This window comes from Syntrophus sp. (in: bacteria), from assembly GCF_040768185.1.
GTDB classification, from domain to species: domain Bacteria; phylum Desulfobacterota; class Syntrophia; order Syntrophales; family Syntrophaceae; genus Syntrophus; species Syntrophus buswellii.
In genome coordinates this window covers 57672-106416 of the sequence record NZ_JAXGNC010000010.1, presented here as the reverse complement: position 1 = coordinate 106416, position 48745 = coordinate 57672, and the positions used below count along the sequence as shown (strand labels likewise).

Sequence of the window (48745 nt, the reverse complement as noted above, 5' to 3'; positions counted from 1 at the left end):
GGATTCGCAACGCCATGGTTTTTGCCTTCGCACCTCCCGCGGTGATTGAACTGGGCACGTCCAAAGGGTTCGACCTCCAGCTCCTCGACCGGGGCGGCATGGGGCACGCCCGGCTGATGGCGGCCCGGAATCAGCTCCTCGGCATGGCGGCTCAAGACAAGGTATTGACGAAGGTCCGGCCCAACGGCCTGGAAGATGTGCCGGAGTACCGGGTTGACGTCGACTGGGAAAAGGCCGGCGCGCTGGGATTGCCGATAACGTCGATCCACGGCACGATCTCCTCGGCCTTCGGCAGCGCCTATGTCAATGACTTCATCCAGGCCGGCCGGGTCAAACGGGTGTACGTCCAGGCGGATGCCCCCTACCGCATGCTGCCCAGCGACCTGGAAAAGCTTCACGTTCGCAATAACGCGGGCCGGATGGTTCCCTTTTCCTCCTTCGCCACGGGACACTGGACATCCGGCTCTCCCAAACTGGAGCGATACAACGGTTTCCCGTCCGTCAACATCGTGGGAGAGGCGGCGGCGGGCAGGAGTTCCGGTGAAGCCATGGAGGCCATGGAAGGGTTTGTCGCAAAGTTGCCGCAGGGTGTCGGCTTCGACTGGACCGGCCTTTCCTACCAGGAGCGGATGGCCAGCTCTCAGGCCGGATTGCTCTATGCCTTTTCCATTTTCGTGATCTTCCTCTGCCTGGCCGCCCTCTATGAGAGTTGGCCGATCCCCTTTTCGATCCTGTTCGCCCTGCCTCTCGGGGTCATTGGCGGCGTCATCGCCTCCAGCCTGCGGGGATTGCCCAACGACGTCTATTTTCAGATCGGCCTTCTGACGACCCTGGGGCTCACGACCAAGAACGCCATCCTGATCGTCCAGTTCGCGAAGGCCGGACGGGAAAGGGGCATGGATCTGATCGAAGCCACCCTGGAGGGAGCCCGACTGCGTTTCCGGCCGATCGTCATGACCTCCCTGGCCTTCGGTTTCGGCGTTCTCCCCCTTACCCTGGCCACAGGAGCGGGAGCGGGCGCCCAGAATGCCATCGGCACCGGCGTACTGGGAGGAATGGTCACCGCCACGGTCCTGGTGATCATTTTTGCTCCCCTCTTCTACGTGCTGATCGAAAAACTGTTCGGGAAAAAACTGCAGCAGAAGACGGCCGGAACAGATCCGCTCAACGCATCCCACCGCATTGGCGTGATCGATCAGGAACTGACGGAGGAACTCAAGGCCGTCGAAGAAGAGAAGAAAAATCCAATCGAGGATTGAGAAGATGAATCGAAACAAGAATAGATGCCGGCTTTTGATGCTTGGAATCCTTGCGGTCCTGCTGGGAGGATGCACCCTGGCCCCGAAGTACGACCGCCCGGCGCCTCCCGTCCCCGGCAACTGGCCGACGGGCGCCGCCTACCAGGAAGAAAGGCCTGCCCTTTCCGAACCGGCAGCCGATTTGCCATGGCGGGAATTTCTTCCCGAGGAACGCCTGCAAAAGACCGTCGAAATAGCCCTGAAAAACAGCCGCGACCTGCGCCTGGCGGCCTTGAGCGTCGAGAGGGCGCGGGCGCTCTATCGCGTTCAGCGCGACGAACTGCTGCCCTCGCTGGATGCGGCCGGAAGCGGAATCAAGGAACGGGTGCCGGCGGATCTCTCCTCAAGCGGGCGCAGAACGACCCGGGAACAATACCGTGTCGATTTCGGCGTCAGTTCCTGGGAAATCGATTTTTTCGGACGCATCCAGAGCCTCAAGGACCGAGCGCTGGAAGAGTATCTGGCAACGGACGAGGCCCGGCGCAACGCACAGATTCTGCTGGTATCGGAGGTGGCCAACGTCTGGTTTGCCCTGGCGGCCGATGGGGAGAATCTCGCCCTCTCCCACTCCACGCTTGAAACCCAGCAAACCGCCTACAATCTGATCCGAAAGCGCTATGACGTGGGGCTCGCATCGGAACTGGATCTCAGCCGTGCGCAGACCCAGGTGGATACGGCCAGGCGAAACGTCGCCATTTACACACAATGGGCGGCGCAGGATGTCAACGCCCTAAATCTTCTCGCGGGGACGCCCGTTCCCGCGGAGTTCCTCCCTTCGGAGCTCAGTTGGATCAAACCTCCGAAAGAGGTCTCGGCCGGCCTTTCTTCCGATGTGCTGTTAAGCCGGCCCGATGTGCTGGCGGCGGAACACCGGCTCAAAGCGGCCCACGCCAACATCGGCGCCGCCCGGGCGGCCTTCTTCCCCCGCATCTCCCTGACAACCACTGTCGGAACGGCAAGCGCCGACCTGTCCGACCTGTTCAAGTCCGGACAGGGCACCTGGACTTTCGGCCCGCAGATCGTCATGCCGATTTTCGACGCCCGCACCTGGTCCGCTTATGATGTCACAAAAGTGGAGCGGGAGATCTCCGTAACCCGGTACGAACAGACGATTCAGGCGGCCTTCCGGGAAGTGGCGGATGCCCTGGCTCTGAAGGGTACCCTGGGAGAGCAGTTGGCGGCACAGCAATCCCTTGTGGAGGCGACCGCCAAGGCTTACCGCCTCGCCGACGCCCGCTACGACAGGGGAATCGACAGCTACCTGAGTGTCCTGGACGCCCAGCGTTCCCTGTACAGCGCTCAGCAGGCCTTGACCGCCCTTCGCCTTGAGGGGTTCACCAGCCGGATCACCCTGTACAAGGTGCTGGGCGGCGGATCAACGGAGGACTTCCGTTACCAGTAACCCCGCTCCATGCAGTTGCTGATGAAGGTGATGGACCGGCGGGGAGCTTCGGAGAGACTGATCGAAAGCTGTTTGCCCACGTCGGGATACAGGGGAAGCGAAGGTAATCGATCCAGGGAAACCCAGGCGACATCCAGGGAATGAGTGGCGTCAGGCCGCACTTTCGGAGCGCCGCGGATTTCCGTTGCCTCGAAGACAATGTGCAGGGTCTGGGGATGCCTCTTTCCGGCAGGGGCTTCGCCGATCAGGATAATGTCGCCGATATCGACCTTCACCCCCAGCTCTTCCTTCCATTCGTTCACAATGGCTTCCTGGAGCGGTATGTCCTTGTCCACCCCGCCGCCGGGAAGGGCAAAGACCTCCTTTCCGCCGTAGACGTACTTCATGCAGAGAATTTCACCGGCCTGTTCAAATACAGCGGATACGCGAACTCTCATAAAAACCTCCTCATGCCATTGGCTGTTGATAGATTTCTTGGTAACACATTTCCCGATTTTATTCGAGGTTTAGCTTTGGGAAGGCCGATGCCGCCCTGCCGGAGGGAACCGGCATTTTCCTGATAAAAATTCTTGCATGATGAATGCAAATAAAGCAGAATCCCGGCAGAATAGGTGATCCAGAAATAGGATTATTGAGCATTTATGAATCGGCAATTTACTTCGGCATCCGTTTCAAAAAAGAGCGAGCAGCTTTCATCACTCTATAACGCATTATCCCCGGCGGAGAAGCTCCTGGTCCAGTTCTGTTCCGTTGCGATGGAACCGATGAGCATGACCACGGTCATCCGCTGCTTCGATGTCACGGGAATTCACTCCAACGGAACCGGCAGGACCAGTTGGCAGAACCTGCAGCCGGCCCTGAAGCGGATCCTGAAGCTGGGCCTGGTGGATAACCACTATCAATGCCCGGAAGGATTCCGGGAAATCGCCACCCGGCTGGCCGTTGCAGACGGGCACTTTGAGAAGATGGCCCGGACGATTCAACGGCTCATGCCCGGAAATCGCTATCTTTCCCGCTATTCTCCGGAATACGACTGGAAGCGCGTTCTGCGGGATTTCCGCATCGCCCTGTACCGAGGGGATTCCCGCGAGGTCAAGGTGCTCTACGACCAGATGCTGCGTTACTGCCCGGTACCCTTCCGCATCCCCGACCCTTTTCTGCGCATCTGCAACGCACCCTTCGATCCGGCCTGGTTCGCCACACTGCCCCTGGATCTCCGCTCCGCCGCGTTATCCCGAATCCTTTTCCAGAGTCTCATCTTCCTTGAACCTGACGAGGCGCCGCTCAATGACGCCCTGGCTCTGGCCTTCGGGGAACAGCCGCAGGGGTACGGAGAGCGCCCCCTGCTCCATGTCCTGGCCCTTCGCCTGCTGCTGGGAGGCCGCCTTGATGAAGCCGGGCGGCTTCTGGACAAGTTGAGAAACGAAGCAGAAGGCTCAACGGATGGCCTGCAGGGATGCCTTTACTTCCTCGAAGGGAAGAACGAGGAGTCCATCGCCGCCTACGAGGCGGAACTCCGCCAACTGATCCGGAGATCCGGCATTCGAAACAATTTCTTTATCGATCCGGCGGGCCTTTTTTTCCTGCTGGCCTTGCTGAAGTCCTATTCCGCATCCCCGGACACGGCAGGGGCGGCGAAAATCAAAAAATATCTGTACCTGACGGCCCACCGCAACAATCCCAACAGCTTTTATATTGCCGGCCTGACCGCCCTGCGAAAAATCGCCGCTACCCTGATGATGGACCCGGACTACCCCGCTTACGACTCGCCCCAGGAAGGGACCGGCATCGGGGCCATTTTCACCGCCTTGGCGGAATACTGGCAGAAGCGCCGCCTGGGATCAAAGACCATTGTGTCGCTGCAGGAGTTGTATCGGCAGGCCCGGGAAAGTGGCATGTCCTGGGCCGCGATGGAATGCGCAGGCCTGCTGGACGCCGGCGGCGTCAATACGGCCCTGTACCGGCAGCAGGTCCGGGAGATCGGTGAAGCTACAGGGCTGGTCTCTCTGATCCCATCGATCCATTTTGAAGAGCCCTGGAGGAAAAGCCTCCGTGCCCTGAAGCAGGCGGCGGAGACGGAGCGTCCGGCTGCCGCGTCCGCTGAAAAACGGCTGATCTGGCTTTTCCGGCACGGAGAGGAAGGGCTGTCCCTCAAGCCGCTGGAGCAGAGGCAGAAGGCCCGGGGGGGATGGACTTCGGGGCGGCCCGTCGCCCTCAGCCGGCTGCACAAGGGAACCAACCTGGAGTACCTGAGCCGTCAGGATCACATGATCCGGGCGACCCTGAAAGCGGAATCACGCTATTACGGAGGGTACAGCAGCGCCGAGTATTATTTTGACTGGGAAAAGACCCTGCCGCTGCTCGTGGGCCATCCCCTGATTTTTTCCGAAGAGAACCCGGAAAAATCCGTGGAATTTCTCCGAGGGGAGGTGGAGCTGGTGGTGACGGAATCCCAGGAAGGATTGCGCCTCCACTTGAGCGTTCCCCTTTCGGAATCCCGGGTGACCATGCTGCCGGAAAGCCCCACCCGCTTCAAGGTCTGCGAGCTGTCGGACGCACATCGACGCATCGGGCAGATCCTGGGCGGCAAGGGATTGATGGTTCCAGCAACGGCCAAAAATGAGCTCATCGAAGCCATGGCGGAGCTTTCCACCCTGGTGACCATCCATTCCACCATCGGCGGAAGCGCGGAGGCCCTCGAGGAGATTGAAGGCGATCCCCATCCGGTTGTCCAGCTGGCACCGATCGGCGAAGGATTCCACGTGGAAGTGCTGGTGCGCCCCTTCGGCAGTGGAGGGATCCGCCTGCAACCGGGTAAAGGCATGGAGCACGTCATGGCGGACATGGACGGGAAACGGATGCTGGCCCGGCGGGATCTCGCCCTGGAGATCCGGAAGGTGAAGCTCCTGGAAGATTCCTGCCCTACGCTGGCCCTGGTGCTCAACAACCGGGGGCAGGGATACCTGGAAAATCCGGAGGATTGCCTGGAAGTGCTGCTGTAGCTGAAAGCCCTGCAGGAGCAGGGAGAAGCGGTTGCGGAATGGCCGGAGGGAGAATCCCTGAAGACGCCGCAGACGGTAACGTTCGATTCGTTCCGCATGAAGATTCGCAAATCCGGAGACTGGTTCGAGCTGGAGGGTCAGCTCAAACTGGATGACGGCCTGCTTCTGGACATGAAAACGCTCCTTGAACTGGCAGAGAACGCACCCCGCCGTTTTCTACCCCTGGGGGAAGGCCGCTTTGTCGCCCTCACCGAGGCGCTGCGCCGGCGCCTGGATGAAATGAGCCCCTACGTGGACAAGGAGGCAGACGCTGTCCGATGCCACGCCCTGGCCGTTCCCGTCATGGACGATCTCCTCGACGATTTTCCCCACGTGAGCCGGGACTCCTCCTGGAAGGAGCGGTTGAAGGCCTTCGAACAGGGGACGTCCCTGAAGCCAGCCGTCCCCTCCACGCTGATGGCGGAACTGCGGGATTACCAGGTGGCCGGTTTTGAATGGATGTCCCGCCTGTCGTCATGGGGGGCGGGTGCCTGCCTGGCAGACGACATGGGGCTGGGAAAAACGCTTCAGGCCCTGGCGGTTCTCCTGCAGCGGGCCCCCCAGGGGCCCGCCCTGGTGGTTGCCCCCACGTCCGTCTGCATGAACTGGCTGGCTGAAATCAACCGTTTCGCACCGACTCTCAATCCCGGCCTGTTCGGCGGCCGGCACCGTGAGGAGCTGGTCGGAAGCCTCCAGGGCATGGATGTGATGATCTGCAGTTACGGTCTGCTGCAGCAGGAAGCGGAACTCCTGGCAACGGTCCAGTGGCGCACCATCATCCTCGATGAGGCCCAGGCCATCAAGAATTTCGAGACCCAGCGGGCTCAGGCCGCCCTGGCCCTCAAGGGCGATTTCCGTCTGATCACCACCGGCACCCCCATTGAAAATCACCTGGGTGAGTTCTATACCCTTTTCGACTTCATCAATCCCGGACTGCTTGGCTCCCGCCGGCAGTTTAACGAGCGCTATGCCATCCCCATTGAGAAGAACGGCGACCGGGAAGCCAGGAAGAGGCTGAAGAAGCTGGTTTCCCCTTTTCTCCTGAGGCGCATCAAATCCCAGGTTCTTGATGAGCTGCCTCCCCGGACCGAGGTGACTCTCCAGGTGGAGATGTCTCCGGAAGAAACAGCGCTCTACGAGGCCCTGCGGCGAGAGGCCGTGGAAGCCCTGGAGCAGGACGAGAGCCCCTCGGGACAGAAGCACCTGAAAATCCTGGCGGAGATCATGCGGCTGCGGCAGGCCTGCTGCCACCCCCGACTGGTTCTGCCGGAAAGCGACCTGGCCAGCTCCAAGCTGGCCCTGTTCGGGGAAGTGGTGGAGGAACTGCTGGAAAATTCCCACAAGGCGCTGGTTTTCAGCCAGTTCGTCGGCCACCTGACCCTGATCCGGAATTATCTGAAGGTGAAGGGCATCGAGTACCGCTACCTCGACGGCGGCACACCGCCCAAGGAACGCCGGCGGGAAGTGGAGGCCTTTCAGGCGGGACAGGGCTCCCTGTTCCTCATCAGCCTCCGGGCCGGGGGCGTGGGCCTCAACCTGACGGCGGCGGACTACGTCATCCACATGGACCCCTGGTGGAATCCGGCGGTGGAGGATCAGGCCTCCGACCGGGCGCACCGCATCGGCCAGCAGCGTCCCGTGACCGTGTACCGCTTGGTGACGAAGAACACCATCGAAGAAAAAATCCTGAAGCTCCACGGCACGAAGCGCGACCTGGCCAACAGCCTGCTGGACGGAAGCGATATGAGCGGCAGGATGTCGGCGGATGAGCTGCTTCAAATGATCCGGGAAGGATAACCCTGCCGCTCGTCGTTCATTCCGGATCCCGCAGAACGATGCGTCAAGTGACGACAATAACGATCGGCTGCTCCGGGACTTTTTCCCCCGCCCTCAGCAGGCAATATTGCTGATGCGCACCTTTAAAAACAGCCACAAATCATCCCCCTTGATTTCAGCCCGATATGGATCGTTGTCCCTGGCAGTTGAGATTTCCAGTGGGTGCTCATCTGTAGCCGATTACTGTTATGGCTCACCTCGAGTACCGCGCCAACGTACCCTCGATAGCTGCCTGATAAGCCTTTGTCTTCAGCAGCTCAACCTGCTGTTGATCGGAGCGTTCGCGGGTGAGGGAAGCACTGTACGCTGTGTCTTCGAAAACCTTTGGTACGAAAATGTCCCACTGACCCGTCTTGACGTCTATGAGGGCAACCTTCAGACGAATGCGAAGTTCCTGGGCCTGGTCCGGGATTGCCATCCCTGCCAGGGGAACCCAGGAGACAGACTTTGTGATGAGATTCTTTGTTCCCGATTCAAGAACGCCCCAGTAGACCAGGATCTTTTCGATGCCTGCTCCGGCAGCGGCAAGCCGCAGCGCCTTCGCATAGCTTGCGTTGGTCTTCTTTCCCTGCTCGGGAACACCGGTGAAGACGCTCACGGAAAAGTACCTTTCAGCGCTCGCCGTCATGTCTTGATCTGGAATCATGGCTCCCGACTGGATGAGAAGAATGGAATCGCCTTTGCGCAAAGTGAGCCGGCTCTTGCCGGCACTTGCAGCCGCAAGTATGTCCTGTTCCGTTATCTCTTTTCCAGCATCGATGCCGAGAACATCGAATTCGCTCAACTCGCCCTTATAGAGCGGGTTGTCGGTTCCCCGGCTGTAATAGCCACCCGGATTGTAACCGGAGTTAGAGATGGATCTGGTGGCACAACCACTCAGCACCACAAAAAACAATAGAAGCATGAGCAAACCAAGTCTTTTCATAGGGTTCTCCTTTTCTAGCCGGACGTCCGGCCTCAGCGGCTTGTCCGATGTATGCCGTTGTCCGCTCACATCAGACTCTTCAGCTCTTCTTCCGTTGTTTCACAGTCTTTGAGCATTTGCGCCAGCAGCCCGCGACCAATTGTCTCGCCACGATGAACAGGAACCACCGTGCATCTGCCGTCCGGATGACGGAGAAAATGCTGGCTTCCCTTCCGGCGAACGACTTCAAAACCAAGCCTTCCAAGACTCTTGATAAAGCGGTTCCCTGTAATTGCGGGAAGAGTACTCATGCGGTAATGGCTATTCTCTGCACACCGACGAACTCGGTAGGTACGGGTTCTTCAACTTCGAGACAAAGTTCAATCGCTTCCCTTACCCTTTTCATAAGTGCATCCAGGGATCTTGCCTGGGTATGACAGCCCCGCAGCGTCGGTAAGGAAGCGACAAAATACCCGTCTTTGTCCTTTTCAATGACAACGCGAAACTCTCTGATCATTTTATGATCCACCACATATTTTACGAGACATGACAACCGTAAGCCATGGTTGTCATGTTCCATGTTAAGCGATCGAAAGGATCAGCAGCACGCGTAGCGCGTCGGCGGCAATCTTCATTAGGTACATTCCGGCAATGCGACAACGGTGTAATCAACGACATCCTCAAAGATACGGTCGTATGCACTGAGGAGTGCAACCTGTCGGACTTGATTATCCGCCTCCAACCCTACAGCAAAGATGCCCTCAGGCGCTTGTGCAAATTGCCCGTAGGTATCGTCCGCCAAGGGCAGTGCGAACGTGACAGGTTTCCCAGGTGACAATGATTCCTTAATAGGCAAGGAAACAGCAAGTCGGATATTGGATTTGGCTAATGGTTCCTTAAACAAAGACGATGGATCGAGAGGCGGTTCAGGTTGAAGGGGAGGGTATTTCGAGTGCCATGCAGGATTCCAGCGTATAGTCTCACGAATTTCCTTAATGTGCAGACGTATCTGTCCTGCCAAAATGTCTATGTCAACCCGGTCCACCAACAGTGTAGCCTCAGGTGAATCTGGTCGCATACCGTTGATGAGTCGCAGCAGAAAAGGTGGAGGGCCGACCCGTTCGAGTCTGGACAGCCAGTAGTCAGTAACGTCTCGATACTCAATCTTCTTCGATCCATCCAGTATTCTCGCCAGCCATTCGCGCCGGATATTCGCAGTGAGGGTATTGAGCCCCTGCATCTAGCACCTCCGTGGGCATAGTGATTTTGAGATTGCGCCTAACGGCCTGCTCACCGGACCCGCGCTTTTTGCGAGCCCCGGTAGTGCTCGTGATTGTAAGAAATTTTATTTGCTTCCTATGTGTCTTTTTCTTCCAGGGTTTGTCACTCAGCTCTTACCTTTTAGCTTACGAAAGTAGCTTTGACTACCAAAGGAGATATGCTATTTATCTTTAGGGTTGATGCTTAAGGTTCGTACTTTGAATCTATGAATGAATCCGAATCTCAAGTTCAGGACCCAAGTCCGCGAATTCCTCAGATATCACCACTAAGCCTATCGCACAGGGAAGACCCATTGTCAATAAATTCATCGGTATATCCAATGCTTCGGAAGTAAAACCCACCCGTGTCTTCCTGGCACACAAAATCGGTAGATGATTCTCATGAGCGGGAGAACCGGCATAACGGATGGTGAAAAGAATTCGAAATTCTGGTATAGTGCCGTCACATCGGCAGCAACTGCCGGAAAACGGCAGGGGCATCATACTGTGACGGATGAAGAAACCGTGAACCCGTGGAAAGATAGAATCTGACAGCAGATGACGGCTTGTAACCCTGAAGCGCTGCCAGTACCGATATCACCTGATTCATAGAAAAAACCATCGCTGATTCCGATGCAACAGGAACATTCCGATACAGCCCATTTTGAGGACGCTGCCGTACAGTTTATCCCGGTTGCCCCGGACAGACTTGTCCTGAAATTTTCCGGAAACTGGGTGGCGGGCGGCGATCTTCCCGATGCCGACGAGGCCCTGCAGGACCTTGTCCGGACAAAACCGGCGCCCCGGATCGCTTTCGTAACCGAAGGCCTTGGCGCCTGGGACAGCGGCTTTCTGGTCTTTCTGGCCAGGATCGTCGATCTCTGCAACGGAAGCGGGACTCCGGTCGATCTTTCCGGGCTGCCCGAAGGGGTTCGAAAGCTTCTGGACCTGGCCTCTCCCGATAAACAGCGTACGGGGGTGACGCGTGAAAAGTCCTCTCCGGGCTTTCTGGTGCGGGTTGCCGATGCAACCCTGGATCTCTTCCATGGCTTTCAGGAAATGCTCGCCTTCATCGGCGACGCCACCCTCTCCTTCTTCAAACTGCTGCGGGGGAAGGCCGAATTCCGCCGCTCCGACCTGAGCCAGGCGCTCCAGGAGACAGGCGCTCAGGCCCTGCCCATTGTTTCCCTCATCAGCCTCCTCGTGGGGATGATTCTCGCCTTCGTGGCCGCGATTCAGCTCAAGCTGTTCGGCGTTCAGATCTACGTGGCCGACGTGGTGGGCATCGGCGTGGTGCGGGTCATGGGGGCCATCATGACGGGAATCATCATGGCGGGTCGGACGGGAGCGGCCTTTGCCGCTCAACTCGGAATGATGCAGGTCAATGAAGAGATTGACGCCCTGGAATCCCTGGGGATCCCGCCGATGGACTTTCTCGTCCTGCCCCGGATGCTGGCGCTGATGCTGATGATGCCCATGCTGTGCATTTATTCCGATCTCATGGGCATCCTGGGAGGGATGATTGTCGGCGTCGGCATGCTCGACCTGGGCGTGGCCGAGTACTATTACCAGACGCTCAAGGCGGTGAAATTGACCTACTTCTGGATCGGCCTTTTCCACAGTTTCGTCTTCGGGATCCTGGTGGCCCTGGCCGGCTGCCTGCGCGGCCTTCAGTGCGAGCGGAACGCCGCCGCCGTCGGCTTCGCCGCCACATCAGCCGTGGTCACCGGCATCGTCAGCATCGTCGTGGCCACCGCCGTCATAACGCTTCTCTGCCAGGTGCTGGGCATATGAGCGCACCGAAGCCCGATTCCGGAAATGAACGGGAAATCGTCATCGAAGTCCGTAACCTGGAAATTTCCTACGGCAGTTTCGTCCTGATGCGCGACCTCAATTTTCAGATCCGCCGAGGCGACATCTTCATCATCATGGGCGGAAGCGGCTGCGGCAAGAGCACCCTCATGAAGCAGATGATCGGCCTCAAGAGGCCGGCCGGCGGCAAGGTCCTTTACGGCGACGTCAGTTTCTGGGATGTCGAGCCCAGCCGGCAGGAGCAGCTCAAGAGGCGATTCGGCATCCTCTTTCAGAGCGGCGCTCTCTGGAGCTCCATGACGCTGGCGGAAAACGTCGCCCTGCCCCTGGAGCAGTATACGGATCTGACTCCCGCCCAGATTCGGGAACTGGTTTCGTTCAAGCTGGCCCTGGTCGGACTCGGCGGCTTCGAGGACTTTTATCCCTCGGAGCTCAGCGGGGGCATGAAGAAACGGGCCGGCCTCGCCAGGGCCATGGCCCTCGATCCGGACTTCCTCTTTTTCGACGAGCCCTCCGCGGGGCTCGATCCGATCAGCGCCCGGCTGCTGGACGATCTGATCATTGAGCTGAGCGAAAGCCTGGACACGACCGTGGTCGTGGTCACCCATGATCTGGCGAGCATTTTTGCCATCGGCACCCATTCCATCTTTCTCGACCCCGAAGAAAAGACCATGACGGCAGCGGGCAATCCTAAACAGATCCTGGCCGAGTCGGGGAATGAAAAAGTCGTCCGTTTCCTCACCCGGGGGGAAGGGCGGAAACCGGAATGAGGGCTGCGCAATTTCCCGGAAAGCAGAGGAAAACCCTATGAGCGGAAAAGCGAATAAAACGTTGATCGGCGCCTTTGTGGTCGGGGCCCTGGCCATCCTGATCGGCGCGGTGCTGGCCCTGGGCTCCGGCAAGTTCTTTCGGGAGAGCAAATACTATGTCCTGTTCTTCGAAGGATCGGTCAAGGGGCTCAACGTGGGATCTCCCGTAACATTCCGGGGGGTCAAGATCGGCGAAGTCACCCACATCAGTGTGGTCATCGACCCCGCGAACCATGCCCTGAACATCCCGGTGATCATCCGCCTTGAGCCGGTACGGATCGAAGGCGCCGAAGGGCTGAGGGTCGACGCGAAGGCCATTGATAAGGCGATCGGCGCTGGGCTGAGGGGGCAGCTTCAGCTTCAGAACTTTGTGACCGGGCAACTCATGGTGGCCCTGGATTTCTTCCCATCGAAACCAGCCCGTTACGTGGGGACCAATAAGGCGTACACCGAAATTCCCACTATCCCTACGGAATTTCAGGAGCTTCAGAGATCCGTTTCCAACCTCCCCCTGAGAGAAATCATCGCCAATCTGAACGGCGCCGTTCAAGGGCTTGACCGGCTCCTCAATTCCATCAATGCAAAACAAACCAGTCAGACCCTGGAAGCCACTCTCAAGGACGTCCAAACCCTCGTCCGGCACCTGGACGGTCAGATCGATCCCCTCTTCGAAAATCTGGCTCGGACCTCCACCGCCACGGAAGAGACATTGGTCGAGAGCCGGGCGACCGCCACGGCCCTCCGGGAGGATGTCCGAGAGCTGGTCGCCTCGACAAAGATGACGCTGGAATCGACCCAGGCGCTGATGAAGCAATCCGAACGGACCCTGCAGACCTATTCGGAGGATTCCCCCCTGGTGGCGGAAATGAACAGGGCCCTGCAGGAACTCGGCGCGGCGTCCCGTTCGCTGCGACACCTTTCCGATTTCCTGGAACGCCATCCCGATTCCCTGCTCAAGGGCAAGGCCATCCCGAAAGGATATTGACATGAACAGAGCCTTTTTCTTCCCCGGAACTTTTTTTCTCGCCGCGGCCCTTCTTCTTGCCGGCTGTGCAGGTTCACCCCAGGTCCGGTTTTATGCGCTCACCCCCCTCGAACAGCCGGGGCCGGGTTTCCCTCCTTCCCAGGCGGAGCCTCCTTTCTCGGTCACCATCGCCCCCATTGAAATCCCGGACTACCTGGACCGCCCCCAGATTGTGACACGGGAGGGCGAAAACGCGTTGACCCTTGCCGAATTCGACCGCTGGGCAGGCTCCCTGAGGGACAACATGAGCACGGTGCTGATGGAAAATCTATCCGTGCTCCTCGGATCGAAGCGGGTCTTTGTCCATCGCCGGATCCGCACCGAACAAACCGATTACCTTCTGGCCCTTCGGGTCCTCCGGCTCGACTGTTCGCCCGGCAACCAGGTTCTCCTCAAGGCCCAGTGGACCATTTTTTCCGGTCAGAACCGGGAAGGCATGACGGAAATGGCCACCCTGACGGAACCCCTTGCGGACAGCCGCTATGAAACGCTGGCGGCAGCCGTCAGCCGGGTCCTCGCCCGGCTGAGCGTCGAAATTGCCGGGAATTTGAGGCAAGGCTTCCCCCAATGAACCTTCAAAGGATTCTGCCTGGCATCGTGATGCTCCTGGTGGCCGGCTGTTCGCTAGCCCCCTCCTATGAGCGGCCAACCCTGCCCACGGCGGCGGCCTATCCCAACACGGCGGCGGAAAATCAGGCCGCTGACGCTGCCCATCGACTCAACTGGCGTGAATTCTTCACGGACAAACGGCTCCATGGATTGATCGCCCTGGCGCTGGAGAACAATCGCGATCTGCGGATCGCCATGTACCGCGTTCAGGAGGCGCGGAGCCTCTACGGCATAGAGCGCGCCGACCAGTTTCCCAATATTGGTGCCGGAGCGGTCAGTGACCGGTCCCGGGTGCCGGCCGACCTCTCGCCCACCGGACATTCCATGATTTCCGAACGGTATTCGGCCACCCTGAACCTCAGCGCCTGGGAGCTCGATTTCTGGGGCCGGGTGCGCAACCTCTCCGCCGCCGCCCTTGAATCCTACCTGGCGACGGAAGAGGCTCGACGCGCCGTTGTCATCAGCCTCGTCGCTGAGGTTGCCAATTCCTATCTCCTGGCGCGGGAATTGGACGAACTGATCGATATTGCCCAGTCCACCCTGGCCACCCGGGCGGAATCCTACCGGATCATGAAGCGACGCTACGAGGTGGGGGCCGGTTCGAAACTGGACGCGGTCCAGGCGGAAACCCTCCTCAATTCAGCCCGGGCGAACCTGGCCCTCCTGCAGCGCACGCGGGACCTGAATCGAAATGCCCTGACCCTTCTGACCGGAGCCGCCCCGCCGGTGGAAACGTCGCCCCTGTCCCGGATCGAAGCCGGATTTGTCCGGAAAATTTCCGTTGGGGTGCCCTCCGACCTGCTGCTCAACCGTCCCGACGTCCTGGCGGCGGAACACCGCCTCAAGGCGGCCTTCGTCAATATCGGGGCCGCGCGGGCGGCCTTCTTTCCGCGCATCGTGCTGATCGGAAGCGCCGGGACCGCCAGCGCCGACTTGAGCGATCTCTTTGCCGCGGGCAGCGGCGTCTGGAATTTCATGCCCAGCATCACCCTGCCGATTTTCGAGGGCGGACGAAATCTGGCCAACCTGGACCTGTCGGAGGCACGCCGTCATCTGGCGGTCGCCGACTATGAACGGACAATCATGGGGGCCTTCCGAGAGGTGGCGGATGCCCTGGCCGAAAGGCGCTGGCTCGCCGAACAGGTGGCCGCTCAGCAGGCCACCCTGGTGGCCCAGACGGAACGCGCCCGCCTCGCCGGACTGCGCTACCAGAGCGGCGCTGCGCCTTATTTCGAAGTGCTCGATGCGGAGCGCGACCGGTTTGCCGCCGAGCAGGCGCTGGTTCAATCAAGGCGGGCGCTGCTGTCCAGCAGTGTCAACCTCTATGCCGCCCTGGGCGGTGGAGGAGAAGATCGGCCCGAGCACAATTCATCGAGTCAGGAGAGGGGTTCATGACAGTTCAGCAGAAAAAATGGTTGATCCGCATTGCCGTGGCATTGGCCGTCGTCGTTCTGGCTCTTCTTGCCTGGCAGCGTTACGCCGATCGGCCGGATGAGGGTCTGGCCGGCGGAAACGGCCGGATCGAGGCGACGGAAATCGATGTGGCCGCCAAAATCGCCGGCCGGATCAAGGAAATCCTGGTGCGGGAGGGCGATTTTGTCACGGCGGGGCAGGTGGTCGCCATGATGGACACGGATGTGCTCGAGGCGCAGCTTCGTGAGGCCAAGGCCAGGCTGCAGCAGGCACAGAGCGATAGTGCGATCGCCCGCAGCCAGCTGGTGCAGAGGGAAAGCGAGAAAGCGGCTGCGCTTGCCGTTGTGGGGCAGCGTGAAGCCGAGCTCGCGGTAGCCAGAAAGCGCCTGGCCCGCTCCACGACACTGGCCGCAGAGGGGGCGACATCGCAGCAGGAGGAAGATGACGATCGAGCCCGGGTGCAGAGCGGCTCTGCTGCCGTCGCCGCAGCCCGCGCCCAGGTTGCCGCCTCCGAGGCCGCCATTGTTACGGCGCGGGAGCAGGTTGCCGGAAAGGAATCGGCCATCGAAGCGGCGCAGGCAACGGTTGAGCGGATCCAGGCGGATATCAGGGACAGCGCCCTCAAATCCCCCCGGAGCGGCCGGATTCAGTACCGGGTCGCCCAGCCCGGCGAGGTGGTCGGCGCAGGCGGGCGGGTGTTGAGCCTGGTGGATCTGAGCGATGTCTACATGACCTTTTTCCTGCCCACGGCTGTCGTGGGGAAGGTGGCCCTGGGAACCGAGGTGCGCCTGGTGCTGGATGCCGCTCCCCAGTATGCCATCCCCGCTAAAGTTTCCTTTATTGCCGACGTCGCCCAGTTCACCCCCAAGACCGTGGAAACGGCCAGCGAACGGGAAAAGCTGATGTTTCGCGTCCGGGCGCAGATTCCCGTGGAGCTGCTGCAGAAATACATCACCCAGGTCAAGACGGGGCTGCCCGGCGTGGCCTATGTGCGGCTGGACCCCACTGCGGAGTGGCCGAACCGCCTCCGGGAAAAGCTCGTCCAATGAAGGCCGTCGACGCGGCTGCTGATGCCTTTCTTTCCCCACCACCATTCCCGCCCGTGGCGAGGCTGCAGGATGTCAGCCTGAACTACGGCAGGACGAAGGCCCTTGAACGGATTACCCTCGACCTGCCTTCCGGCTCCATGGTCGGCTTCATCGGTCCCGACGGCGTGGGCAAGTCCAGCCTGCTGTCCCTGGTGGCCGGGGCGCGGAAGATCCAGTCCGGCCGGATCTCCGTACTGGAGGGCGACATGGCCGATGCCGGCCACCGCCGCGCGGCCTGCCCCCGGATCGCCTATATGCCGCAGGGGCTTGGCAGAAACCTCTATCCCACGCTTTCCGTTTTCGAGAATGCCGACTTCTTCGGACGGCTCTTCGGTCATGCCCGTGAAGAACGCGAGCATCGCATCGGAAACCTGCTCTCGGCGACAGGGCTCGCCCCATTCGCCGATCGTCCCGCCGGCAAGCTCTCCGGAGGCATGAAACAGAAGCTGGGCCTCTGCTGCGCCCTGATTCACGACCCCGACCTGCTGATACTGGACGAGCCCACGACCGGTGTCGATCCGCTGTCCCGGAGGCAGTTCTGGGAGCTCATCACCCGCATCCGCGTCGGCCGGCCCGGCATGAGCGTTCTGGTGGCCACCGCCTATATGGAGGAGGCGGCCCGTTTCGACTGGCTCGTCGCCATGAACGCCGGCCGTCTGCTCGCCGCGGAAGCCCCCCGGGAGCTCCTCGACGCCACCGGTACAGCCACCCTGGAAGAGGCCTTCATCGCTCTGCTCCCACCGTCCCAGCGCGAAGGTTACCGGCCGGTCGTCATTCCCCCCCGCGAGCCGGATGCCGACTCCGGAAAAACCGCCATCGAGGCCCACGGTCTCACCATGCGCTTCGGCGATTTCACCGCTGTTGATTCCGTCAGTTTCCGCATCGGGCAGGGGGAAATTTTCGGCTTCCTGGGATCCAACGGGTGCGGCAAGACCACCACCATGAAGATGCTCACGGGCCTTCTGCCCGCCAGCGAGGGGGAGGCCCGGCTCTTCGGCCGGCCGGTGGATCCAAAGGATATCGAGACACGGCGGCGCGTCGGCTATATGACCCAGTCGTTTTCTCTCTACGGCGAGCTGACGGTGCGGCAGAACCTGGTGCTTCATGCGCGCCTTTTCCGGATGCCGGAGGAAGGAATCCCGGCACGGGTGGAGGAGATGGCCCGGCGCTTCGGCCTCAGCGAGGAGATGGAGAGCCTCCCCGCCTCCCTGCCGCTGGGCCACCGGCAGCGTCTCTCCCTGGCGGTGGCGATGATCCACGGCCCGGAGATGCTGATCCTCGACGAACCGACCTCGGGGGTGGACCCGGTGGCGCGGGATGCCTTCTGGCAGATCATGATCGATCTGGCCCGCCGGGACAAGGTCACCATTTTCATCTCCACCCACTTCATGAACGAAGCGGAACGGTGCGACCGGATCTCGCTGATGCACGCGGGCCGGGTGCTCGTCAGTGACGCTCCGGCAGCGCTGATCGAAAAGCGGGGGGTAAACACCCTGGAAGAGGCCTTCATCGGCTACCTGGAGGAAGCGGAGGAGAGCATGGCGGACGGGGATGCAACGGCCCCGGACGGGCCGTCGGAAATCCCTGCAGGACAATCCGCACCAGCCGGAGCGGCGAAGAGCGACTTCTTCAGCCTGCGGCGCCTCTTCAGCTACAACCGGCGCGAGGCCCTGGAGCTTCTCCGCGACCCGATCCGCCTGACCCTCGCCATGCTGGGGAGCGTCATCCTGATGATCGTCATGGGGTACGGGATCAACATGGATGTGGAGGATCTCTCCTTTGCGGTGCTCGACAGGGACCAGACGACCCTCAGCCGCGATTATGCCCTGAACCTGTCCGGCTCGCGCTACTTTCGTGAACAGCCGCCCATAAAGGACCATGCCGATTTGGACCGGCGCATGCGCGCCGGCGAGATCAGCCTGGCCATCGAGATTCCTCCCGACTTCAGCCGCTCCCTGCACCGGGGCTCACCGGTGGCCATCGGCGCCTGGATCGACGGCGCCATGCCCACCCGCGCCGAAACGGTGCGCGGCTACGTGCAGGGGATGCACGCCCACTGGATGGCGAATCTGGCCCGGCACGCCCTCGGGCCGGTGGCAACAGCGGGGGCGGCCAGCATCGAGATCCGGTTCCGCTACAATCCGGACGTGAAGAGCCTGCCGGCCATGGTGCCGGCCGTGATCCCCCTGCTCCTGATGATGATTCCGGCCATGCTGACCGCCCTGGCCGTGGTGCGGGAAAAGGAGCTGGGATCCATCGTCAACTTTTACGTCACCCCAACCACCCGCCTCGAGTTTCTCCTCGGTAAGCAGATCCCCTATGTCTGCCTGGCGTTCCTGAACTTTCTCCTGCTGACCGCCCTGGCTGTTGCCGTGTTCCGCCTGCCCATCAAGGGGAGTTTTACCGCCCTTGCCGCGGGCGCGGCGTTATACTCAATCGCCGCCACCGCCCTAGGCCTGGTGATCTCGGCCTTCATGCGCAGCCAGATCGCCGCGCTGTTCGGCACGACGCTTCTGACCATCCTGCCGGCGGTCCAGTTCTCCGGGATGAACGATCCCGTCTCGTCCCTGGAGGGAGCGGGCGCCGTGATCGGCCGGATCTATCCCACAACCCATTTTTTGACCATTGCCCGGGGAACCTTCTCCAAGGGGCTCGGCTTCAGCGACCTCTCCGCCTCGTTTCTTCCCCTGCTGCTGGCCGTTCCCATCCTCATCGCCCTGGGAACCCTTCTGCTCAGAAAACAGGAATCCTGACCATGCGTGCCGCCAACATCTTTCACCTGGGAAACAAAGAGCTGCGCAGCCTGCTGCGCGATCCGGTGATGCTCTTCCTGATCCTCTACGCCTTTACCTATGCCGTCTATATCGCCTCAGCCGCCATGCCCGAGACCCTTCACAAGGCGCCCATCGCCATCGTGGACGAGGACCGCTCGCCCCTCTCCACCCGCATCATCGACGCCTTTTATCCCCCGTACTTTCTCTCTCCCGCACTGATTTCACGGTCGGAGATGGATGCCCGGATGGATGCCGGCCTCGATACCTTTGCCGTCAACATCCCCCCCGGTTTCCAGCGCGACGTCCTTGCCGGCCGCTCGCCAACGATCCAGCTCAACGTGGACGCCACCCGGATGAGCCAGGCCTTCGTCGGCAGCGGCTATATCCAGACCATTATCGGCACGGAGATCTCCAGCTTCCTCCAGGGGTACCGCGCCAACCCGCCGCCTCCGGTGGAGCTGGCCCTGCGGGCCCGCTTCAATCCCCAACTGAACAAATCGTGGTTCGGGGCGGTCATGAAGGTCATTGACAACGTCACCATGCTGTCCATCATTCTCACCGGCGCCGCGCTGATCCGCGAGCGTGAGCACGGCACCGTCGAGCATCTGCTGGTGATGCCGGTCACTCCCTTCGAAATCATGGCCGGCAAGGTGTGGGCCATGGCGCTGGTGGTCCTGGCCGCCACGGCCGGTTCACTCGTCTTTGTCGTCCAGGGGTTGCTCGCCGTTCCCATCCAGGGCTCCATCCTCCTGTTCCTGGCCGGATCGGCCCTCCACCTCTTCGCCACCACCTCTCTGGGGATCTTCCTGGGCACGCTCGCCCGGTCGATGCCCCAGTTCGGCCTCCTGGTGATGCTGATCCTGATCCCGCTGCAGATCCTCTCTGGCAGCGTGACCCCCCGGGAAAGCATGCCGGACGCGGTCCAGTTCGCCATGATGGCGGCACCGAACACCCATTTCGTCATCCTCGCCCAGGCCATCCTCTATCGCGGCGCCGGCCTGGCCGTCGTCTGGCCGCAGTTCGTCACCCTCGTCCTGATCGGAGCAAGCCTCTTCGGCCTGTCCCTGGCGCGTTTCCGCAAGACCCTGGCGGCGATGGCCTGAACCGGTTTCTTCACCCCGGCGCTCCTCACGGTCAACCGGCCGTGGGGCTGCTTTCATCCGCCCTGGCCGGGATTCCGGAACCGGCGCACCCGCCGAGGGGGGTCATAGCGGTTAACGTATTGGATATGAAGCCTGAAAATCGATTCAGATGGCGGAGTCCGGCCAACCGCCGGAAAAGGAAATCTAGGCAGCAGACCGTAGGCACCAGCCGGTATAGGGACCCACGACAAAGTCCGCGGGGCGCCCGTACTCCTCTTCCAACTCCGCCTTGAATTGGGGATGCTTGTTCAACGCTTCCATATCAAAGAATTCCGCCTCCTCGATCTGAGTCTGCTCCACGTACTGATCCGAGTCTGCGAGCCAGACGTGCACGGTCCGGATTCCATGCTCCTTGCTGCAATGAGAACACTTAATTGATGTCGTTTGCATGAATGCTTCTCCTTTTTTTTATGATTCAGGGAAATAGAGAGACACTTCCCGTATTAAATTTCTTTCTGCTTTATGGGGCGACCAGCCTTGCCTGGCAATATCTCTCGGTAAAGTTTATTTTCCAATTCCGAGTGGAGCCGCTCTGTTGCGGGGTCCACTGGAACGACTTGTTGGCAACGTTTTTTATCACTTGTAGGTTTTTGGTAATGACTGTCCCCTCCACCCCGGTCAATGCCCATGGGCGGCTTCCGATTCCTTGAAAGTTTTGTGCAATGTTCCAGCGGGGTGCTCGGGTGGAGCGTAAATAACGTAAACCTTGAGCGGCTTATCCCCTTCGTTGATAATATTGTGCCAGAAACCGCCTGGGATAAAGATGGCCCAGTCATCTGAAACTTTTTTATCGAAAGTCATTTTATCCTTCGACGCGCCCATCACAACACGGGCATTCCCTTTTTCAACACGGATGAACTGATCGCCCTCGTCATGTTTCTCCAAGCCTATCTCCTCACCTGGCTTAAGCGACATAACAGTCATCTGAAGGTTCCGACCCGTCCACTTCGCGGTACGGAAATTTTCATTCTTTACTGTCAGATCTTCGATGTCGACCACCCACGGCTGCTTGCCGTAATCCTTCCCGACGGCATCTTCCGCCATCGATAAGCCCACGGAAATCATAACAAAAAAAACGACCATAGCGACTTTTTTCAACATGCCTTTACTCCTTTTAAAATTGAATTGCCGTTGCCCAACACCCAAGCTCACCGGCGGCAATGGAGCGCAGCGGAATTGCCGTCCGAGTGCAGCGCCTTGTTATGCATACATTAAACATTTAGATTAGAGCTGCCCACCCACGCCCTTAAACTTCTCAACAAAAGCCGTAATCTTTTGGAATACACTCTGTTTTTTTGTCAAGTATTGCGGATTAAGCGGACTCATTTTGGGAAGTATTGCATTTAGCTCCGTGCCGTTTTCACTGGCATACTCACGTTTTAACGATGTAGTGATGTAACGTTTAGCGGCTTCTGCGTTAAGTTTTTCTGTACTAATTAATTCTTCGGCTTCTCGTTGTTGTTTCTCTCGGGCAAAAGTAAAAAAGGCCTCTATAACACTGGCCTTATCGCCAATCTGGTCAAGGTCGGTCTGATTGATAAAATCCACCAACAGGCTTTCTTTGGCGCGATTGCCAAGGCTGGCACGAATCACCCGGCGCACTTCGTCAACTAAATCGGCTTTGCTTTTGGTTTTCTTGTTGTGCTCAAAAATCAGCTCCAGAATGTAGTCCAGGTTGATCTCTTGAGATTTCAGCAGGTCCACCTCAAACACCACATCATCCCAATCGATGGTTGATTTTTCATTTTCATTGGCCGCTTTTTCATGGCGCAACCAGTCACGGATATCGTTGTAAGTGGAGCGGTAATCCTGAATTTTGCGCTCAGCAGGAATCCTAATGGTTTGCAGCGCCGCCAGGTCTTCATCATTCAAATAATGTTCGGCTTTAAACGCCTCAACCGCCTCTGGGTCGTTCATATCAATGTTTTGCAGGGCCTTTAAGCTGGAAAATTCATCGTAGTTTTGCAGCACGTTTTCAACCCGCAAATACTCGCCAAACAGCTTCGCGAAGGCTTTTTTGTCGGACTCCTTTTCAATGGCGGAGGGATCGGGAAAGCGCTGCTCCAGCTCGCTCACCACATCCATAAAGCCGCGCCTTGCTTCGCCGGTGACCACATCGGTAAAACCTTCCATGTATTCCTTGTAGCTCTTTTCCAGTACCACGTTTTTGGTGTTTTTATCGCCAAACAGGGTAATGGCATCCACGGTCGCCTTTTCCAGATCGCGGAAGGTGACGATATTGCCGAAGGTCTTAGTGGCATCATAAATGCGGTTAGTGCGCGAATAGGACTGCATCAAACCGTGGTAACGCAAGTTTTTATCCACAAACAAGGTATTGAGCGTCGGGGCGTCAAAACCGGTGAGAAACATACCGACCACGATCAATAAGTCGATTTCCTTGGATTTAACCCGCTTGGACAAATCGCGGTAATAGTTCTGGAAGCCGTTGCTGTCCACACTGAAATTGGTTTTAAAGAACGCGTTGTAGTCGGCAATGGCCGCGCTCAGGAACTCTTTGGCACTGCTGTCCATCGCTGAGATTTCAAAGCTTTCATCCAGAATGTCGCCCACGGCATCCTGCTCTTCGTTGGCGGCAAACGAGAAGATGGTGACCACTTTCAGGGGCTTGTCGCTGTTCTTCTGCAATGCCTTGAACGACTCGTAATACAGCTTGGCGGCATCCACGCTGCTCACGGCAAACATGGCATTAAAGCCCTTGGCGCCTGCTTGCAGGCGGTGGGTTTTCTGCCGGAAGTTATTCAGGATGTACTGGGTAATTTCGCGGATACGGTCGGGGTGCAACAAGGCTTGTTTATTTTCCGCGGCGCTGAGGTTTTTCTCGTCCTGCTCGGTTTCAATGGCCTTGAACTGCGGGCGCACATCGTTGTAGTCCACCTTGAACTTGAGCACCTTTTCATCGCGAATGGCATCAGTAATGACATAGGAGTGCAATTCGCGACCAAACACGCTGGCGGTGGTTTCCGCACCGAGGGCGTTTGCGGAAGATCGGCGTGCCGGTAGCCGAACTGATAAAACTTTTAAACTTTTTTTGCAGGTTTTTCTGCGCTTCACCAAACTGGCTGCGGTGGCACTCATCAAAAATGAAGACCACCTGCTTGTTGTAGATGGGCAGGTCGCCTTCACCTTTCATCAGGTTGTTGAGCTTCTGGATGGTGGTGACGATGATCTTGTTGTCGTCTTTATCCAGGTTGCGCTTGAGGCCGGCGGTGCTGTCCGAGCCATTCACGCTGTCCGGCGAAAATCGCTGGTATTCTTTCATGGTCTGGTAATCCAGATCCTTGCGATCCACCACGAAGAACACCTTGTCGATGAAATCCAGCTCGGTGGCCAGGCGAGCCGCCTTGAAACTGGTCAGGGTCTTGCCCGAGCCGGTGGTGTGCCAGATGTAGCCACCGCTTTCCGGTTTGCTCCAGTTCTTGGCCTGCCAGGCGCTCTTGATCTTCCACAAAATGCGCTCGGTAGCAGCAATCTGGTAAGGGCGCATCACCAGCAGCGTGTTGCTGACATCAAACACCGAATAATGCAGCAATACATTGAGCAGGGTGTGCTTCTGGAAGAAGGTAGCGGTAAAGTCCTTCAGGTCTTTGATCAGACTGTTATCCGCCTTCGCCCAGTTCATGGTGAAATCGAAGCTGTTCTTGTTGCGCTGGGTGGTATTGGCGAAATAACGGCTATCGGTGCCGTTGGAAATCACAAACAGCTGCAAATACTTGAACAAGGAGTGTTTGCTATTGAAACTCTCTTTGCTGTAGCGGTGCACCTGGTTAAAGGCCTCGCGAATCGCCACGCCGCGCTTTTTCAGCTCCACCTGCACCAGTGGCAAGCCACTGACTAGAATCGTCACATCATAGCGGTTGGCGTGGCTACCGGTTTGCTCAAACTGCTTGATGACCTGCACCTTGTTGCGGGCAATGTTCTTTTTATCCAGCAGGTAGATGTTCTGGATATGCCCATCGTCAAAGACAAAGTCGTGAATGTAGTCGTCGTGAATCTTGCGGGATTTCTCGACGATGCCATCGCTGGGCTTATCGAGCCAGGTTTCGACAAAGCGCAGCCATTCACCATCAGAAAACTGAACGCTATTGAGCGCTTGCAAAGCGATGCGCACATTGGCCAGCAAGGCTTCCGATGTTTTCAAGTCGGGCAGGAACTCATAGCCCTGATTTTGCAAATCCTGAATAAACTCCCGTTCCAGATCGTATTCGCTTTGGTAGCTTTCAGCGACTTTCCACTCCTTGGTGTATTTATCCAGAACGATGAAGTTATTGGATTCTGCAACGGTCTTGTATTCGTACATGCTTTACCCTTGAGTTCTTTCAGTCTGCTGAAAGCGATACATGCTGTTAAGTTCATTCACCAGAAAACGTAAAACGCGCTTGTCATCTTCAGTGAGATCAGCCACTTCTTCGCCCGCGTGTCTCGAATGACTGGAGATATTGATAATTCGAGCCTCATACGGGTTGGTTTTGCCATCATCGGTTCTTGGCAGCAGATCGCCCCATTTTTTATAACCAAGAAAGGTGGAGGTCTTTTCGAGAATATTTCTCAAGAAGTTGAAGTGATACTTGCTCACCTGATCGCTCTCGATGGCTTTTTCGAGCTCTGACTTTAAATAGAGATGATAGGAAAACGGCGAGTCGTTGGGTTGACTGATCAACTGATAGGTGCCATCATCGAGCTTCGTCATCCGGTACTTCTCAAAACTCTTTTTCTTGTAGCTGCCGTCACCACTGTTCAGCTCGTTGTGCAAGACGTTGTAAAAAAGCGGGTTGTGGGTGGTGATGATGAATTTGACATCTGCCTCGCTCGATTTGATCAACTGTGCCAGGTCGACGGCCAACTCAATCAAATGGTTCTCATCCAGCGAGCTGACCGGATCGTCAATAAACACATATTCCAGCTGATTGAATTGATCTGTTTCCCGCTCGCCGGGATCTGGAACATTGAGAACGCCAATCACCTGTTCAAGCAGCGCGTAGAAAATACTCCAGATGAAATTACTTTCTTCACCTTTGGATATTTTCAGATTGCCTGAGTGTTCATCATTACCACGCTCAAGAGAGAAAGTGACTTCCGAGAAGGCTTTGATGGTGATCTCTTTATCGTCCCCGCCTTTAACCTGATATTCTTCGTTAAAGCGGGGCGTGAGCTTATCGTTGATATGTAACGTTGAAAGGTCGGATGATGTTTTGTCCTTGACCTTGATCCTTAGCACCTAATCCGTGGAAGTAGTTGGCTGGATTTTCAGCCCGTTCCTGGTATCTTTGTTCAATCGTTATCCCAATAGAAATGTCTTCAGTGAAGGCGAATAGCTGTAAAAATCTTGTTGTATGATAACTTGGCTGATTTTGCCGTACTACGTTTTCTTCTACTTCGTTCTTCTGATTTGCGAACTAGTTATTTAATTCGGTGTAGAAAGGCAAGGTTCACTATTGCTGTTGGTAGAGCGGATCAGCTTAATCTCCTTGTTGGCGTCTTTCAGTTGTTGGCACTTCACATAAGTGAGTTTTATCTTATGTTGCCAATTTCTGGTTTTGTAGTTTAATAGTGGTGGTCCTGTGGTATTTCTGTTATTGCTTCTGGCGCAATGCAATTTCTCGCGGCAATCCTTCGCTGATGGAATTGGTCAGGGCATCAAATATATCCAGGATGGCGACGATGCGGGATTTTTCCTCAGAGGAGGGATTGGGGATGCTGATGCTTTCCAAATTCTTTTTGTTTAGCTTTGGCTGAGCTGCGCCAGAGATATATGGCGTTAGATCAATACTGTTTAAATAGTATTCAACATATCTTCGTTCGGCATATGTCTCGAATTTAAGAACGTGGGCATGATTGTTCACCCAGCTCTTTCCGCTGATGCTAAAAGCAATTGGGGTGTTTCGTACCACCAAATTGGCACCATCTTCAGAAACAAGCAAAAAGTCCCCGTCGAAAATGTAGTCTTTAACGTAGTCAACAATGCCGGATGCACCATAGTACGGAACATCGCCCGGCTCTCTCAAGCCACTCGTGATTGGCTTTCGCATCGAATCAAGATTTTCAGCCAACTCTCCTAGCGTCTTCCACTCCACTTCGCCCTCTTCAAAACTCAACAACTGGTCGCGGTAGTAGTTGTATTGTTTTTTGCGGGCGGTCAGCTCGGCGGTCAGCTCGGCGGTCAGCTCGGTAAATGCGTCCAGAATGCGGACGATTTCGGCCTGGACTTCAAGCGATTTTTCTGGATTTCCAGGGCAGGGGATGGGGATTTGCAGTTCCTTTAAGTTTCCTGCATTCAGAGCCGGAATACCGTCGAATGTACACAATGCTTGTATCTCCGGCTGCATTTCGAGCAAAAGGTGATAAAGGTATCTAGTACTGATTTTTTGAAGACTATTGATCGTGACTGAATAATTCAGATTTCCACGAAAGTACCTACCCTCTTGCCATGTAATTGATCCAACTCCTGCGCCCCGTGTCGTGATACCAATTGGATCGTTATCAGTATTCCATTCGTTGATAAAGCCAAGAGGTTCGCGACCGCTGTTAATTACAGGGTACTCGCCAGGGTTGGCTGAAATCATTTGCTTGTTTACTGATTGGCCTGTCTTGATTGTTGTAACTGCTCCCAGCGCCTTCCACTCCACCGCAACACCATCCAACAGCCTGCCCATAAAATTGTTTGTACTCATTTTTTACGGCTCTCTTCTTTGGCCTGTTTTTCCAGTTTCGCAATGGTTTTCAGGTAGTCTTGTTCCACATTGGCCAGCGTTTTGGCTTTGTATTTTTTGTATTCCAGCCTGGCTTTGTTTGCCGCCTGTGTATGGGATATGCTGCCTGCATGATCAAGCAGCTCGCGCCCGGTGGAACTGAGGATGTTATCCAGCTCGCGCACATAATCGGCCATGCGCATTTCGCGCTCTTCGATGGCATTCAATTCAGCCAGGTCAAAATAGGCTGAGACGAGGTTGTTGAGTATAAGCCTGCGCGAAACCCCTCGGCCGCCCTCGTTTTGAACTGTCAACTTTTGGTTGACAGTTGCCGATTCGCTCAATTCCTGGTCGTCGAAGATCGCTTTGATGTGTTTGCTGATGTTTTGCTTGCTGGTTTGAAAAAGTTCCGCCAGTTCAAGTTGTGTAAGCCAGACCGTTCCATCTTCAAAGCGCAGGTCAATTTTCGTCGCACCATCATCCGTGGTGTATAAAATCACCTCGCTCATGCCTCGTCTCCTTCAATTTCATTCACAATGGCATCAATCTCCGCCCGCAGCTGGTCGATTTTGGCCACGGTAGTTTTCAGCTCCGCATTAAGCTTTGCAATATCCACCACTTCGCGGTTGTCCTTGGCCTCGACGTAGCTGCTGACCGAGAGGTTGTAATCGTTGGCGGCGATGGTTTCAAACGGCACCGTTTGGGCAAAGTGCGCCACATGCGCCTTGCTGTCGAACACCTCCATGATCTGTTCGATGTGTGCGTCCAGCAGCACGTTGTTATTGGTTTCTTTCTTGAACAGGGCGCTGGCATCAATGAACTGGGTAGTGGTGTCGGTTTTGTGCTTGGAGAGCACCAGAATGTTCACGGCGATGGTGGTGCCGAAAAAAAGGTTGGGCGCGAGGGAAATGACGGTTTCGACGTAGTTGTTATCCACCAGATACTGGCGGATTTTTTGTTCGGCCCCGCCCCGGTAAAAAATGCCGGGGAAGCAGACAATGGCGGCACGGCCTTTACTGGAGAGGTAGCTGAGGGCATGCAGCACGAAGGCAAAGTCGGCTTTGGATTTCGGCGCCAGCACGCCTGCCGGGGCAAAACGGTCATCGTTGATCAGGGTGGGGTCGTCCGAACCGATCCACTTCACCGAATACGGCGGGTTGGAAACGATGGCATCAAAGGGTTTGTCATCGCCGAAATGCGGGGCGATCAGGGTATTGCCCAGTTGGATGTTGAACTTGTCGTAGTTGATGTTGTGCAGGAACATGTTCATCCGCGCCAGGTTGTAGGTGGTGTGGTTGATCTCCTGGCCGAAAAAGCCGTCTTCAATGATGTGGGCGTCAAAGTGCTTTTTGGCTTGCAGCAACAAGGAGCCGGAACCGCAGGCCGGGTCGTAAATCTTGTTGACGCTGGTTTGCTTGTGCATGGCGAGCTGCGCAATCAGCCGGGACACATGCTGCGGGGTGAAAAACTCACCTCCGGATTTGCCGGCGTTGGCGGCGTAGTTGGAGATGAGGAACTCGTAGGCATCGCCGAACAGGTCGATGTGGCTACTATCAAAATCACCAAAGTCCAGTTCGGCCACGCCTTTGAGCACGGCGGCCAGGCGGGCGTTTTTGTCTTTCACCGTATTGCCGAGGCGGTTGCTGGTGGTGTCGAAGTCGGCAAACAGGCCTTTGATGTCGTGTTCGGAGGGGTAGCCGTTGGCGGAGCTTTCGATGGCGGCAAAGATGGCGGCCAAGTCAGTATTCAGGCTCTCGTTGGTGTTGGCGCTGGCGGCAACAACGGCGAAAAGCTGGCTCGGGTAGATGAAATAGCCCTTGGTTTTGATGGCGTCGTCTTTGATTTCCGGGGTGACGACGCTATCAGGCAGCGCTGCATAGTGGATGCTGTCGTCACCGCCTTCGATGTAGCTGGCAAAGTTCTCACTGATAAAGCGATAGAACAGGGTGCCGAGTACGTATTGCTTGAAATCCCAGCCATCGACTGCGCCACGAACATCGTTGGCGATTTGCCAGATCTGGCGTTGCAGGGCTGCGCGCTGTTGGGTAGTTGTCATTCTATTTTCCTGTTGTATATGTTATTAATAACAAGTGTAGCTTTAAGTATGGAACACTTGTGAATAGTAGCATGGGATTTTTCAGTGAGTGCATAACAATTAATATACGAAGTTCGTTTTTCCCGATTTTTTGTTATCAACATACCACATGATAATTTGGCAAAAAAGTGAAATGTTCCATAATTTCAAGTCGCTAGTCATCTAGAAGATTTCGGATATCATGGTAATAAGGACTAAAAACGAACTTCGTAATTTATGGAAAATTTGTCAATTGCGGATTGCAATCAAGCCGTCTTTGCAATAGTGACGCTTAACCGATTGCAGGAAGGATTGTTGTAAGGCGACTCTCTCGAAAATTGGTTTGCAGGCGATGTGAGTTACAAACGGCATTGCATCAAATGCCCAAGAACTCTGGATTCCTGCTTTGGTATGTGAAATGTCGACTGCGTCGCATCTCCGCTCCGGACTCACGTACAGGACGAATTTTTCAAAAATTGCGCCTTAGCTGGATGAACCTAAAACATCTTTTTGCCGAACCTGTCAAGATGCACCATTTCGGATACGGCTTTGCGCGGAGGACCTTCCTTCAGTTCAACAGCGGGCCTTCCAATAGGAATGACGGCAGCCACTTCATGATCATCGGGCAGTCCGATCAATTTCTTGCATGCGTCATGATCTATGAGACCGACGACAACCGTCCCCAGACCCAACTCGCAGGCTTTAAGGCACAATGTCTGAGTCGCGAGGCCCAGATCAAACATGTACCAGTCGGAGTGCTTGGTCGCTTGCTTCCCTCCGTAACAGCCGGACAGCCCCGTTTTGGCGCAAGCGACAATCAGGGCTGAAGCGGCAAGGGAACACTTTCTAGCGGGATTTTTTTCGGAATAGGTTTCGGTAACCCCCTGGATCAACTTCTTATCCCTCACCACGACAAACTCCCAGACCTGCGTATTGGCCCAGGACGGAGACCAGCGGACCGCTTCGAAGATCTGCCGCAATTGATCGTCTGTGACATCGTCCCGGCTGAAATTCCTTATGCTGCGTCTTTTAAGAATGGCCTCCTGCAGTTCCATAACCATACCTCCGATAGCCTTGATGAGTTGAAAGAAACAGAACGGTTCCCCATGGAAAACGGATCATCCCGGCATAGGGCGCCATCTCCCTGATTCCGCATTACCTGATCTTCGAGAAAACAGGGATGAATCACAATTTTCATGAATTGCTGCAAGATTCCCCTTTGTCCTCCTCCCGTCGGCGACTTGCGGTATCCATCAATGGGTTCCCGGGATTACAGCCTCCCCGGGCCCGTTCGAGGCGGTCATCGCGCTCACGGAGCAGCCAGTACACGATCCCCAGCGCCAGAGCGATGGCCGCCAGACCGATCATGACAAGGGGCGTCGTCTCCTTGATATCCAGGATGATGAATTTCCGGGTTACAGCAAGCAGGGCGATAAGAAGGATCACCTTCGTCTGAGCGCTCTGCTGCCCGGTGGCCACGTATTGGAGGGTATGGCTGAACTCCAGGGCGATCAGGACCGTCAGGATCTCGCCGAAGACGGTCTGGAAGACCCTGTGATCGAGGGGGTCCATGGGCCCGAGAACAATGCCGCCGATCACTTCGATAAACAGGCGGTAGATGGTCACGACGATCACGATCGTGATCAGCAGCGTGATCACCATGGCGACCAGGCTTTCGAAGCGCTGATAAAAGGTCATGACCCGCCAATGCCTGGGCAGAAGGCTCTTCAAGTTCGGAAATCTCATCTTTTCCTTGCCCCTTGTGCAGCAATTTCACTAACATTAAATCATCAGTGCTGAAAGATCAAACTCTTCTCAAAGAAAATCCTCGTTCTTTCATCAGGAATGTTTCGCGCCGCCTTCAGCGTTTTATGGCGAATACGTCCATATTAGTGTATTCTGTGCGCGTAGGTGGCGGGAGTTCGTCAAATCGCAGGACCCGGCACAACGAAATTGCCTTTTGCCACCCGCATGACGGCCATCATTCCAGGATCGGCAATGTTGTTCAAGGAAGGGATTTCCATGAAACGTAGAGATTTCCTGAAATCAGCCCTGGTGACCGGAGCGGCCTTGAGCCTGCCGGCGGGTCTGGACCCCGTTCTGAACGTCCTTCAGGCCGCCGAGAGGCCGGATCTGGCCGTTGCCCGGGGAACACCTCCCGCCGCAATTGTCCGGGCAGCGATCGGCAGCCTGGGGGGGATGAAGCGATTCGTTTCGCGGGGGGACATCGTGGTTGTAAAACCCAACATCGGCTGGGACCGCACCCCGGAGTACGCCGCCAACACGAACCCCGAAGTCGTCGCCGCCGTCGTCCGGCTCTGCTTCGAGGCCGGCGCCAAGCAGGTCAAGGTTTTCGATCATCCCGTCAACGACCCGCGGAGGACCTACACGCAGAGCGGCATCGCCGCTGCGGCATCCGCCGCGGGCGCGACCGTCTCCTACACGGACAGCCGGAAATTCAAGGATATGCGGCTTAACGGAACTTCCTTGAAATCATGGCCCCTGTACACGGAGGTCTTCGAGGCGGACAAGGTCATCAACATCCCGATCGCCAAAACCCATGGGACCTCCCGATTGACCCTGGGGATGAAAAACTGGATGGGGGTGATGGGCGGCTGGCGGGGACGGATCCACCAGCGCATCGACGAAAGCCTCGTGGATCTGGCGATGTTCATCCGGCCCACGTTGACGATCCTCGATGCCGTCCGGATCCTGACGGACAACGGTCCTCAGGGGGGCAGACTGGCGGACGTGCGGCAGCTCAACATGGTCATCGCCGGTACGGACGCCGTGGCCGTCGACGCCTTCGGAGCCACCCTTTTCGGGATGAAGCCGGCCGACCTGGGGTTTGTCCGCATCGGTCATGAGCGCCGCCTGGGAAGCATGGACCTGGCGGCCATGAAAATCCAGAGGATCACCCTGTAAGCATTTCGCCGCGGGCCGGAAGGCTCGCGATTTTTCTTACGACATCAACGTCTCATGCTGAAGAATATCCGACGCCTGTCTCAGGCCCTCTTTCTGCTCCTTTTTCTCTGGCTTTTCCTTTCGACGGAATCCCGGGGAGCCAACGAGTTGGGCTATCCGGTCAAGCTCTTCCTGGAGGCCGATCCGCTTCTTTACATCACCACGGTCCTGTCCACCCGCCGGTTTTATACCCCCGTTCTGCTTGCCCTTGCCGTTGTGCTGGCCACAGTCCTGCTGGGCCGGGTGTTCTGCGGCTGGATCTGCCCCCTGGGAACCCTGCACAACCTGGCAGGCTGCCTGAAGAAGGAAAGGGGTCCCGGAAAACCCGGCCATCTCTATTTAGGGAAATACCTCCTGCTGATTTTCCTCCTGGTTTCATCCGCGTTCGGCCTTCAACTGACCGGTCTTGCCGATCCCCTTTCCCTGCTGATCCGGTCCCTGTCGCTGGCCCTTTACCCCCTGGTTCACAGTGCCGTCGTCAGCGTTTTTGACACCGTCTATACCTGGGATCTTCCCGTCCTCACAAAATGCTCCGAATTTCTCTACGCCCTGCTGAAAAAAGGCTTCCTCTCGTTCCAGCAGCCTCATTTCCAGCAGGCACTGTTTCTCGGGCTGCTGTTCTTCGGAATTCTGGCCCTGAATCTGCGGGAGAAACGCTTCTGGTGCAGATATCTGTGCCCCCTGGGCGCACTTCTCGGGCTCTGTTCCCGCTACGCCCTGCTGAACCGCTCCGTCAGCGAGGTCTGCAACGGCTGCGGCGTCTGCGCCAAGATCTGCCCCGGCGGGGCCGCACCGGATTCGAAGGAAAAGTGGCGCAAATCGGAATGCCTCCTCTGCATGAACTGCGACGATCTGTGCCCCCGCAATGCCGTCTCTTTCGGGTTTTCCCGGAAAGGCTCGGGGGCCGCCCTGGATCTGGGCAAGCGGCGGGTGATCGGGGCCATCGCTGCCGGCACGGTTGCCGTTCCCCTGCTCAACACCACGCCACTGAAAAAGGCCGGGGCAGCGGACCCCCGTCTGATCCGGCCCCCCGGTTCCCTGGAAGAGGCGGATTTTCTGAAAAAATGCATCAAGTGCGGGCAGTGCATGAAGGTCTGCATCACCAACGGCCTGCAGCCAACCCTGCTGGAAGCGGGACTGGACGGGATCTGGTCGCCGATGCTTGTCCCCCGGATCGGATACTGCGAATTCCGCTGCACTCTCTGCGGCCAGGTCTGTCCCACGGGGGCGATCCGAAATCTGACCCTGGAGGAAAAGGCGACGGTCCGCATCGGCACGGCCATGATCGACAAGGGCCGCTGCCTCCCCTTCGCCCATGCAACTCCCTGCATTGTCTGCCAGGAGGTCTGCCCCACCCCGGAAAAGGCGATCTGGTTCGAAACGGTTCCTGTGAAGAATCGGACAGGCCGGCTCCTGACGCTGCGGCAGCCCCACGTGGATCTGGAACTCTGCGTGGGCTGCGGTATCTGCGAAGCCAAATGCCCCGTCCTCGGCCGGCCCGCCATCTCCGTGACCAGCATCGGAGAATCCCGCTCCAGGGACAACCAGCTTCTCCTGCCCTAGATCTTCAGGAAACGACAAAATCCGTCAGGAATATTCCCTAGGTACTCCTAAGGTATTTTCCCTGCTCCTTTTACCGGCTTCCTAAACAAAAAATCAACTTTCTCCCGATTGGCAAAAACCTGATTCTTTTGTATTTTTCCCCTACGTCAGGATCATTTCCCTCAATTCACGGAAGATTCCAACTCAACCACGGACCGCATCCTGACGACAACCCTGTCGAACACAAACCATACCGAAGAGGAAAGAAGAAGGAGGAGGACAAGACCATGATTAAAAGAGCGATGTTGATGACGGCGGTCACAGCCATTTTGATCCTCGCTGCGCAAATGGCGGCGGCATACACGATCACGACGGGCAGCAGTTACGGGCCTTATCAATCCGGTCAGGGTGGCGAGTTTACGCTGCAGGCAGATCATGCCTTACAGTCGATCCTCGCCGGGTACGTTTCGGGAACGACCTCAGACATCAAACAACAAAATCCCCTTTCATCCACACCGCAGCCAGGGACGTTTCAATCCTTTTGCCTGGAAAAAGACGAACATCTCTACACCGGTGCGTCATACTCCGTTACGATCAGCAACCAGGCGAACGGCGGCGGCCAGAACACGAATTTTGGGGATCCCATTTCAATCGGCACAGCATACCTTTACAGCCACTTCAACCGGGGATCGTTAAGCGGATACCAGTACGGAACGGAATCTCAACGCGAGACGTCCGCTGCGGCCCTCCAGCATGCCATCTGGTACCTTGAAAATGAGGAAACGTATGCCGATGCCGGGGGGGCTTCGAACATCTTCCTGAATGCCGTTCTCACGCAGTTCGGAAGCCTGGAAAACGCCGATGACGACAGCAATGGCGCCTACGGCATCAAGGTCGCCAGCCTGTGGGTACCCGGTCACGAAGGGGATCTCTCCTACGCACGGCAGGATCAATTGATCGCCACCCCCATTCCGGCCGCAGTCTGGCTTCTGGCCAGCGGCCTGATCGGCTTGACGGCCTTCAGACGGCGGCCGGTGAACGGGTCCGGATGCTGACGCAGTCAACCCGCGTGCAGCAACCCTCCAGTCGCACTTCTTCCGCGGCGCTGCCGGTCATGCCGGCAGCGCCGCATGTCGTTGGATTTCAAACGGTCCACCCCTTCTTCCATAGAGGAAGCCGGGGAGAAAAATCCCGTTCAAAGGACATGCGGTTCCTGATTCCCTGGTCTCCGGTAAAACCACGGTTTATCATGGTTACAACCCGTCCGTCCTAAGGTTTTGCACCATGCCATTTCATCATTTCCCGCAACAAAAAATCAGTCCCGTCCCGATTGTGTGGAAAGTACCTCTTCTATATGCTGCGCTCATAAACGATCCCCGCTCTTGAGAGGAATGTGTTCGCAGTCTGCGGACTGCAGCGGAAGAAAGAGGCTCCGGCTTCTGTCAGCTTTTCAGCCGGAATCGTATGAATACTCCTCATTTCTGAGGATTAGAGAAAGGGCCGTGGAGTCCGGCGTGGCGCCAACTTCACGCTCAGGCCTCGACACGGCTTTTTCCCGAAAAAGGAGGTGATAGGCGGACCGGAGAATGTGGCGGGTTGTACATGGATGCCGAGTTGGTGGTTTAACCGCCACGGAACGCAGGTTATTGGATCCTCCACACGGGTGAGTTTTTTGCTTTTAACGTCAACGAAGAAACGATCATTATTTAAGGAGAAAAAAATGAAAAAGAGAATCGCGACCTTGTTATTCGCCAGCCTGCTCCTCGCCTTGACCGGCCTTGCTCAGGCGGCACCACTTACGGATGTAGTACAAGCACCCACAGGCTATTTTGTGCCCAGTGATGCGCTTAAGTACAGCACCCCGTATTATCGTGATCAGTATCAAGATTGGGGATGGCAGCACTCTGCCCTTGCAGTGGACCCCAACACCATTACGAGCGCCACCTTAAACATCAGCGCCTTTGATGTCGATAATGCAAGTTCAGCTTCTTGGTATGAACATGATCTTATTTATGCCTATGACGGTGCAAACAAGGTGCTGCTTGGTGAACTAGCTGGTGCCGACGACATCTGGTCCTATACGACCTTTACTTTGGCCCCCAACTTTTATGATGACATCGTTACTGGACTTAAGATTTGGATGGATATAGATACAACCTCGGGCGGGAATTGGCTGGTGACTCTTTCAAAATCGGCCCTTTCTATTGACGGTGGTTCAATTCCCAACCCCAACCCCAATCCCACGGTTCCGATTCCCGGCGCCATTCTGCTCTTTGCCCCGGGTCTTGCCGGCCTGGCCGCTCTCCGCAGAAGGATGAGCCGTTAGTCTCATCGACTGCAGGGTCTTCTATTTCAACGTTCTAATTCTTTTGCTGAAATGACAAGTCCGGTAGACCGGGCTTGTCATTTTTTTTTGTCACCTGGAGAAAAAATCGAGAAAATCACAGAGGAGTTCTAAACCGCATGGTCCAGAAGGATCTCCCGGACCCGGGCCAGCTCTTCCGGGGCGTCCACTTCCACGGAATCATGGAGGGTTTCCACCACCCGGATCCGATAGCCGAATTCCAGGGCGCGCAGCTGTTCCAGCGATTCGAGCCGCTCCAGCTTTCCCTCTTCCAGTTCGGTGAAGGTCCGGAGGAAGGATCTCCGGTAGGCGTAAATCCCGTGATGCTTGTAATGGGCGGCGGGATGGCGGTCGTCCCGGACGTACGGGATCGTGGACCGGGAGAAATAGAGGGCATTGAAGTCGGAGTCGAACACCACCTTGACGCAGTTGGGGTGGGCGATCTCCTCCCTGCGGACAATCCGGTAGATCAGGGTCGACATGGGCAGGGAAGGGTCCTCCCGGAGCGGACGGGTCACCTCGTCAATCTGGGACGGCTCAAAAATCGGCTGATCCCCCTGGACGTTGACGACAATGTCCTCGTCTTCCAGATCCAGCGATTCGACGGCTTCGGCGATGCGGTCCGTTCCGGAGCGATGGCGGCCCGCCGTCATGATCGCCTTTCCGCCGAATTTTTCCACGGCTTCGAAGATCCGGTCATCATCCGTGGCCACCGCCGCAGCGGAAACAAGGGCCGATTGAAGAACCCTCTCATAGACATGCTGAATCATCGGCTTTCCGCAGAGATCGGCCAGGGGCTTTCCCGGAAAGCGGCTTGAAGCGAAGCGGGAAGGGATTATACAGACGATTTTCATGGTGCTTTCAATGTTTCCTTTTACAGATAGGGGTTGTCGGCCTGGAGATGATTCTTGACGTAATCGGCCACGGCTTCCTCGAGGGTATGAAAATCGGCCCCCAGGCCGGCCGCCTGAAGCTTTTCCATCCGCGCCTCGGTGAAATACTGGTACTGCCCGCGGAGAGACTCCGGCATATCAATGTAATCGATCTGAGGCGGCAGGTTCATCGCCGAAAAAACGGCCTCCACCAGGTCGTTCCAGGTTCGCGCCCGGCCGGTGCCCAGGTTGAAGATCCCGTTGATTTCGGGATGCCGGACAAACGCCCAGAGAACGTCCACACAGTCCTTCACATAAACGAAGTCCCGTTTCTGCCCCCCGTCGGTGTAATCGGGGGAATGGGACTTGAAAAGGCGCACCCGCCCCGTATCCATAATCTGGCGGAAGGACTTGAAGACCACGCTGGTCATGTCGCCCTTGTGGTATTCGTTGGGTCCGAAGACATTGAAGAACTTGACCCCCGCCATCCGGTCGATCAATCCCCGCCGGATGGCCCATTGGTCGAAGAGCTGCTTGGAATAGCCGTACATGTTGATCGGCCGGAGCCGGTCGATCCCATCCAGGTCGTCGTCGAATCCCTGGGATCCGTTTCCGTAGGTGGCCGCGGAGCTGGCGTAGACAAACCGGATGTCATGGCTGAGCGCCCACTGGGCCAGGTCGCAGGTATAGTGGAAGTTGTTCTCCATGAGGTAGTCGGCGTCCCGCTCCGTCGTGGACGAGCAGGCTCCCAGATGAACCACGGCCTCGATGTTGTCCGCCGAAAGAATATCCTCGTCCAGCATATGCCGGAAATCTTCCTTGTGGACATAGTCGGCATAGCTCCGATTGACCAGGTTTTTCCACTTTTCCGTCTCTCCCAGATTGTCCACGATCAGGATGTCGTTGATGCCTTCCGAATTCAGTTTCCAGACGAAGGCGCTGCCGATGAAACCGGCCCCGCCGGTGACGATATACACGATGCGTTCTCCTTGATGTCTAAGGTTACAGGACGTCGGCGGCCTTTTCAATCGCCTGCCGAATCGCCGCCAGCCGCTCTTGGGGCATCCGGATGTTGATCCCCATGACCAGGGTGCGGCCCAGAAGATCCTCCGCCTGTGGGATGTCCTGCCGATCGTATCTCACGGTTCGCCCGTTCATGGGGCTGGAAAAGGGGAACTTCTTCGAATTGGCCGTCGACTGCGACAGGAAGTGCTCCCAGTTCGGCAGGTAATGCCAGGCGTTTCTTTTGTAGCAGACCGTATCGACACCTCCGGCGGCGAGGGCCTGCTGGAATTTCTCCGCCGTACCTTCATCGGGAAGATTGAAGGCCAGGAAGGTGGCCGTATCGCCCTGGGGATCGACAAGCTCCCGGAACGTGACCCCTTTCGCAGACGACAGCATGCCCTTGATCGCGGCTTTGTTTTTTTTCTGTTCGGCGATCATGGCATCGACTTTCCGCAGCTGGGCCAGGCCAATGGCCCCCTGGAGCTCATTCATCCGGTAATTGAAGCCCAGGATCGACCGCCCCTCCATGGCCCGGCTGACCTTGGGATTGTGGTCATGGCCGTGATCATGATACTCATCGGACCGATGGTAGAGGGTTTCGCTGTTTGTGATCACCATGCCGCCTTCGCCGGTGGTCATGGTTTTATAGTAATCAAAGCTGAAGATTCCCATGTCGCCGAAGGTGCCCAGCTTTTTCCCCGAGAAAGAGCCCCCGCATCCCTGAGCGTTGTCCTCCAGGACGAGGAGGTTGTGCCGGCGGGCCGTTTCCAGGATTTTGTCGATGCGGGCTCCGGAGCCGCACATATGCACCGGAACAACCGCTTTGGTATAAGGAGACATTTTGCGTTCCATGTCGGCGGGATCCATGTTGAGGGTTTCATCGATATCCGTCATCACGGGGATCGCCCCGACTTCAAGGACCGCCTCCCAGGTCGCCAGAAAGGTGAAGGCGGGAACGAGGACTTCATCGCCGGGTCCGACATCCAGAGCGGTGAGGGCGATCTTGAGGGCCGAGGATCCCGACGTGACCCCCAGGGCATATCCCGCGCCGCAGTATCGGGCAAATTCCTCTTCAAACTGCCGGACCTTGAAAACACCTCTCCGTTCGCTGTCAAAACCGTAGCGCATGAGGACGCCCGTCTCCATGACCTCCATAACTTCCTTGAGTTCTTCCGGGCCCATCAGTTCAAAACCGGGCATGATCAAACCTCCCTGCATAATATTCCCTTGCGAATTTACTGGAAAATAAGTTTCCGCAGGAGGAAAGTCAAGTTCTTTTATGGAAGGGATGACCGGGCTCTGTGGCAGGCCGGCGGCGAAAAATCCGGCAAAGTTCTTGCACATACTCGTGCCTTACCCGGACGTTCAGGAATGAAACGTCCATTTATCCGCTTCTGACAAGCGGCAAGGCCGCCGGATCCGGTCCCGGAGCACAGGGAACGAGATCGAGGCCGGCCTGTCCGCGATACCGAACGTTTTGCCTGCTGCAACATTGACAAGATTTGTTTTTTTTTCGATATAATCTGTGATATAAGTGTTTCTGCTGTTTTTTCATCATGTTCACGCTGGGTTGGCACAATGAAACGTCGAATGATTTTTTTACTTGCAGCATCAAAATCCTCCCTTCGCTCATTCAACTTCTTTACGGAATATTTTACGCGGTCATTATCGGGCTTGTCGAAGACGACCGGCTCATTTTTCATGCAAGCACCTGATATCGGGGATTTGCATAAAAGAGAGCCGGACAGGAACCCGATTCCATGGCTGCAGTCCCCGCGAACCCTGCGACGGAAACGGGAAAGCGGGAGCATATCGACACGGGCACGGCTATTGAGCCCATTTCCACTGGATCTTCAAATCAACCCCACCTAAAGGAGATCAACCAGCATGCTGATCGAAAAGTTTTCGGTAAAAGCCCAGGACAGCATTGAAAGCGCCTGCCGGCTTGCAGTGAAAAGGGATCACGAGCATGTAACTCCCTGGCACATGCTTTCCGCGCTGCTCCAACCCGACGATGATCTCATTCAAAGCTATCTTTCCCGGACATCCATCGATCTGGATGCCCTCGGGGCGAGGGTGGACGGCAAACTGCTCACTCAGCCGAAGGGCAGGGAAGGCACTTCGCAGACCCCCATCAACCGTGACCTGGAAAAAGTGTTCATCCTCGCCGAGGAGGCAAGCCAGAGGGCCGGGGATAAATACATCGGCATCCATCACATCGTTCTGGGCATGCTCGCTCTGGAAGAAATCTCCGAAGCCTTTGCCGATGCCGGTGCGGATCAGCCTGAGCTCGAGGCCCTGCTCCAGCAGCCGCCAAGAAGCCGTTTTTCGGGAGGAGAAAGCGGATCCGGCGATTTTGAGTACCTGGCCCGATACACCCAGGATCTTACGGAACGGGCCCGCCGAGGCGGCCTGGATCCCGTCATCGGGCGGGATCAGGAAGTTCGGCTCACCATCCAGATTCTCAGCCGCCGGCTCAAGAACAACCCCATCATCATCGGGGAACCGGGGGTCGGCAAAACCGCCATCGTAGAGGGCCTGGCCCAGCGGATTGTCCGGGAAGATGTCCCCGAAGACCTGAAATCGGCGTCCATTCTATCCCTTGACATGGGGCAGCTCATCGCCGGGGCGAAATACCGGGGTGAATTCGAGGAGCGCTTCAAACGGCTGCTGCAGGAAGTCTCAAATGCCGGCAACGTGATTCTCTTCATCGATGAAATTCACATGCTCATCGGCGCCGGCGGCTCGGAAGGCGCCATGGACGCGGCCAACCTGATCAAGCCCGCCTTGTCCCGGGGTGAAATCCGCTGCATCGGGGCGACCACCCTGGAGGAATATCGAAAGCACATCGAGAAGGATACCGCCTTGATGCGCCGCTTTCAGGTCGTAATGGTCGACGAGCCGAGCCTTGACGAAACCATCACGATCCTGCGCGGAATCAAGGAAAAATACGAAGTCCATCATGGGGTCCAGATCCTGGACGCCGCCCTTGCGGCGGCGGCCAAGCTTTCCAACCGCTACATCACGGACCGGTTTCTTCCCGACAAGGCCGTGGATCTCATCGACCAGGCGGCGGCTTCCCTGCGCATCGGCCTTTCGTCAAAACCCGAAGAAATCGAGCAGATGGACCACCGGATCGTCAACCTCGAAATTGAGATCCGGGCTCTGGAACATGAATCGGACTCCAACACGGCCGAACGCCTTGGCCACCTGCAGCGGGAGATGGAAGAGCTCAGGGAAAGGAGCCGCCAGCTGACGGAACAATGGGAAAAGGAAAGGAAGGCCCTGGCGGAGATTCAGAAGGCAAAGAAAAACCTGGAGGCGGCCAACCAGGAAATGGAGCAGAAGATCCGGGAAGAAGATTTCTCCCGGGTGGCCGAACTGCAGTACAAAGTGATCCCGGAGTGCAACAGGATCCTGGCGGAATACGCCGATGTGGATCTTTCCGGCCGGAACTTCCTGCGCAGGACCATTTCGGAAGACGACATCGCCGATACGGTTTCCAGGCTGACCCACATCCCCGTCTCCAAGCTCCTCGGATCCGAAATCGACAAGCTGCTGCACCTGGAAGATCATCTGCGCCAGCGGGTTGTCGGCCAGGACCATGTCCTTTCAACCATCGCCAAGGCCATCCGGCGCTCCCGGGCCGGTGTACAGAACCCGAACCGCCCCATCGCCTCCTTCCTGATGCTCGGCCCCACGGGCGTGGGGAAAACGGAGGTATGCAAAACCCTGGCGGAGTTTCTCTTCGACGACGAGCGCTCACTGATCCGGATCGACATGAGCGAATTCATGGAGAAGCATTCCGTGGCCCGCCTGGTCGGGGCCCCCCCGGGCTATGTCGGCTATGAAGAAGGCGGCGTCCTGACCAACAGCGTTCGGCGCAAACCCTACAGCGTGATCCTCTTCGACGAGGTTGAAAAGGGCCATGCCGACGTGTTCAACCTTTTCCTGCAGCTTCTTGATGACGGACACCTGACGGACAGCCAGGGACAGACGGTGAATTTTGCCAACACGGTGGTGCTCATGACCTCCAATCTCGGATCGGAAAGCATTCAGCCCGCCGAAACGGAGGAGGAAATCCAGGAGATGAACGCGGCGATCATGAGGGCCGTGCGCTCCCATTTCCGTCCGGAATTCATCAACCGCCTGGACGATATCCTCGTTTTCAAGCAGCTGACCATCGAAGGCATGAAAACCATCGCCGATATTCAGCTCAAGCGCCTTGCCAGGCTGCTGAGGGAACAGGGCATCTCCCTGGAGTTCAAGGAGGAGGCGCTGACCCTCCTGGCTCAACTGGGCTTTAACCCCCTGATGGGCGCCCGGCCTTTGAATCGCGTCATCCAGACGCATCTCCAGGACCCCCTGGCCGAAGACATCATCTCCGGCAAAATCCAGCCGGGAGATACCGTCTGCATCTCCGTCGACGGGGGGCAACTGGTCATAAAGACGGTCGGCGTTGCAGAACCGCAGGGCGAGCATTAAGTTTCCGGCTCCTGCAGCCGGATGATCGGCATCATCATCGCGTTTCAGGCAGGACTCGGAGCCTGTTTTTATCAGCTCATGAAGGTGGATATTCTATGGATTCGCTTTCCCGGATAACCGGATATGTCCGGAATTTCTTCACACTGGACAACTGGCCGACTCTTCTCGCCATTCTTGCGGCACTGGTTTTGTTGATCCTGGTGGGGCTGCTCGTCTATTACCGGATCAGAAAACGCCGCCATCCGGGCACCCTGGAGATCAAGGCCGGGTCCTCCGCGGAGCGGAAAGCCCTGAAGAAGGAGATGCCCGCTTCGAGTCTTACCGGAATATGGAAGGAATTTCTGAAAGCAATCCCCTGGTCGATCAGGCCGAATATCATGACCTATGAGCACTTCATCGTGTTCGGGCAGGCCGGCTCGGGAAAAAGCACCCTGATTGACCGTTACACGGACTGGCAGGGGCATGCGCGGCAGTTTTATCCAAGCTTCACCGCAAACCCCCTGCTGCAGATCTACCTCGGGTCAAAGGTCCTGGTTCAGGAAATACCGGCGTCCCTGCTGGACGATACATCAGAGGCTGCCCGCCGGGCCCTGCTGAAACTTTGGAAACCCCTCTTCAGGAGAAGGAAACCCACCGTGGTCATTGCCTTAAACGCCATGGAGCTTTCGCCGGACGAACCGGGCCACCTGGAATCTCTCCGGCAGAAGGCGCAGATGATCCGGGGGAAAATCAACCTGCTCGGACAGATCTGTAAAAAACCGATCCCCGTGCGCCTTGTCCTGACCCATCTGGACCAATTCGAGGGATTCCTGGAATTTTCCAGGTTTCTGGCCCAGGGCAACATCCCCCTGAAGCTCGAATGGCCCTCGGCAGGCGGGGACAGGGACCGTTCCGGAAGCCCCGGAACTCCCGTTGAAGGGCAGAGGCAGGAACCCACTGCCAGAACGGATCGTTATGATCTCTCCGGATGTCTGGATCCCTGCGAAGAACACCTGACCCGCGCGCTGATCTCGCTTCCGGCGGACCAGTACCTCAGGGCGATGACCTTTCTCTGCCAGGCTCCGAGAGTTTTTCAGGATCTCTCCCTGTTTGTCAGAAGCCTTCAGGAAGCTGACCCCCTGTCGCTGGAGCCGGAGATCACCGGTTTCTACCTGACATCACAGGCTGAAGAGGAGCTCCCCGTCCTGAATCCCTTCGCCCCCCTGCTGACGGCGAAGGAAATTTCGAAAATCGACCCGCATCGCAGGCACCGGCTGGCAGCAGCCGCCATAGGCCTGGCGGGACTGCTTTTTTTCGGGGCGGCATACTTTCACGGGCGAAGCCTGATCGTGGAGCGATACCGTGGCCTGGACCGCGTGGAAACGGATCCTCCCGCCCGATATGATCAGCAGATGCACGAACTTCTACCCGCTGTCTATGCGGATCAGCACCCCGTCACAAAAGTTCTGCCGGATTTTTTTTCATCACGGAACAGGGAAATCACGCTTCGCTCCATGGAAAACATCCGCGAGCTATATCTGCTTCCGGAACTGGACAGGCTGGCCACAGAAATGGCGGCCAAGCCGCAGACTCCGACGGGCGCGGTCATCACCATCCATGGCTTTGAGCATTACTACAAGGGCAGCATTCATGCCGCCCAGGACAGGGCCATCTATCTGCTGGCCTTGATCTATGCCACACGGGACAACGATCTGGGGCAGCTCATTCAGCAAAATCCCACCTCCTGGTCAAAAATCCTTAATTTGCCAAGAACCATGATCGAGGACTACGTCCACAACAATGTTTCGTCCTCCGATGTTTCCCTAGCCGGGAAGAAGCTTTCCTTCCGTCAGTCCCATGGCGCCGTGGATGATCCCAACCGCTGGATGGCGTACTTCAGGGAAATCCGCCGTTTCTGCCAGCAGCCGTTCATGAGCAGGATGGAATTCGAAAAGCTCCAGAAGGACACGGAGCAATTTCTCGGAGTGATCCAGCAGATGGAGCTTTACGACCTCACGGTCCGGCTGGCGAAGCTGCTGAAAAAAGAGGTCCCGCCGGATATCCACCTGGATATGATCGTGATCCAGGAATCCGAACTCCGGCAGGAGGCGATCAAAAATTCCCTGAACTTCATCAAGAACTCCAGCATGAATTATCCTGAGACGGCGCCGGGTTCCGGATTGGCCGGCCTGCTCGAAAACCTCAAGGTGATGCTCAGTTACAAGGATCCCCAGGCCGAGAAAGACTGGACCTTCCGTTTTTCCCTGGGCGGCGAAGACTTCAGCCTCAGCGCCGGACAGTGGAAAGACCTCATCAACCGCAGCAGGATCAACGCGTTTCTACGGGACTTTGTGAATCAGCATCAGCGCCAGGACGGCCTGCTCTTTTTTCCGTCGGACCAGGAGTTTGATGACCTCATCATGAACCCGTCCAATGACGGACGCTTCCTGTTCATCGGTTCAGCGCGAGTGGACGGCAGATTTACGAGGGATGCCGTCGAAAAAAGGGTGCGGCCGATCTTGTCGGAACTTCCCGCGCTCATAGAGAGTCTGCCGATAGACCCCCAGGGCAAAAAGCATGTTACGAATTTCCTTCTCAAGGAAGTTGACATCTACGGACGTCGCTATGCCCAGTCCTACCGAAGGTATTACATGGAATTCGACATCAAGGCCGGATCCCCGGGGGCACTCCGCTTTGTATTGAGCCAGATGGTCCTTCCCTCGTCACCCCTCCGGGAGGTGCTGGTGAGCATACAGGATAATATCCGGATTGATCCCGGTACGAATGAATACATGCAGATTTTTTCCCGGCATCTATCGGAATTCGATTTCATCAAGCGCCTCATGGGCGAGCAGAAGGGAACCTTTCCGGAGCTGGATCGATACAAAGCCCTGATGGAGCAGATGCTGGCGGATATCCAGGAACAGCAGGGACAGGGTGAAAAGCGGGACAAGGAGGAATCTCATGCCCTGCTCAAAAACCGCCTGTCTCCCCTCGGCCGGATCGCGTTTGCAATCCTCGACCAGGAAAAGGACTCCTACGTGAACCTGGTGAAGCGCTGGCTTGAGAGTGTCGCCGTGCCCCGCCCCTGGCAGGACATTTTTCTGGCGCCGGTATGGCAGGCCTATTTTCTGGGTATGGCCGAGATTGAATCCGACATCGCGAAAACATGGGAAGAGCTCCGGCAGGCCGACATCCAGCCCCTGCAGCATAAATTTCCCTTTCTTCCCGCCTCCGGTGAGGACGTTTCCATTGAAGAGCTCCGGAATGCGACACACCCCGCCGGGCATTTCCGGCGGTCTTTTCAGGCCCTGCTCCTGCCCTACTGCGGAGAAGAGGGACAACGTTGGCGGAAGAGAAGCAGCCCTTACAACGTCCTGAAGCTTCCCGAGACGATGCTGCCGACTCTCAACGCCATCGAGCAGCTTGGCGATGTCCTCTGGGACAGGGACGGAAAGGAAAAATTCCTCGAATTCATGGTTCGCCCCGCCCCCCTGCCCTTGATGCCTCCCCGGGAGCCGCTGGCCGCTCTGTCCTATCTGTATGTGGGCGACTCCGCCGTCTTTGGCTTCAATCAGAAGCCATCCTGGAAGAGGATACGATGCTCCTGGAAAGACCCGTCCAGTGCGGCTGTGGGCATCGAGTTCGCGGGCCGGAGCAGATCGGCCAGAATCAAGAGAACGATCGAGGTTCCGCCTTCATACTGGAGCTTTTACCGCCTTCTCCAGAAGGCGAAACAGCCGGCGGCCTTCGACAGAAACAGAAACATTTCGACAGTGCAGTGGACCATCATGTCACCGGCCGGCAATGGAGAAGGGGTATCCCTGGATATCGCCTTCGACATCAAGGGTGATCCGTGGAGCGTCTTTAAACTGCCCCGCTGACAATGCGAGGCCAACAGGGTATCTCATGGCACATTATAAGGAATCAGCCTTACCTGCACGGTTTCTAAGCGGAGCGTTAACGGCCCTTTTTCTGCTTTCGCTCATGGGGTGCGCTTTTCTGGGCTTGAAAAGCGGCGCAAAGGTGGACTACATCACGCTCGACATTGCCGCCGATGCGCTCGCCAATGAGGAGCGGCTCGCCTATGTCGTCATTCGCAGGGTGAATAAAATGGAATTCCTCATCGACCAGTACGAGACCATCTCCGATATGGCCTTTGCCAGGAAGCCCAATGAAAGCATCCTGGCCGTCAAGATGATCCTGCCCGGACAGAAGCAGCAGATAAAGGTCATCAAGCCCGGCAAAGAGGATATCGGCGTCTATGTCCTTTTCACCAATCCCGGCGAAAACTGGAAAGTGATCCTCGAGGGGCCGTTGAAGAAGGAATACCGGATCAACGTGAAGAAGAACGAAGTGGAAGAGGTCCAGGGGAATCTGTTGGACCTGCTTTCCGGCATCCCTGCCGTGAACGGTCTGTCGATAACGTGAAGGTGCGATCATGCCGCAGCATTTAGACATCGCCTCTCTTGAGAACGATCTGCGCCTGGAGAGTCAGCAGCCATACCGGAGCCCGGGATGGCTGGAGGTCAGCTACCGCAATCCAGGCGAGTTCTGGCGCTCTCTCCAAGGGGCTTTTGATGCGCATGTCGCGGTGCAGGGAGCCAGTTCCCTTTTCAACGGGTACAACTTTTATCATGACATGCTTCTCCGCAACCGCAATCGTGCCCAACCCGCCCTGTGCTGGTATGAACCGGCCACCGGAATCAAAGGCATTTCTTACCGCGAGTTGGATTCCCTTGCCGCCGCCAGGTCAAGCCATTGGGCCCGCCTCGGTGTCCTGCCGGGACAAACCCTCTGCATCATCAGGAACATGGGCCTGGAAATGACCGTTGATCTGCTGGCGGCCCTGAAGGCGGGATGCGTCATTTCCTTCCTGCCTCCCCGGGGAATGGGTTTTCTGCAAAGGAGGCTCGACGCCCTCAAACCCGACCACATTGCCATGGAAGATCGGCAGGCTGCGCTGCTTCCGGCATGGAACAGGCGTGTGCTGCCGGAAGGCGATCGCGGAACGGGTTTCTCCAACGGGCGAGAGCGGCCTTTTACGTACCTGTCCGGCCAGGTCGTTTTCCGCCATTTCGATCCCTGCGGAAGCGACCCCGGCACCCTTTCGGACGTAACCAGCGATTCGGCCTATTTGTGCGCCCTGCGAGATGCGATGATCTCCCTGGGGATCGGTCCGGGTCAGATCTACGCGGCACCGGGATTCCACGCCATGGAAACCACCCCGGCCCTGCTTCTGGCCGGTCTGCTCTGCGGAGCAACCTACCTTCACCTTACGCCGGAGGACATTGAAGCCCGGCCGGAGCTTGTCGGGCAGCATCCGCTCAAGGCCTTCGGGGTGTGCCCGAAGGTAAGGGACATCCTCCTGGAGCGGGGAATCACCGCAGAGGATTGCTGGGAATCATGGTTTCGCAACCCGGCGGAATCCCAGGACATGGACCGGTGGTATCATTTCATCCGGAACCTCAAGCTTGAACGGTCCTTTGCCTTTAATCTGAGGTGGAGCGCCGCCGTGGGAGGGTGCTCCCTCTTTTCCGTGCGGAGGAAAGGGTCGGCACATATGACGGTCCTGCCTGTTCCCGGCAGCACCTGGAGCCTCGGCGCTCTGTCCGGCGCGGAGGAGGCTTCCGCAGAGGATTTCGGCATCTACACGCTCTCAGCAACCGGCGCACCGGAAGAAGAGCAGAAGGCCACGGCTGATCGAATCGCCAGAAGCGGGCAGGAATGGATTTTTTCCGGCGTTTCCACCCGGCACCGTGAGGGGAGGACATTCCCCGTGGACGAAATCCTGGCGACGCTCAGGAAGCTGGAAGCCCGCTACGGCTTCTTCTGCTCCCTCGCGGATGTCCCCCGGATGGACGGGGGAAACGGACAGCGCATGGTGCTCCTTGTTTTCCGCGGCGCCGATGCCCAGTTGAATGAAGCCCGGGTAACGTCGGAAATCCGGACAACCCTGGCCGAAGAGATGGGGGAAGAGTTTCTGCCCGATCGCATGGAATTTCTTCCACTGTATCCACGATTTCTATCCCCGGCCGAGGTGGACCATGCCTGGTGCCGAAATGCCTTTCTGTCCGGAACACTTTCCCGGAGATCGAAAAGGGAGCTTTTCGCCATCCTGACCCGGCTGAGGAAATGCGTCATTGAACGAGAGCGTTCAGCAGAATTATCTGCCGGACCGGCAGACGAAATCATACAATAATCCAATCATCGAAAGGAGATAAAGGAAACATGGCCATACAGGATGAAATTCCAAAATCACGTCTTACCTTGAGGTACAAGACAGAAATCCACGGGCAGCCCGAAGATTTGACTCTGCCGCTGAGGCTTCTGGTCGAAGGGGATTTTTCCCATGGAAGCTC

At 57.1% G+C, this 48745-nt stretch carries 37 protein-coding genes and 2 pseudogenes (1 of these 39 running past the window's edge); 21 read left to right on the top strand and 18 right to left on the bottom strand.

Annotated features, from left to right (window positions below):
* The coding region (locus AB3175_RS10815; RefSeq protein WP_367360955.1) for an efflux RND transporter permease subunit at positions 1 to 1259 on the top strand (1259 nt) is incomplete at its 5' end.
* A 4-nt stretch (positions 1260 to 1263) separates the two neighbouring features.
* Entirely contained in the window at positions 1264 to 2700 is a 1437-nt protein-coding gene (locus AB3175_RS10810; RefSeq protein WP_367360954.1) for an efflux transporter outer membrane subunit, read from the top strand.
* Here AB3175_RS10810 and AB3175_RS10805 read toward each other — a convergent pair.
* Positions 2691 to 3137 (bottom strand): NUDIX domain-containing protein, encoded by a 447-nt coding sequence (locus AB3175_RS10805; RefSeq protein ID WP_367360953.1) that lies wholly within the window; start codon positions 3135 to 3137, stop codon positions 2691 to 2693. The genes AB3175_RS10810 and AB3175_RS10805 overlap by 10 nt on opposite strands.
* 204 nt (positions 3138 to 3341) lie before the next feature.
* Here AB3175_RS10805 and AB3175_RS10800 point away from each other — a divergent pair, with 204 nt between their 5' ends.
* Together AB3175_RS10800 and AB3175_RS10795 are read left to right on the top strand one after the other, a co-directional pair.
* Positions 3342 to 5702 (top strand): hypothetical protein, encoded by a 2361-nt coding sequence (locus AB3175_RS10800; protein ID WP_367360952.1) that lies wholly within the window; start codon positions 3342 to 3344, stop codon positions 5700 to 5702.
* A 96-nt stretch (positions 5703 to 5798) separates the two neighbouring features.
* Positions 5799 to 7538 (top strand): DEAD/DEAH box helicase, encoded by a 1740-nt coding sequence (locus tag AB3175_RS10795; protein WP_367360951.1) that lies wholly within the window; start codon positions 5799 to 5801, stop codon positions 7536 to 7538.
* A gap of 232 nt (positions 7539 to 7770) precedes the next feature.
* Here AB3175_RS10795 and AB3175_RS10790 read toward each other — a convergent pair whose 3' ends face one another.
* From AB3175_RS10790 to AB3175_RS10775, 4 genes are all read right to left on the bottom strand, one after another.
* Positions 7771 to 8502 carry an aminopeptidase gene (locus tag AB3175_RS10790; RefSeq protein WP_367360950.1) on the bottom strand — a complete coding sequence of 244 codons (732 nt, stop codon included), beginning with the start codon at positions 8500 to 8502 and terminating at the stop codon, positions 7771 to 7773.
* A gap of 65 nt (positions 8503 to 8567) precedes the next feature.
* The gene (locus AB3175_RS10785) at positions 8568 to 8792 is read right to left on the bottom strand and encodes a type II toxin-antitoxin system HicA family toxin (protein ID WP_367360949.1); all 225 of its coding nucleotides are present in this window, start codon (positions 8790 to 8792) and stop codon (positions 8568 to 8570) included.
* Positions 8789 to 8998 (bottom strand): type II toxin-antitoxin system HicB family antitoxin, encoded by a 210-nt coding sequence (locus AB3175_RS10780; RefSeq protein ID WP_367360948.1) that lies wholly within the window; start codon positions 8996 to 8998, stop codon positions 8789 to 8791. Before AB3175_RS10780 ends, AB3175_RS10785 begins: the two co-directional genes overlap by 4 nt.
* A 117-nt stretch (positions 8999 to 9115) precedes the next feature.
* A complete protein-coding gene (locus tag AB3175_RS10775; protein WP_367360947.1) occupies positions 9116 to 9721 on the bottom strand; it encodes a hypothetical protein in 606 nt (201 codons plus the stop codon).
* A 652-nt stretch (positions 9722 to 10373) separates the two neighbouring features.
* Between AB3175_RS10775 and AB3175_RS10770 the strand changes: the two genes are divergently transcribed.
* The 8 genes from AB3175_RS10770 to AB3175_RS10735 are packed head-to-tail and all read left to right on the top strand — an operon-like array spanning position 10374 to position 20372.
* Positions 10374 to 11534 carry an MlaE family ABC transporter permease gene (locus AB3175_RS10770; RefSeq protein WP_367360946.1) on the top strand — a complete coding sequence of 387 codons (1161 nt, stop codon included), beginning with the start codon at positions 10374 to 10376 and terminating at the stop codon, positions 11532 to 11534.
* Positions 11531 to 12322: an ABC transporter ATP-binding protein gene (locus tag AB3175_RS10765; RefSeq protein WP_367360945.1), complete on the top strand. Its 792-nt coding sequence runs from the start codon at positions 11531 to 11533 to the stop codon at positions 12320 to 12322. The genes AB3175_RS10770 and AB3175_RS10765 overlap by 4 nt, the downstream gene beginning before the upstream one ends.
* A gap of 37 nt (positions 12323 to 12359) precedes the next feature.
* Positions 12360 to 13346, top strand: a complete 987-nt coding sequence (locus AB3175_RS10760) for an MlaD family protein (RefSeq protein ID WP_367360944.1) — start codon at positions 12360 to 12362, stop codon at positions 13344 to 13346.
* Position 13347: 1 nt separating this feature from the next.
* Complete coding sequence (locus tag AB3175_RS10755; protein WP_367360943.1) at positions 13348 to 13956, top strand: membrane integrity-associated transporter subunit PqiC; 609 nt, start codon at positions 13348 to 13350, stop codon at positions 13954 to 13956.
* Positions 13953 to 15389 (top strand): efflux transporter outer membrane subunit, encoded by a 1437-nt coding sequence (locus AB3175_RS10750; RefSeq protein ID WP_367360942.1) that lies wholly within the window; start codon positions 13953 to 13955, stop codon positions 15387 to 15389. The genes AB3175_RS10755 and AB3175_RS10750 overlap by 4 nt, the downstream gene beginning before the upstream one ends.
* Positions 15386 to 16456, top strand: a complete 1071-nt coding sequence (locus AB3175_RS10745; protein ID WP_367360941.1) for an HlyD family secretion protein — start codon at positions 15386 to 15388, stop codon at positions 16454 to 16456. Before AB3175_RS10750 ends, AB3175_RS10745 begins: the two co-directional genes overlap by 4 nt.
* Entirely contained in the window at positions 16453 to 19248 is a 2796-nt protein-coding gene (gene rbbA, locus AB3175_RS10740) for a ribosome-associated ATPase/putative transporter RbbA (RefSeq protein ID WP_367360940.1), read from the top strand. The genes AB3175_RS10745 and rbbA overlap by 4 nt, the downstream gene beginning before the upstream one ends.
* Before the next feature lie 2 nt (positions 19249 to 19250).
* Entirely contained in the window at positions 19251 to 20372 is a 1122-nt protein-coding gene (locus AB3175_RS10735; protein ID WP_367360939.1) for an ABC transporter permease, read from the top strand.
* Between the two features lie 183 nt (positions 20373 to 20555).
* Here AB3175_RS10735 and AB3175_RS10730 read toward each other — a convergent pair whose 3' ends face one another.
* From AB3175_RS10730 to AB3175_RS10690, 9 genes and pseudogenes are all read right to left on the bottom strand, one after another.
* A complete protein-coding gene (locus AB3175_RS10730) occupies positions 20556 to 20801 on the bottom strand; it encodes a hypothetical protein (protein ID WP_367360938.1) in 246 nt (81 codons plus the stop codon).
* 228 nt (positions 20802 to 21029) lie between these two features.
* The gene (locus AB3175_RS10725; protein WP_367360937.1) at positions 21030 to 21512 is read right to left on the bottom strand and encodes a cupin domain-containing protein; all 483 of its coding nucleotides are present in this window, start codon (positions 21510 to 21512) and stop codon (positions 21030 to 21032) included.
* Between the two features lie 123 nt (positions 21513 to 21635).
* Positions 21636 to 24729, bottom strand: a pseudogene (locus AB3175_RS10720) (HsdR family type I site-specific deoxyribonuclease).
* A 3-nt stretch (positions 24730 to 24732) separates the two neighbouring features.
* Positions 24733 to 25944: pseudogene (locus tag AB3175_RS10715) on the bottom strand (AAA family ATPase).
* Between the two features lie 58 nt (positions 25945 to 26002).
* Entirely contained in the window at positions 26003 to 27100 is a 1098-nt protein-coding gene (locus tag AB3175_RS10710; protein ID WP_367360936.1) for a restriction endonuclease subunit S, read from the bottom strand.
* On the bottom strand, positions 27097 to 27627 hold the full coding sequence (gene rhuM, locus AB3175_RS10705; RefSeq protein WP_367360935.1) for a RhuM family protein: 531 nt from the start codon (positions 27625 to 27627) through the stop codon (positions 27097 to 27099). The genes AB3175_RS10710 and rhuM overlap by 4 nt, the downstream gene beginning before the upstream one ends.
* The gene (locus tag AB3175_RS10700; RefSeq protein WP_367360934.1) at positions 27624 to 29174 is read right to left on the bottom strand and encodes a type I restriction-modification system subunit M; all 1551 of its coding nucleotides are present in this window, start codon (positions 29172 to 29174) and stop codon (positions 27624 to 27626) included. Before AB3175_RS10700 ends, rhuM begins: the two co-directional genes overlap by 4 nt.
* A 515-nt stretch (positions 29175 to 29689) precedes the next feature.
* Positions 29690 to 30247, bottom strand: coding sequence for a nitroreductase family protein (locus AB3175_RS10695; RefSeq protein WP_367360933.1), 558 nt, complete (start codon positions 30245 to 30247; stop codon positions 29690 to 29692).
* Between the two features lie 139 nt (positions 30248 to 30386).
* A complete protein-coding gene (locus AB3175_RS10690) occupies positions 30387 to 30938 on the bottom strand; it encodes a phosphate-starvation-inducible PsiE family protein (RefSeq protein WP_367360932.1) in 552 nt (183 codons plus the stop codon).
* A 276-nt stretch (positions 30939 to 31214) separates the two neighbouring features.
* On the opposite strand from AB3175_RS10690, the gene AB3175_RS10685 reads away from it, so the two are divergent.
* From AB3175_RS10685 to AB3175_RS10670, 4 genes are all read left to right on the top strand, one after another.
* Positions 31215 to 32117: a DUF362 domain-containing protein gene (locus AB3175_RS10685; protein ID WP_367360931.1), complete on the top strand. Its 903-nt coding sequence runs from the start codon at positions 31215 to 31217 to the stop codon at positions 32115 to 32117.
* 54 nt (positions 32118 to 32171) lie between these two features.
* The gene (locus tag AB3175_RS10680; protein WP_367360930.1) at positions 32172 to 33719 is read left to right on the top strand and encodes a 4Fe-4S binding protein; all 1548 of its coding nucleotides are present in this window, start codon (positions 32172 to 32174) and stop codon (positions 33717 to 33719) included.
* Between the two features lie 266 nt (positions 33720 to 33985).
* Positions 33986 to 34753: a VPLPA-CTERM sorting domain-containing protein gene (locus AB3175_RS10675; RefSeq protein WP_367360929.1), complete on the top strand. Its 768-nt coding sequence runs from the start codon at positions 33986 to 33988 to the stop codon at positions 34751 to 34753.
* A 665-nt stretch (positions 34754 to 35418) separates the two neighbouring features.
* Positions 35419 to 36024 (top strand): hypothetical protein, encoded by a 606-nt coding sequence (locus tag AB3175_RS10670; RefSeq protein ID WP_367360928.1) that lies wholly within the window; start codon positions 35419 to 35421, stop codon positions 36022 to 36024.
* 128 nt (positions 36025 to 36152) lie between these two features.
* Here the strand turns inward: AB3175_RS10670 and kdsB are convergent, their stop codons facing one another.
* The 4 genes from kdsB to AB3175_RS10650 all read right to left on the bottom strand — a co-directional run bounded on the left by kdsB (position 36153) and on the right by AB3175_RS10650 (position 39622).
* Positions 36153 to 36896, bottom strand: coding sequence for a 3-deoxy-manno-octulosonate cytidylyltransferase (gene kdsB, locus AB3175_RS10665; RefSeq protein WP_367360927.1), 744 nt, complete (start codon positions 36894 to 36896; stop codon positions 36153 to 36155).
* 20 nt (positions 36897 to 36916) lie between these two features.
* Positions 36917 to 37891 (bottom strand): ADP-glyceromanno-heptose 6-epimerase, encoded by a 975-nt coding sequence (gene rfaD / locus AB3175_RS10660; RefSeq protein ID WP_367360926.1) that lies wholly within the window; start codon positions 37889 to 37891, stop codon positions 36917 to 36919.
* 25 nt (positions 37892 to 37916) lie between these two features.
* Positions 37917 to 39119, bottom strand: a complete 1203-nt coding sequence (locus AB3175_RS10655; RefSeq protein WP_367360925.1) for a DegT/DnrJ/EryC1/StrS family aminotransferase — start codon at positions 39117 to 39119, stop codon at positions 37917 to 37919.
* A gap of 77 nt (positions 39120 to 39196) precedes the next feature.
* Positions 39197 to 39622, bottom strand: a complete 426-nt coding sequence (locus AB3175_RS10650; protein WP_367360924.1) for a hypothetical protein — start codon at positions 39620 to 39622, stop codon at positions 39197 to 39199.
* Between the two features lie 184 nt (positions 39623 to 39806).
* On the opposite strand from AB3175_RS10650, the gene AB3175_RS10645 reads away from it, so the two are divergent.
* From AB3175_RS10645 to tssB, 5 genes are all read left to right on the top strand, one after another.
* On the top strand, positions 39807 to 42404 hold the full coding sequence (locus AB3175_RS10645) for an ATP-dependent Clp protease ATP-binding subunit (RefSeq protein WP_367360923.1): 2598 nt from the start codon (positions 39807 to 39809) through the stop codon (positions 42402 to 42404).
* A gap of 95 nt (positions 42405 to 42499) precedes the next feature.
* Entirely contained in the window at positions 42500 to 46267 is a 3768-nt protein-coding gene (locus AB3175_RS10640; RefSeq protein ID WP_367360922.1) for a hypothetical protein, read from the top strand.
* Positions 46268 to 46292: 25 nt separating this feature from the next.
* Complete coding sequence (locus AB3175_RS10635) at positions 46293 to 46814, top strand: hypothetical protein (RefSeq protein WP_367360921.1); 522 nt, start codon at positions 46293 to 46295, stop codon at positions 46812 to 46814.
* A 10-nt stretch (positions 46815 to 46824) separates the two neighbouring features.
* Positions 46825 to 48585: a hypothetical protein gene (locus AB3175_RS10630; protein ID WP_367360920.1), complete on the top strand. Its 1761-nt coding sequence runs from the start codon at positions 46825 to 46827 to the stop codon at positions 48583 to 48585.
* 29 nt (positions 48586 to 48614) lie between these two features.
* A protein-coding gene (gene tssB / locus AB3175_RS10625) for a type VI secretion system contractile sheath small subunit (RefSeq protein WP_367360919.1) crosses the window boundary here: on the top strand, positions 48615 to 48745 show its 5' end (the start). 388 nt of this gene lie beyond the right edge of the window; 131 of the gene's 519 nt are visible here — the first part of the coding sequence; the start codon lies at positions 48615 to 48617; its stop codon lies beyond the right edge, outside the window.

Coding starts and splice junctions, on each gene's coding strand:
- rbbA (WP_367360940.1), top strand. CDS start 16,453: ATGAAGGCCGTCGACGCGGCTGCTGATGCCTTTCTTTCCCCACCACCA.
- AB3175_RS10775 (WP_367360947.1), bottom strand. CDS start 9,721: ATGCAGGGGCTCAATACCCTCACTGCGAATATCCGGCGCGAATGGCTG.
- AB3175_RS10630 (WP_367360920.1), top strand. CDS start 46,825: ATGCCGCAGCATTTAGACATCGCCTCTCTTGAGAACGATCTGCGCCTG.
- AB3175_RS10745 (WP_367360941.1), top strand. CDS start 15,386: ATGACAGTTCAGCAGAAAAAATGGTTGATCCGCATTGCCGTGGCATTG.
- AB3175_RS10710 (WP_367360936.1), bottom strand. CDS start 27,100: ATGAGTACAAACAATTTTATGGGCAGGCTGTTGGATGGTGTTGCGGTG.
- AB3175_RS10695 (WP_367360933.1), bottom strand. CDS start 30,247: ATGGAACTGCAGGAGGCCATTCTTAAAAGACGCAGCATAAGGAATTTC.
- rhuM (WP_367360935.1), bottom strand. CDS start 27,627: ATGAGCGAGGTGATTTTATACACCACGGATGATGGTGCGACGAAAATT.
- AB3175_RS10800 (WP_367360952.1), top strand. CDS start 3,342: ATGAATCGGCAATTTACTTCGGCATCCGTTTCAAAAAAGAGCGAGCAG.
- AB3175_RS10785 (WP_367360949.1), bottom strand. CDS start 8,792: ATGAGTACTCTTCCCGCAATTACAGGGAACCGCTTTATCAAGAGTCTT.
- AB3175_RS10760 (WP_367360944.1), top strand. CDS start 12,360: ATGAGCGGAAAAGCGAATAAAACGTTGATCGGCGCCTTTGTGGTCGGG.
- AB3175_RS10680 (WP_367360930.1), top strand. CDS start 32,172: ATGCTGAAGAATATCCGACGCCTGTCTCAGGCCCTCTTTCTGCTCCTT.
- AB3175_RS10810 (WP_367360954.1), top strand. CDS start 1,264: ATGAATCGAAACAAGAATAGATGCCGGCTTTTGATGCTTGGAATCCTT.
- AB3175_RS10770 (WP_367360946.1), top strand. CDS start 10,374: ATGCAACAGGAACATTCCGATACAGCCCATTTTGAGGACGCTGCCGTA.
- AB3175_RS10635 (WP_367360921.1), top strand. CDS start 46,293: ATGGCACATTATAAGGAATCAGCCTTACCTGCACGGTTTCTAAGCGGA.
- AB3175_RS10640 (WP_367360922.1), top strand. CDS start 42,500: ATGGATTCGCTTTCCCGGATAACCGGATATGTCCGGAATTTCTTCACA.
- AB3175_RS10675 (WP_367360929.1), top strand. CDS start 33,986: ATGATTAAAAGAGCGATGTTGATGACGGCGGTCACAGCCATTTTGATC.
- AB3175_RS10650 (WP_367360924.1), bottom strand. CDS start 39,622: ATGAAAAATGAGCCGGTCGTCTTCGACAAGCCCGATAATGACCGCGTA.
- AB3175_RS10765 (WP_367360945.1), top strand. CDS start 11,531: ATGAGCGCACCGAAGCCCGATTCCGGAAATGAACGGGAAATCGTCATC.
- AB3175_RS10795 (WP_367360951.1), top strand. CDS start 5,799: ATGAAGATTCGCAAATCCGGAGACTGGTTCGAGCTGGAGGGTCAGCTC.
- AB3175_RS10645 (WP_367360923.1), top strand. CDS start 39,807: ATGCTGATCGAAAAGTTTTCGGTAAAAGCCCAGGACAGCATTGAAAGC.
- AB3175_RS10805 (WP_367360953.1), bottom strand. CDS start 3,137: ATGAGAGTTCGCGTATCCGCTGTATTTGAACAGGCCGGTGAAATTCTC.
- AB3175_RS10685 (WP_367360931.1), top strand. CDS start 31,215: ATGAAACGTAGAGATTTCCTGAAATCAGCCCTGGTGACCGGAGCGGCC.
- AB3175_RS10655 (WP_367360925.1), bottom strand. CDS start 39,119: ATGCCCGGTTTTGAACTGATGGGCCCGGAAGAACTCAAGGAAGTTATG.
- AB3175_RS10725 (WP_367360937.1), bottom strand. CDS start 21,512: ATGTTGAAAAAAGTCGCTATGGTCGTTTTTTTTGTTATGATTTCCGTG.
- AB3175_RS10755 (WP_367360943.1), top strand. CDS start 13,348: ATGAACAGAGCCTTTTTCTTCCCCGGAACTTTTTTTCTCGCCGCGGCC.
- AB3175_RS10735 (WP_367360939.1), top strand. CDS start 19,251: ATGCGTGCCGCCAACATCTTTCACCTGGGAAACAAAGAGCTGCGCAGC.
- AB3175_RS10780 (WP_367360948.1), bottom strand. CDS start 8,998: ATGATCAGAGAGTTTCGCGTTGTCATTGAAAAGGACAAAGACGGGTAT.
- AB3175_RS10730 (WP_367360938.1), bottom strand. CDS start 20,801: ATGCAAACGACATCAATTAAGTGTTCTCATTGCAGCAAGGAGCATGGA.
- AB3175_RS10790 (WP_367360950.1), bottom strand. CDS start 8,502: ATGAAAAGACTTGGTTTGCTCATGCTTCTATTGTTTTTTGTGGTGCTG.
- kdsB (WP_367360927.1), bottom strand. CDS start 36,896: ATGAAAATCGTCTGTATAATCCCTTCCCGCTTCGCTTCAAGCCGCTTT.
- AB3175_RS10750 (WP_367360942.1), top strand. CDS start 13,953: ATGAACCTTCAAAGGATTCTGCCTGGCATCGTGATGCTCCTGGTGGCC.
- AB3175_RS10670 (WP_367360928.1), top strand. CDS start 35,419: ATGAAAAAGAGAATCGCGACCTTGTTATTCGCCAGCCTGCTCCTCGCC.
- AB3175_RS10700 (WP_367360934.1), bottom strand. CDS start 29,174: ATGACAACTACCCAACAGCGCGCAGCCCTGCAACGCCAGATCTGGCAA.
- AB3175_RS10690 (WP_367360932.1), bottom strand. CDS start 30,938: ATGAGATTTCCGAACTTGAAGAGCCTTCTGCCCAGGCATTGGCGGGTC.